This window comes from Geodermatophilus sp. SYSU D00708 (genome assembly GCF_054050115.1).
Genome location: NZ_JBJGYS010000003.1, coordinates 282,421 through 330,899, shown reverse-complemented (window position 1 = coordinate 330,899; position 48,479 = coordinate 282,421). Strand labels below are relative to the sequence as shown.

Here is a 48,479-nt window from a genome sequence, read left to right as displayed (position 1 = left end):
GGCTCGCGGGGGTTGACCCCCCCGGCGGGTTAGCCCCCCCGCGACCACACCGCCCGGTGCCCCCCCCGCTCGGCGGTCTCAGCTGGGGTCCTGGCCCTCCCCGGAGTCCAGCCCCGTGGCCGCGGGGCTGAGCAGCCCGCGGCGGCGCAGCAGCGGCGTCGGGTCGGCGTCCCGGCCCCGGACGGCGCGGAAGGCCTCCAGTGGGTCGACCGACCCCCCGACCGCCAGCAGCCGCTCGCGGAAGACGTCGCCGTTCTCCCGGCGCAGGCCGCCGTTCTCCCGGAACCACTCCACGGTGTCGGCGTCGAGCACCTCCGACCAGATGTAGGAGTAGTAGCCGGCCGCGTAGCCGCCGGCGAAGACGTGCTGGAAGTACGTCGTTCGATAGCGCGGCGGGACCAGCGCGTAGGCGACGCCGGCGGCCTCCAGGGCGGCCCGCTCGAACTCCGCCGGGTCGCCGACCTCCGTCTCCGGGGTGATGCGGTGCCAGGCCTGGTCGAGCAGGGTGGCCGCCAGGTACTCCAGCGTCGCGAACCCCTCACCCCACAGCCGGGCCGCCTCGATCGCCTCGACCACGCCGGCCGACAGCGGCTCCCCCGTCTCGACGTGCCGGGCGTAGTTGCCGAGCACCTCCGGCCACAGGGCCCACATCTCGTTGACCTGGCTCGGGAACTCGACGAAGTCGCGGGGCACGCTGGTGCCGGCGAACCGGGGGTAGGTGACCGCCGAGCTCAGCCCGTGCAGCGCGTGGCCGAACTCGTGGAAGAGCGTGTCGACCTCGTCGAGGGTCAGCAGCGTCGGCTGCCCGTCGGCGCCGCGCGTGACGTTGAGGTTGTTGACCACCACGGGCTTGGTGTCCAGCAGCCGGGACTGGGTGACGAACGAGCTCATCCACGCGCCGCCCCGCTTGCCCTCCCGCGCGTAGTAGTCGCCGAGGTAGAGGCCGACGGTCTCCCCCGCCTCGCCGGTGACCTCCCAGACACGGACGTCGGGGTGGTAGCCGGCGAGGTCCGGCCGCGGGGTGAAGCGGTACCCGTACAGCAGCTCGGCGGCCCGGAAGACGCCGTCCACCAGCACGCGCTCCAGCTCGAACCAGGGCCGCAGGGCCGCGGTGTCGACGGCGTACCGCTCCGCCCGCACCCGCTCGCTGTAGAACGCCCAGTCCCACGGCGCGAGGTCGGTCACCCCGTCGGCGGCGGCGACCTCGGCCAGCACGGCCGCCTCGGCCTGCGCGTTGGCCAGGGACGGTCCCACCATCCGGGCGAGCATCCCGTCGACCGCCGCGGTGGTCCGCGCGGTCGAGTCGGCGAGCACCAGGTCGGCGTGCGTGTCGAAGCCGAGCAGCCGGGCCCGCTCGGCCCGCAGCCGGGCGATCCGCGCCGCGATCGGGCCGTTGTCGTGCTCGCCGTCCGACGCCCGGTCCACCGAGGCCTCGAAGACGCGGCGGCGGAGGTCGCGGTTGCGCAGCTTGGCCAGCACCGGCTGGCCGGTGGGCAGCAGCAGCGGCAGCAGGTGGCCCTCGACGCCGCGGTCGCCGGCCGCGCGGGCGGCGGCGGCCACCTGCTCCTGCCCCAGCCCGTCGAGCTCGGCGGCGTCGGCCACGACCACCGCCGCGGCCTCGGTCGCGACCTGGAGGTTCTGGCCGAACGTCGTCGACAGCGCGGACAGCTCCCCGTTCAGCTCCGAGAGCCGGGCCCGGCCGGCGTCGTCCAGGCGGGCGCCGGAGAGCACGAAGTCCAGGTGGTAGCGCTCCACCAGCCGGACCGCCTCGGCATCCAGTCCGGCCTCGTGCCGGGCGGCGTGGACGGCGTCGATGCGGGCGAACAGCGCCGGGTCCAGGCGCAGGGCGTCGGCGTGCGCGGACTCCAGGGGCGCCAGCTCGCGCTCGATCTCCCGCAGCCGGTCGGAGGAGACCGACGAGGCGAGGTTGTGGAACACCGCCCCGGCGCGGCGGTAGAGCCGCCCGGACCGCTCGAGCGCGACCACGGTGTTCTCGAACGTGGGCGGCTCCGGCGAGCCGACGACGGCGGCCACCTCGGCGCGCTGCTCGGCCATCCCGGCGAGCATCGCCTCGCGGCAGTGCTCCAGGGTGGTCGCCGCGAACGGCGGCAGCTGCAGCGGCAGCGGGGACGGCGCGAGCAGCGGGTTGTCGGCGGAGGGGACGGCGGGGGCGGTGTCGACGGCGCTCATCGGCGCCCACGATGTCACTGCGGTCCTCCGGACCGCACCGCGGCCACGTGCCGTCCCCGGCCGCTGTCGAGCCCCAGACCCCCGTCCCCGCTCGGGGAGCCTCCGGCCCCCACCCGCAGGAACCGCACCGCGGCCACGTGCCGTCCCCGACCGCCGTCGAGCCCCAGACCCCCGTCCCCGCTCGGGGAGCCTCCGGCCCCCACCCGCAGGAACCGCACCGCGGCCACGTGCCGTCCCCGACCGCCGTCGAGCCCCAGACCCCCGTCCCCGCTCGGGGAGCCTCCGGCCCCCACCCGCAGGAACCGCACCGCGGCCACGTGCCGTCCCCGACCGCCGTCGAGCCCCCTCCCCGTGTCCCGGTCGGGAGACCCTCCGGGCCTCCGCGACCGGTCCACCTCACCTACTCGCGGTGCGTTGGTAGAGCCGCACCGACAGGGGCACGAACACCGCCAGGATCACCGCCGTCCAGATCACCGAGTAGAGCACCGGGTTCTGCAGCGGCCAGGCGTCCGGCACCGGGGCGCCGGGCACCGTGTTGCCGAACAGCTCACGGGCGGCCTGCACGACGGCGGACACCGGGTTCCACTCCGCGAAGGTCCGCAGCACCGCGGGGAAGGTCTCCAGCGGCACGAACGTGTTGGCCACGAACGTCAGCGGGAAGATCACGATGAAGCTGGCGTTGTTGACGACCTCCGGGGTGCGGACCAGCAGCCCGACGACCGCCATCAGCCACGAGATGGCGAAGGCGAACACCAGCAGCACCAGGAACCCGGCGATCGCCTCGCCGACCGACGAGTGGATCCGCCAGCCGACGACCAGCCCGGTCAGCGCCATCACCACGATGGAGACGGCGTTGAGCCCGAGGTCGGCCACCGTGCGGCCGACGAGCACCGCCGACCGCGACATCGGCAGCGACCGGAACCGGTCGATGAGCCCCTTCTGCAGGTCCTCGGCCAGGCTCGCGCCGGTGATGGTGCTCCCGAACACGACCGTCTGGGCGAAGATCCCGGGCAGCAGGAACTCCGCGTAGCTGATGCCGTCGGGCAGCAGGATCGCCCCGCCGAACACGTAGCGGAACAGCAGCACGAACATGATCGGCGACAGCGTCGCGAAGACGATCAGGTCCGGCACCCGCTTGACCTTGATCAGGTTGCGGCGGGTGATCGTCAGGCCGTCGGAGAGGGCCACGCCCAGCGCGCTCATCGGGCACCTCCCCCGGACCGCGCCGGCGCCCGGTCGGCCCCGGTGCCGTTGCCGTCGTCCTCCGCGGCGGCGTCCTCCGCCGCGTGGCCGGTGAGGGTCAGGAAGACGTCGTCGAGGTCGGGCCGGCGCAGGCCGACGTCGAGCACCTCGATGCCGCTGCCCTCCAGGAGGCCCAGCGCCGTGGCCAGGTCGTCGGTCCCGCCGCTGACCGGCAGGGAGAGCCGGCGGGTCGACTCGTCCAGCCGCGGCTCGTCGACCGCGAGCACCCGCAGCCGGCCGACGGCCTCCTTGAGGTCGCCGGCGTCGCCCACGGTCAGCTCCAGCCGCTGCCCGCCGACCTGCGCCTTGAGCTCGTCGGCGGTGCCGCGGGCGATCACCCGCCCCCGGTCGATGACCACCATCCGGTCGGCGAGCCGGTCGGCCTCTTCCAGGTACTGGGTGGTCAGCAGGATCGTCGTCCCGCCGCCGGCGAGGTCGGCGATGAACTCCCACATCGACAGCCGGCTGCGCGGGTCCAGCCCCGTGGTGGGCTCGTCGAGGAAGAGCACGCGCGGCCGGGCGATCAGCGAGGCGGCGATGTCCAGCCGCCGGCGCATGCCGCCCGAGTAGGTCTTGGCCGGCCGGTCGGCGGCGCCGGTCAGGTCGAACCGATCGAGCAGCTCGCCCGCCCGCACCCGGGCCTCCCGGCGGCCGAGCCGGTACAGCCGGCCGACCATCTCCAGGTTCTCGAACCCGGTGAGGTACTCGTCGACGGCCGCGTACTGCCCGGTCAGCCCGATGGAGGAGCGCACCGCGTCGGCCTCCCGCACCACGTCGAGCCCCACCACCTCCGCCCGCCCGGCGTCGGCCCGCAGCAGGGTGGTGAGGATGCGCACCACCGTCGTCTTGCCGGCGCCGTTGGGCCCGAGCAGCCCGAGCACCGCCCCCTCGGCCACGGTGAAGTCCACCCCGTCGAGTGCGGTGGTCGCGCCGAACCGCTTGACCAGCCCCTCGACGACCATCGCGTCGCTCATGACGGGCACGGTAGGTGCGAGGTGCGACACTCCCCGACCGGTTTTCCCGCGCCGGCGTCCGCCCTCAGCCGGTGGTGACCGCGTAGCCGGCGTCGGCCAGCCGGCCGAGGACCTCCTCGGCGTGCTCGGGACCGCGGGTCTCCAGGACGACGAACACCTCGACCTCCCCGAGGTCCAGGCGGGTCGCCGTGCGCTCGTGCTCGACCTCCAGCACGTTGGCGCCGGTATCGGCCAGCTCGGTGAGCACCGCCGCCAGCGACCCCGGGCGGTCGGGCACCCGCAGCCGCAGCCGCAGGTACCGGCCGGCCGCCGCCATGCCGTGCTGCACGACCTTCAGCAGCAGCACCGGGTCGATGTTGCCCCCGGAGACGACGGCCACCACCGGCGGTCGGAAGGCCGCGGGGTCGGCCAGCACGGCGGCGACGGCCGCGGCTCCGGCCGGCTCGACCACGAGCTTGGCCCGCTCCAGGCAGAACAGCAGCGCGCGGGAGAGGTCCTCCTCGCTGACCGTGCGCACCTCGTCGACCAGGTCGCGGACGTGGGCGAAGGTGAGCTCGCCCGGTGCGCCGACGGCGATGCCGTCGGCCATCGTCGCCATCCCGGCGAGCGCCACGGGCCGGCCGGCGGCCAGCGACCCGGGGAACGCGGCCGCCGCCTCGGCCTGGACGGCGACCACGCGCACGTCCGGACGGCGGGACTTCACCGCCGCGGCGATCCCCGACACCAGCCCGCCCCCGCCGGTGCAGACGACGACGGTGGAGACGTCCGGGCACTGCTCGAGCACCTCCAGGCCCACGGTGCCCTGGCCGGCGATGACGTCGGGGTGGTCGAACGGGTGGATGAACACCGCGCCGGTGCGCTGCGCGTGGTCGACCGCCGCCGCCATGGCCTCGGTGAGGTCGTGGCCGACGAGACGGGCGTCCGCGCCGTACCCGCGGGTGGCCGACACCTTGGGCAGCGGAGCCTGTGCCGGCATGAACACCGTGGCGCGGATGCCGAGCAGCTGCGCGGCCAGCGCGACGCCCTGGGCGTGGTTGCCGGCGCTGGCGGCGACGACGCCGCGGGCCCGCTCGTCCGCGCTCAGGCGGGCCAGCCGGGCGTACGCGCCGCGGATCTTGAACGAGCCGGTGCGCTGCAGGTTCTCGCACTTGAGCCACACCGCCCCGCCGGCCCGTTCCGCCAGCGCGCGGGAGTGCTCCAGCGGCGTGTGCCGGACGACGCCGTCGAGGAGGGCGGCCGCGGCGTCGACGTCCGCCCCGCTGACCAGAGGCACCCGTGCTGCGACCACGGGAGCGATCCTCGCAGGCAGGAGCCGCCGAACGGGTGCCCCCACCGGCAGCGGCGTCGTACCGTGGCTGGGGTGACGGACCCGGGCACCACAGCCTCCGCTCCCCCCGCCCCCACGACCCTGGGCGAGCTCCGCGACGGCGGGGCCACCTTCCGGCCGGTCAAGGCCGAGATCCGCGCCAACCTGCTCACCCGCCTGGGCGCCGGCGAGCCCACGCTCCCCGGCATCGTCGGGTTCGAGGACACCGTGGTCCCCGAGGTGGAACGCGCCCTCATCGCCGGCCACGACCTCGTGCTCCTCGGCGAGCGCGGCCAGGGCAAGACGCGGCTGATCCGCACGCTGGTCGGCCTGCTCGACGAGTGGACGCCGGTGCTGGCCGGAAGCGAGCTCAACGAGCACCCGCTGCACCCGATCAGCGTCTGGGCGCACCGGCAGATCGCCGAGCACGGCGACGCGACGCCGGTCGGCTGGCTGCACCGCAGCGAGCGCTTCGGGGAGAAGCTGGCGACGCCGGACACCAGCGTCGGCGACCTCATCGGCGACGTCGACCCGATCAAGGTCGCCGAGGGCCGCACCCTGGGCGACCCCGAGACGGTGCACTACGGCCTGGTGCCGCGCACCAATCGGGGCATCTTCAGCGTCAACGAGCTGCCCGACCTCGCCGAGCGGATCCAGGTGGCGCTGCTCAACGTGCTCGAGGAGCGCGACATCCAGATCCGCGGCTACCGGGTGCGGCTGCCACTGGACCTGCTGCTCGTGGCCAGCGCCAACCCCGAGGACTACACCAACCGCGGGCGGATCATCACCCCGCTCAAGGACCGCTTCGGCGCCGAGGTGCGCACCCACTACCCGCTCGAGCTCGCCGACGAGATCCGGCTGCTGCACCAGGAGGCGCACACCAGCTGGCTCGGCGGGACGGGTGCTGGACCGCAGGGCACCGCGGCGGGCGACGGGCACTTCGACGCGCCGGTCATCCCCGAGCACCTCGCCGAGATCGTCGCCCGCTTCGCCCGGCTGGTGCGCGAGTCCAGCCACGTCGACCAGCGCTCCGGGGTCAGCGCCCGGTTCGCCATCGCCGGGCTGGAGACCGTCGCCGCCTCCGCCGTCCGCCGGGCCGCCGTGGCCGGGGAGACCCGGCCGGTGGCGCGGGTGGTCGACCTGCCCAGCGTCGTCCCGGCCAGCCGCGGCAAGGTCGAGTTCGCCGACGCGGGCACCGACCCGGACGACGAGCGGGAGCTGGAGATCCTCGAGCACCTGCTGCGCCAGGCGACCGCCCAGACCTTCCGCGCCCGCTGTGCCGGCCTGGACCTCACCGGCCTGCAGGAGCACTTCACCGGCGGGGAGACCGTCGAGTCCGGGGAGCTGGTGCCCGCCGCGGCGCTGCTGGGTCAGCTCGGCACCATCCCGAAGCTGGCCGAGCTGCTGGGCCGGCTGGGCGTGCCGGAGGGCGAGCAGTCGGCCGAGCAGGCCGCCGCCGCGGTGGAGTTCGCGCTCGAGGGGCTCTACCTCACCCGGCGGCTGGCCAAGGACACCGACGGCCCGCGCACGGTCTACGGGGCCTGACCATGACCTCGCGCCGCGGTCGCGGCCACCGCTACTCGAGATGGCACGGCGGGCCCGACCCGCTGGCCCCGCCCTACGACCTGGGCAGCGCTGTCGACGAGATCGGCGACTCGGTGCTCGGCGGCAGCGGGGTCCGCGAGGCCCTGCGCGAGCTGCTGCGCCGGGGCATGGACGGCCGGCGCGGCCTGGACGAGCTGCGCCGGTCGGTGCGCGACCGGCTGCGCCAGGCCCGCCAGGCCGGGCGCATGGACGGCACCCTCCAGGAGGTCCGCGAGCTGCTCGACCGGGCCCTGGAGGCCGAGCGGCGGGAGCTGTTCCCCGACCCCGACGACGCCGCCCGCCTGGCCGAGGCCGAGCTCGACGCGCTGCCGGAGGACACCGCCGGCGCCGTCCGGGCGCTCAAGGACTACGACTGGCGCTCGCCGGAGGGCCGGCAGGCCTACGAGCAGATCCAGGACCTGCTGCGCCGGGAGGTGCTCGACAGCTCCTTCGCCTCGATGAAGCAGGCGCTGCAGAACGCCACCGAGCAGGACATGCAGGCGGTCAAGGACATGGTCGCCGACCTCTCGCAGCTCATCGACGCGCACAACCGCGGCGAGGACACCGACGAGCAGTTCGCCGAGTTCATGGACAAGCACGGGCAGTTCTTCCCGGACGACCCGCAGTCCATCGACGAGCTCATCGACTCCCTCGCCCGCCGGGCCGCCGCGCAGGAGCGGATGATGGCCGGGCTCTCCGCCGAGCAGCGCGCCGAGCTGGCCGACCTGATGGCGCAGACCATGGCCGACATGGGCCTGGCCAGCGAGATGGCGCACCTGCAGGACGCGCTCCGCCAGGCCCGACCCGACCTGCCGTGGGGCCAGCGCGGGCAGGTGCCCGACGGCGAGCAGTCGCTCGGCCTGGGCGACGCGACCAGCGCGGTGGCCGAGCTCGCCGACCTCGAGGCGCTGTCCAACCAGCTCTCCCAGGGCTACGCCGGCGCCTCGCTGGCCGACGTCGACGAGGAGCTGCTGGAGCGGGCGCTGGGCCGGCCGGCAGTCGACGACCTCGCCGCGCTGCGCCAGCTGGAGCGGGAGCTGGAGCGCCAGGGGTACCTGAACCGCTCCGACGGCAAGCTGGAGCTCTCCCCCAAGGCGGTCCGCCGGCTGGGGGCCACCGCGCTGCGGCGGGTGTTCGCGAAGCTCGACGCCACCGGCCGCGGCGACCACGACATGGCCGACGCCGGCGCCGCAGGGGAGCTGACCGGCGGCAGCCGCGAGTGGCAGTTCGGCGACGAGCAGCCGCTGGACGTCGTCCGGACGGTGAAGAACGCGGTCCTGCGCACCGCGCACGAGCCTCGTCGTCGAGCCCACCCCACCACCCCCGGCACGACCAACGACCGGCACGTCCGGATCGCCGTCGAGGACTTCGAGGTCGCCGAGACCGAGCGGCGCAGCGGCGCAGCGGTCGCCCTGCTGGTCGACCTCTCCTACTCGATGGCGCTGCGCGGCACCTGGGGGGCGGCCAAGTCCACGGCGATGGCGCTGCACTCGCTGGTGACCACCCGCTTCCCGCAGGACGCGATCCAGATCATCGGGTTCTCCTCCACCGCGCAGGTGCTGCGCCCGGAGACCCTCGCCGAGCTGTCGGTGGACACGCTGCAGGGCACCAACCTGCAGCACGGGCTGATCCTGGCCCGCCGGTTCCTCGCCCGGCACCGGGACGCCGAGCCGGTGGTCCTGGTGGTCACCGACGGCGAGCCCACCGCCCACCTCGAGGACGACGGGACGCCGTTCTTCTGCTGGCCGCCGATGCCGGAGACGATCGCGCGCACCGTCGCCGAGGTGGAGCGGGTGGCCCGGTCCGGGGCGACGATGAACGTCTTCGCCCTCGACCCGGAGCCCGGGCTGGTGCACTTCGTCCACGACATCACCCAGCGGGCCGGCGGCCGGGTGTTCACCCCCGACAGCGAGCGGCTCGGCGAGTACGTGGTCGCCGACTACCTGCGCACCCGCCGGGGCCGTCGGGCCCGCTGAACGGCGTGGACAGCACCACCGTGACCGTCGAGGAAGTCGGCCTCGACGTGGTCCTGCCGCTGCGCAGCGCCGTCCTGCGGAACGGCGGCCCGGCCGGCATGCCCGGGGACGACGACCCGGCGACGGTGCACCTCGCGGCGCGCAGCGCGGACCGCGAGGTGCTCGGCGTGGCCCGCCTCTCCCCCGCGCCCTGCCCGTGGCGCCAGGCGCGCGCCCCGTGGCAGCTGCGCGGCATGGCCACCGATCCCGCCGCCCGCGGCACCGGCGTCGGCCGGGCCCTGCTCGACGCCGCAGTCGCCCTGGTCGCGGCGCGCGGCGGGGACCTGCTGTGGTGCGACGCGCGGACCACGGCCGCGGGCTTCTACGAGCGCCAGGGGTTCACCGTGGTCGCCGGCCCCTACGACAAGCCCGGCATCGGGCCGCACCTCGGGATGCTGCGGGAGCCGGGCGGGCGCTGAGTTCCGCGGCCGGACGGGGTCTGCACCGCATGACCGAGTACGTGCGGACCGCGGACGGCGTGCCGATCGCCTACGACCGGGAGGGCGCCGGCCAGCCGGTGATCCTGGTCGACGGTGCCGGGCAGTTCCGCGCCGTCGACCCCGACACCCGCGCGCTGAGCGGCGAGCTGGCCGCGCGCGGCTTCGACGTCGTCCACCACGACCGGCCGGGCCGCGGCGACAGCGGCGGCGACCCGCCGTTCGGGCTGGCCGGGGAGGTGGCCGCGATCCGGGCCCTGCTCGGCGTGGTCGGCGGGCGCGCCTGGCTGTACGGCAGCTCCTCCGGCGGCGCGATCGCCCTCGCCGCCGCGGCGGAGCTCCCCGGCGTGCAGCGGCTGGTGCTCTGGGAGGTGCCCCTCGACGACGAGGAGGGCACCACCGGCGCGGAGTACCTCGCCGCCGTCCGGGCGCTGGTGGCCGCCGACGACCGGGAGGGGCTCTGGCGGCTGTGGACCGAGGACATGCCCCCGGAGTGGTTCGAGCAGATGCGCTCCGGGCCGCACTGGCCGCTGTTCGAGCGGATGGCACCCACCCTCGAGGCCGACGCCGAGGCGCTGGCGTGGACGCAGTCCGCGCCGCGGCGGCAGCTGTGGGCCTCGGTCACGATGCCTACGGCGGTGCTCCTCGGCGCGTCCACCTTCCCGTTCATGGCGGCCGCCGCCGAGTCGATCGTCGCGGCCCTCCCCTCCGCCGAGCGCGCCGAGATCCCCGGCATCGCGCACCGCTGGCGGGCGGCCGACCTCGCCGCCTGCATCGCCGGGTACCTGCCGGACCGGGTCACCGGCGCACCGGTTGGGCGCCACTCGAGCTGATCCCCGGGATGTCCCCGGCGCGGAAGGCGTCGACGAACAACCGGTGGTCCTCCTGGGTGCGCCGGGCGTACGCCGCGGCGAACGCGACGACGTCCTCGGTGAACTCCTCGCGGCGGTCGCCGACCATCGCGGTGATCGCCTCCTCGGTCTGGAACGACACCAGCGTGTGGTCGCTGTCGACGTCACCGACGCAGTGCACCTTCGCCGTCGCCCGCCCCAGCTGGGTCATGACCGGCGCGATCTCCTCGGGCTCGGTGAGGTCCTCCCAGTCCAGGTCGACCTCGTAGGGCGAGAGCTCCTGGACGACGAACCCGACGCCGTCGATCTCGGTGTGCCCGAGGAACTGCGAGGCGTTGGCCTGCAGCGCCCGCTGGCTGACCGCCGTCCGGTGGCCCTCGTGCTCGAAGTAGCCGCGGATGGCGGGGTCCCGGACGATCCGGCTCGGCGCCGGCACGTTGCCCTGCTTCAGGGAGAGGACGACGTCGTTCTCCAGAGCCTGGTCGTACCCCTCGATGAGCACGTTGTAGGCGGGCAGCCCGGCGCTGCCGATGCCGAAGCCGCCCGTGGCGACGACGTCCTTCACGTCGTAGGCGACGTCCCGCCGCCGGCGGGGCGGGTACACCGTGTCCCGCCACCGGTCGAGGGCGGCGAGCACCCGGTCGCGCTCGGCGTCCTCCAGCCGGCGGTTGCGGGGCCCCTCGGCGAAGCGCCGCTCGAAGTTCTCCACCACGGTCATCCGGTCCAACAGCGCCTGCCGGGTGCGCGCCGTCGTCCGCAGGATGGCCTCGTGCACGGCACCCTCGGTGTTCTCCTTGACCAGGGCGAAGGTCCGGTCGTCGTCGAGCCGGGTGAACGCCGCGACCTGGTCGAGGTAGGCGTGCAGGTACCGGCGGAGCAGGTCGGCGATGACGTCGTCCCCGAGGGCCTTGCGCCAGGCCAGCAGCGCGAAGCTGGCGGTGAACCGGCGGAGGTCCCAGCTGACGTGCCCCAGGTAGGCCTCGTCGAAGTCGTTGACGTCGAAGACGATCCGGCCGGCGCCGTCCATGTAGGTGCCGAAGTTCTCGGCGTGCAGGTCGCCCTGGATCCACACCCGGCTGGTCCGCTCGTCGCACCAGCGGTCCTCCTGCTCGGCCATGTCGGCGTAGAACAGGCAGGCGCTGCCCCGGTAGAACGCGAACGGGTCGGCCGCCATCTTGCGGAACTTGGTGCGGAAGGCGTCGGCGTCCGCGGTCATCAGCTCGGAGAACGCGTCGACCAGCACGTCGACGATCTGCCGGGAACGGTCACCGCTGACCCCTGCGAGGGAATGCGCCATGGGGGGACCGTAGGGGGCGGTTAACCTGCGGGACAGGCGATCGGCGCAGCTGGCGGACGGGGTGGCGGTGACTCGAGCGGGCACGGCATGGCGACTGGCCACCGGTGCGGCCTACGGCGGCGGCGGGCTGGGGCTCGCCGGGGCCGGGCTGGTCGCCCTGCTGCGGACCCAGGCGCGCGCCGCCCGGCGAAAGGTCGAGGCACGGACGTCGAAGGCCGACCCGCCCTCCGGCAACGGCGTCTACGGCCGCGGCCGCGGCAAGCCGATCGTCCTCGCCGTCCTCGGCGACTCCAGCGCGGTGGGGCTGGGCGTGGAGCGGGCCGCCGAGACCCCCGGCGTGCTGTTGGCCGCCGCCCTCGCCGAGCTCGCCGAACGGCCGGTCCGGCTGGTCCGGCTGGCCGTCTCCGGGGCGGAGTCCTACGAGCTCGAGGAGCAGGTCGACAAGGCCCTCGTCGAGCAGCCGGACGTCGTGACGATCATGATCGGGGCCAACGACGTCACCAGCCGCACCCGCCTCTCCACCTCGGTGCGGCACCTGCGCGACGCCGTCCGCCGGCTGGTCGAGTCCGGCGCGGAGGTCGTCGTCGGCACCTGTCCGGACCTCGGCACGATCCGGCCGATCGGCCAGCCGCTGCGGCTGCTGGCCCGTCGCTGGAGCCGGCAGCTGGCCGCCGCGCAGACCATCGCCGTGGTCGAGGCCGGCGGGCGGACGGTGTCGCTGGGCTCGGTCCTCGGCCCGCGCTTCGCCGAGGACCGCGGCCTGTTCAGCGTCGACGAGTTCCACCCGAGCGCGGCCGGGTACGCCGCCGCGGCCGCGGTGCTGCTGCCCTCGGTCGCCGACGCGCTCGGCGTCTGGCCGGCGGCCGCCGACCGCGGGCTGCGGAACCTGCGCCGCGACACCGTCCGTCCGGTCGCCCGGGCCGCCGCGCGGGCCGCGGGCCGCACCGGCACGGAGGTGCAGGCCACCGCGGTCCGGGGCTCGGACACCGGCCCGCGCGGACCCTGGGCGCGGCTGCGCCGCCGTCGCCCGCCGGACCTGCCGACCCCCGAGCAGGCCGAGCGCGCCGCCGAGACGCCGATCGCCTGACCGACCGCGGCGGGAGCATCGCAGCGCCGGCGGGCGAGGATCGGACCGGCGCGCGGAGGTCGGGCAGTGGACACGGCTGACCGGCACCGCGCGGGCGTTACCGGGGAGTAGGTTCGGGGCGACCCGACGTCCGGCGTCCCCCGTCGGATCCGCCTCATCGTGGAGGACCCATGCCCGAAGCCGTCATCGTCGCGACCGCCCGCTCCCCCATCGGGCGCGCGTTCAAGGGCTCGCTCAAGGACCTGCGGCCCGACGACCTGACCGCCACGATCGTGCGGGCGGCGCTGGAGAAGGTGCCCGCGCTCGACCCGACCGACATCGACGACCTGATCCTGGGCTGCGGGCTCCCCGGCGGGGAGCAGGGCTACAACATGGCCCGCGTGGTGAGCGTGCTGCTCGGCATGGACCACCTCCCCGGCACGACGGTCACCCGCTACTGCTCGTCCTCGCTCCAGACCACCCGCATGGCCATGCACGCGATCAAGGCCGGCGAGGGCGACGTGTTCGTCTCGGCCGGCGTCGAGATGGTGTCCCGCTTCGCCAAGGGCAGCAGCGACTCCCTGCCCGACACGAAGAACCCGGCGTTCGCCGAGGCCCAGGCTCGGGTGGCCAAGACCGCCGAGAGCGGCGCCGACTCCTGGACCGACCCGCGGGAGAACGGCGAGCTGCCCGACATCTACGTCGCCATGGGGCAGACCGCCGAGAACCTGGCGCTGCTCAAGGACGTCTCCCGGCAGGAGATGGACGAGTTCGCCGTCCGCAGCCAGAACCTCGCCGAGCAGGCCATCGCCGACGGCTTCTGGGCGCGCGAGATCACCCCGGTCACCACGCCCGACGGCACGGTGGTCAGCACCGACGACGGCCCGCGCCCCGGCACCACGCTCGAGGGCATCGCCGGGCTCAAGCCGGTGTTCCGCCCCGACGGGCGGGTCACCGCGGGCAACGCCTGCCCGCTCAACGACGGCGCCGCCGCGGTCGTGGTCATGAGCGACACCAAGGCCCGCGACCTCGGGCTGACCCCGCTGGCGCGGATCGTCTCGACCGCGGTGACCGGGCTGTCGCCGGAGATCATGGGCTACGGCCCGGTGGACGCCTCCAAGCTGGCGCTGCAGCGGGCCGGCATGAGCATCGGCGACATCGACCTGGTGGAGATCAACGAGGCGTTCGCCGCGCAGGTCATCCCCAGCTACCGCGACCTGGGCATCGACATCGACCGGCTCAACGTGCACGGCGGGGCGATCGCCGTCGGCCACCCGTTCGGCATGACCGGCGCCCGCATCACCGGCACGCTGATCAACGGCCTGCAGACCAAGGACAAGACCTTCGGCCTGGAGACGATGTGCGTCGGTGGCGGCATGGGCATGGCGATGGTCCTGGAGCGGCTCTCCTGAGCGGCTGACCCGACGATCATGGCGCCGTGACCACGCGGCACCGCCCTCAGCCGGTCACGGCGCCATGATCGCGGCGGGGACGCTCCCGGCGGCGGGGACCCCCCTGAACGGCCAGTGGCCCGGCCCCCTCGCGGGGACCGGGCCACTGTCAGGTGGTGCGGCGGTCTGCTCAGTCGTTCTGCAGGTAGGACAGCAGCCGCAGGATCTCCAGGTACAGCCAGACGACCGTCACGAGCAGGCCGAAGGCGATGTACCAGGCGAACTTGGCCGGCGCGCCGCGGCGGATCGCCTCGTCGGCCATGTCGAAGTCGAGCAGCAGCGAGAACGCCGCCACACCGATCACGATGACGCTGAACAGGATGGCGACCGGGCCACCGCTGCGCAGGCCGAGGGCGTCACCGCCCACGAACAGGCTGACGACCAGGTTGACCAGGATCAGCGCCAGGACGCCGAACATCGCGCCGACGATCCACCGGGTCAGCTTCGGGGTGACCCGGATGGCGCCGGTCTTGTAGACGACGAGCATGCCGGCGAAGACACCGAAGGTGCCGATGACCGCCTGCATGACGATGCCGGGCCAGAGGTTGTTGAACGCCTCGCTGATGGCGCCGAGCGCGATGCCGTACAGCGCGCCGTAGGCGAGGGTCGCCGCGGGGTTGGCGATCTGCTTGAACGAGATCACCAGGCCCAGCACGAACGCCACCAGGACCGCGGGCAGGGCCAGGCCGAACGCCAGCTCCTGCGGGAGCAGCGCCCAGGTGGCGGCGGCCGCGAGCACGGTGACGAGGAAGGACAGCCCCGTCTTCTGGACGACGTCGTCCATCGTCATGTAGCGCGTCGTCGACGGCGCGTACGGGGACCGGGCGTACGGCGACGGCGCGGCGTACGGGTCCTGCGTCGGGGCGCCGTACTGGGGGGCGCCGTACTGCGGTGCACCACCCCACTGGCCGTACTGCTGGCCGTTGCCGGCAGCGGCGTTCGCGAAGCCCCGTCCGAAGACCGGGTTGTGGCTGGGCATCGTCATCTCCTCGAGGTGACCGGGCGGTTCGTGGGGTCAACGGTGCTCGACTCCACTCGGTCAGGTCAACGCCCGAGCGGCCCTGCGCGTTCCTGGGAGTTCCCCGGGCACCCGGACGAGGGGGTCGGACGTGCCCCCGGTCGGGTTCGAACCGACACTGGGACCCTTTTAAGGGGCCTGCCTCTGCCGATTGGGCTACGGGGGCTGCGTCGCCGGAACGCTAACCCCGTCGGGCGGCGCCCACCGCGAGCAGGGCCCGCAGGGCCGCCTCGACCGCCGGAGGACGCCGCCGCGGCACTGCGCGGCGACCGGTGAGACCGGTCAGCTCGCCTGCGCCGAGCCCGACTGCGCGCGGTCGGCCGCCGACGGCGGGGGCAGCTGGCCGGCGCGGCCGGTGTTGGCCGCCGCGACGAACTCCCGCCGCGGGTCCTGCAGCTGGCCGAGGGAGATGACCTCGCGGCGGAACACCGCGGCGAGGGTCCAGTCGGCGACCACCCGCGCCTTGCGGTTGAAGGTCGGCACCCGGCTGACGTGGTAGCTGCGGTGCATGAACCACGCCGGCCAGCCCTTGAGCTTCACGCCGTAGACCTGGGCGACGCCCTTGTGCAGGCCGAGGCTGGCCACCGACCCGGCGTACTCGTGCCGGTAGGGCACCGGCTGCTCGCCGCGCAGCGACAGCACGATGTTGTCGGCCAGCCGCTTGGCCTGCCGGACGGCGTGCTGCGCGTTGGGCGCGGTGGTGGCGGCGGGGTCGTCCTTGGTGACGTCGGGGACGGCGGCGAGGTCACCGGCCGACCAGGCGTCCTCCAGCCCACGCACCTGGAGGGTCGGCTCGCACACGACCCGGCCGCGCTGGTCGAGCGGCAGGTCGGTGCGGGTCAGCATCGGGTTGGGCTTGGTGCCCGCCGTCCAGACCAGGGTGTCGCTGTCGAACTCGTCGCCGTCGCTGAGCTGGACGTGGCAGTCGCTCACGGACTCCAGCCGGGTGTTGAGCCGCACGTCCATGCCCCGGGCGGTGAGCTGCTTGACCGTCCAGGCGGCCATGTCCAGGTCGACCTCGGGCAGGATCCGCCCCATCGCCTCGACCAGCACCCAGCGCATGTCGGCCGGGGACAGCCGCGGGTAGTAGTGCTCGACCGCGTACCGGGCCATGTCCTCGAGCTCGGCGAACGCCTCGACGCCGGCGTACCCGCCGCCGACGAAGGTGAAGGTCAGCGCCCGGCGGCGCACCTGCGGGTCGTCGGTGGAGCTGGCCGCGTCGAGCCGCGCGAGCACGTGGTTGCGCAGGTAGATGGCCTCGCCGACGTTCTTGAACCCGATGCCGTGCTCGGCCAGCCCCGGGATGGGCAGCGTCCGCGCGACCGAGCCGGCCGCCATGACCAGCACGTCGTAGGAGAGATCGAAGGGCTCCCCCTCGATGGGCGCGATGCTGGCCCGCCGGTCGGCGTGGCTCAGGCCCGTGACCGCGCCGGTGATGACCCGGCACCGCGGCAGCGTGCGGCGCAGTGGCACCACCACGTGGCGGGGCTCCACCGAGCCGGCCGCCGCCTCCGGGAGGAACGGTTGGTAGGTCATGTGCGGCTGCGGGTCGACGACGACGATCTCCGCCCGCCCCCGAGAGAGCCGCTTCTGCAGCCGGAGGGCGGTGTAGAGGCCGACGTAGCCGCCGCCCACGACCAGGACCACGGGTCGCTGCGCCATGGGGGGAGCCTAGGGGGCGGACGGCGGTCCCGGCACCGTCGCGGCGACTTCGGTGGCCCGGGACAGCACCGCGTCGAGCATCGGCTCGGTCAGCTTGCCGGTGAAGGTGTTCTGCTGACTGACGTGGTAGCTGCCCAGCAGGGTGAGCGGCCCGCGCGGCCCCTCGAGGGTCACCTCGACGCCGTGCCCGAACGCCGGCCGCGGGCGGGGCAGCCGGTAGCCGGCCGCGGCGAGCACCGGCCACAGCGCCGTCCAGCCGAAGCCCCCGAGGACGACGACGACCCGCAGCCGCGGCAGCAGGGCCAGCTCCCGGGCCAGCCACGGGGAGCAGGTGTCCCGCTCCTCCGGCGTCGGCGCGTTGGCCGGCGGCGCGCACCGGACGGCGGCGGCCACGCGGACGTCGCGGAGCTCCAGCCCGTCCCCGACGTGGGTGGACGTCGGCTGGTTGGCCAGCCCGGCACGCCACAGCGCGGCGAAGATCCAGTCGCCGCTGCGGTCGCCGGTGAACACCCGCCCGGTGCGGTTCCCGCCGTGGGCGGCGGGAGCCAGCCCGACGACGGCGATGCGGGCGTCGGCCGGGCCGAGACCCGGAACCGGGCGGCCCCAGTACTCCCACTCCCGGAACGAGGCCCGCTTCACCTCGGCCACCTCCTCCCGCCAGGCCACCAGCCGGGGGCACGCCCGGCAGCCGGAGACGCGGCTGTCGAGGACGGCGAGGTCGCGGGCGCCCCGCGCTGCGCGGACCACGCCGGCGGGGCTGCGGGTCACGGGGAACCCGGCGGCGTCGGTGACCACGCGCGTCAGTTGACCATCCGGGGAGGCGCCCCCGTGGACCGGGGCGGCATGATCACCTTCGTGGCCCGGAAGAAGACGCAGAAGTCGCCGATCACCTGGAAGCTCCTGGGCACCGGCATGGCGGCCGGGACGGGGATCGCCGTCCGCAGGCTCACCGACGCCGGCTGGTACGCCGTCCGCGGCTCGACCCCGCCCCGGAACCCCGCCGCGCCCGGTGTCGGCTGGGGCGAGGCCCTGGCGTGGGCGGCCGTGTCCGGCGTGGCCGTCGCGGCCGGCCGGCTCGCCGCGGCCCGCGGGGCCGCGGCCGCCTACGAGAAGCTGACCGGCAAGCTGCCGCCCGGCGTGAACAGCGAGAGCCCGCGCCCCTGACCCGGCGCGCAGCGGCCCCGAGAAGCCGGCGCAGTTTCCCCCTTTCGGGGTTCGTCAGCACTCCGCCCCCCACCTAGCCTCAGTTCGGTCAGCGACCGGGACCGGCGACGTGCCGGCGCGTGGGTGAGGAGTGTGGACGTTGGACACAACGGTGTCTCTCGCCGGGCACGGTCCCGGCACCGCTGTCCCGGCCGAGGAGGTCGGGCGCGCCGAGGACACCGCGCCGGCCCGGGCTCCGGAGTCCCCGGGCGCGGACCGGGGTCCTGCGCCCGCCGGCCGGCCCCTGCCGCCGACGGCCCACCTGCGGTACGCCCGCGACCAGGCCGCCTTGGACGCCCTGGCAGGTGCCTGGGACGACCTGTGGGCCCGCTGCCCCTCCGCGACCCCCTTCCAGACGCACGCGTGGACCAGCGCCTGGGCGCGGGCCTACGTGCCGGCCGGCCGGCTCGTCGTCGTCACCGTGTGGGACGGCGACGTCCTGGTCGCCGCGGCGGCGCTGCACCGGGTCCGCCGCGGGCTGGTCCACGTGCTCGCCCCGCTGGGCGGGGACCTCTCCGACCACACCGACGTCCTGGTGGACCCGGCGGTGCCCGACGCCGGGCCGCGGCTGGTGCAGGCGCTGCTGCAGGTGCCCGGCTGGCGCCTGGTCGACCTGCCCGAGGTGCTCCCGGACGGCGCTGCCCAGCGCTGGGCGGAGGACTGGCCGGGCCGGGTGCGGCGGGCGACCGGATCGGTGATCCTCGAACTGCCGGCGCTGCCGGTGGCGGAGGTCCTCGCCCGCGTGCCGGCGCGGACCGCCGGGACTCTGAAGCGCAAGCTGCGCAAGATCGAGAAGCTCGGTGTACAGCGCACCGAGGTGACCCCGGCGGCCGTCCCGGGGGCCGTCGCCGACCTGATCCGGCTGCACGAGGCCCAGTGGGCCGGCCGCCGCGGCAACCCCGAGCACCTCACCGACCGGTTCCGGCGCCACCTCGCCGAGGCCGTCGCGGCGATGATCGAGCGGGACCAGGCGGTGCTGGTCGAGTACCGCCTGGACGGCCAGGTGATGGCCAGCGAGGTCGACCTCGTCGGGCACCGGCAGCTGGCGTACTACCTCGCCGGCATCTCCCCGGAGCTCCGGCAGCACATGGACACCGCCGTCCTCCTGGTCAGCGGCGCCCTCGAGCGGGCCGCGCGGCTGGAGAAGCAGGAGTACTCCTTCCTCCGCGGGGAGGAGGACTACAAGCTCCGCTGGCGTCCGGACGAGGTGACGACCACGCGGATCATGCTGGCCCGCCCCGGGCTGCTGGGCTCGGCCGGCTACCTCACCGGGACCGCCGTGTGCGGGGGCGCCCTCGCGCTGGCCCGGCGGGCGCTCCGCGGCCGGGCACGTGAGCTCGCCCGCACCGTCATGCACGGCCTGCGCACCCTCCGCGCCCGCACGTAGCCCCCGGACGGCGCGGCCCGCGCCCGCGGGTCAACGCCCGGCGAGCCCCAGCGCGATGCCGTCGAGGATGTCGTGCTCGCTGACGACGACGTCGTCGAGGGCGAAGGCGTCCATGACCACCCGCAGGACCAGGGAGCCGGCGCCGATGACGTCGACCCGGCCGGGGTGCATGACCGGCTCGGCCGCGCGCCGCTGCCGCGTGGCGGTCAGCAGCCCCGCGGTCACCGAGCGGACGGCGGAGACGGGGATGCGCGACCCGTGGATGGCGACCGGGTCGTAGGCGGGCAGCCCGAGCGCCAGCGCGGCGACCGTGGTCACCGAGCCGGCCAGCCCCACCAGCGTCGCCGCCTCGCCGACCGGCACCACCGCGGCCACCTCGGCGAGCGCGGCGCGGATGTCGGCCTCGGCGCGCTGGATCTCGTCGGCCGTGGGCGGGTCGCCGTGCAGGTGCCGCTCGGTCAGCCGGACGCAGCCGACGTCGACGGAGCGGGCCGCGCGGACGCCGCCGGCGTCCCCGAGGACGAACTCCGTGGACCCGCCGCCGATGTCGACGACCAGGTAGGGCGCCTTCGGGGCGGGCTGGCCGTGCGCGGTGACCGCGGCGTCCAGTGACGCGGTGGCGCCGAGGAAGGACAGCCGCGCCTCCTCGTCGCCGGGGACGACGTCGGGGAGCTGGCCCAGCGTGGCCACCACCATGTCCTCGAAGTCGGCGCGGTTGGCGGCGTCCCGGCTGGCGCTGGTGGCCACCATGCGCACCGCCGTCGCACCGAGCTCGCGCGCCTGCGCGGCGTACTGGGCGAGGACGACGCGGGTGCGCTCGATCGCCTCGGGCGCCAGCCGCCCCGTGGCGTCGACCCCCTGGCCGAGCCGGACGACCTCCATGCGGCGCAGCAGGTCGGTGTGCGGCCCGTCGGGCGGGACGTCGGCGACCAGCAGGCGGATGGAGTTGGTGCCGCAGTCGATCGCGGCCACACGGGTCACTTCTGCTCCTCCTGGGGGGCGCAGGGGCCCTGGGCCCACCACTCCCCCATCTCGGCCACCGCCCGGTCGCCGATCGGGTTGACCCCGGGGCCCGCGGCGAGCGCGTGACCGGCGAGCGCGTGCAGGCACTTCACGCGGTCGGGCATGCCGCCGGCGGTGTTGCGGGTGGGCAGCTCGCCGAGAGCGTCGCGCTCGGCCAGGTAGGCCTCGTGGGCGGCGCGGTACCCCGCGGCGAGCTCGGGGTCGGTGCCCAGGTCGGCCTGCCACTCACGCATCCGGCCGGTGGACTCCAGCCGGCTGGCCGCGGCGTTGGCCCGGGGGCAGGTCAGGTAGTACAGCGTCGGGAACGGGGTGCCGTCCTCCAGCCGCGGCGAGGTCTGGACGACGTCGGGCTGCCCGCAGGGACAGCGGTGCGCCACGGCACGCAGGGCCCGCGGCGGCCGGCCGAGCTGGCGGGCGACGATCTCGCGCTCCTCCGGGCCGACCGGCTCCCGGACGCTCCGCCCGGGCGCACTGGGCTGGTTCACTCGGCGGGCTCCTCGTCCCCGTCGGCCACGGCGACCGACTGCAGCAGGGCGTCGTACCAGGGCAGCTCGTCGTCGGCCGGCTCGGGGACGGTGCCGGCGTCGCCCTCCACGGCGTCGCCGTCGACGACGACGACCAGCCGGTCACCGGGGAGGACGTAGGTGAGCCGCTCCCGCGCCTGCCGCGCGGTGTAGTCCGGGTCGGCCTGGCGCTCGAGCTGGGCCTGCAGTTCCTCCGCCCGCCGGTCGAGGGCGGTGCCCTCGGCGGCCAGCCGGGTCAGCTCGGCGCGGCCGGCGAGGAACTGGCGGACCGGCCCGGCCAGGGTGAGCGCGAGCAGCAGGACCAGCCCCCCGAGCACCACCGCACGGCCGGTGAACAGCGGCCGCCGCGGCGTGGCCGAGCCGGTGGCCGACCGCGGCGAGCGGCGTCCGGGCCGGCGGGCCTCCGGCCGGCTGCCCGCACCGGAGCGGGAGCCGGCCGGGACCGGGCGGGACGCGGCGTTCGACAGCGGGCGCCCGGTGGAGCGACGCCGGACGGGCGGGACCGCTCCCGAACCGCCCCGGCGGCTCCGCGGAGCGCTCATCGGCGCAGGGACCTCATCGGCCGCCGAGCCGCGGGAACGCCGCGGCACCCGCGTATCGGGCGGCCTCGTCCAGCTCCTCCTCGATGCGCAGCAGCTGGTTGTACTTCGCCACCCGCTCGCTGCGCGCCGGGGCGCCGGTCTTGATCTGCCCGCAGTCGGTCGCGACGGCGAGGTCGGCGATCGTGGTGTCCTCGGTCTCGCCCGAGCGGTGGCTCATCATGCAGCGGTAGCCGTTGCGGTGGGCCAGGTTGACCGCGTCGAGCGTCTCGGTGAGCGTGCCGATCTGGTTGACCTTCACCAGCAGCGCGTTGCCCGCCCTGCGTGAGATGCCGTCGGCCAGCCGCGCCGGGTTGGTGACGAACAGGTCGTCGCCCACCAGCTGCACGCGGTCGCCCAGCGCCGCGGTCAGCGCCACCCAGCCGTCCCAGTCCTCCTCGGACAGCGGGTCCTCGATGGACACGATGGGGTAGGCGTCGACCAGTTCGCCGTAGTAGTCGGTGAGGTACTCGGCCGACCGGGTCTGGCCCTCGAAGTCGTAGCCGCCGTCGCCGTGGAACTCGGTGGCGGCGACGTCCAGTGCGAGGGCGATGTCGGTGCCGAGGCTGTAGCCGGCCTTCTCGACGGCCTCGGCGATGAGGTCGAGCGCGTCCCGGTTGCTGGGCAGGTCGGGGGCGAAGCCGCCCTCGTCGCCGAGCCCGGTGGACAGCCCGCGGCCCTTCAGCACGGCCTTGAGCGCGTGGTAGGTCTGGGTGCCCATGGCCAGCGCCTCGGTGAAGGTCGCCGCGCCGATGGGGGCGATCATGAACTCCTGCACGTCGACGTTGCTGTCGGCGTGGGCACCGCCGTTGAGGATGTTCATCATCGGCACCGGCAGCAGGTGCGCCGACGGGCCGCCGACGTAGCGGAACAGCGGCAGCCCGGCGGACTCGGCGGCGGCCTTGGCCACCGCGAGGCTCACGCCGAGGATCGCGTTCGCGCCGAGGCGCTCCTTGTTCGGCGTCCCGTCCAGGTCGAGCAGCCGCTGGTCGATGAGCCGCTGCTCGGCGGCGTCGTAGCCGACCAGCTCGGGGCCGATGACGTCGAGGACGTTGTCGACGGCCTTGCCGACCCCCTTGCCGCCGTAGCGCTCACCGCCGTCGCGCAGCTCCACCGCCTCGAACGCGCCGGTGGAGGCGCCACTGGGGACCGCGGCCCGGGTGATCGTCCCGTCGTCGAGGGCGACCTCGACCTCCACGGTGGGGTTTCCGCGCGAGTCGAGGATCTCCCGCGCGCCTACGGCGTCGATGCTGGGCACGAGGGGCAGCCTAGCCAGCCCGCCACCGCCCGGGGGCGCGCCCCGCTCAGGAGCCGGTGCGCTCCCCGGCTGCGGCGTCGAGTTCGCCGGCGTAGCGCCGGACCGCCTCGCGCAGCGCGTCCTCGACGTCCCAGCCGCGCTGGGCGGCGCCGCTCACCACGGCCAGCAGCCGCTCGCCGAGCTCCTCCGGGCTGCGGGCGGAGAGCTCCGCCGGGTCGGGCACGGGCAGGCCGGCCCGGCCGGCCCGTCGCACCAGCGCCGCCCCCCAGGACGCGGCGGGCTGGGACCGCGAGACCCCCTCGGTGGGCGACCGGCGCTGCTTCTCGGCCTGCTTGATCTCCTCCCAGCCGGCCTCGACCTGCGCGACGTCGCGGGGCCCGGCGTCGCCGAACACGTGGGGGTGCCGGCGGACCAGCTTGTCGACCAGGTCGCCGGCGACCGCGTCGACGTCGAAGCGCCGGGCCGGGTCGGCCTCGGCGGCCACCCGGGCGTGGAACACCACCTGGAGCAGCACGTCGCCGAGCTCCTCCCGCATCGCGACCGGGTCGTCGTCGACGATCGCGTCGTAGGCCTCGTGCGCCTCCTCGAGCAGGTAGCCGCGCAGCGAGGCGTGGGTCTGCTCGGCGTCCCAGGGACAGCCGCCCGGCGAGCGCAGCCGGTCCATCACGGCGACCACGTCGAGCAGTCGCGCCCCCGGCGGGAGCGGGGTGCCGTCGACGATCTCGGGGGCGCCGACGTCCTCCCCGGTCACCAGGGCGACGACGTCGTCGGCCGCGGCGGCCGCGGCGGCGGCGTCCGGGACGTCGTCCACCGCGACGCCCGCCGACCGCAGCGCCGCGGCGGTCGCGGCTGCGGACGGGAGGGCGACGACGCGGCGACCGCCGGTGACCGCCCGCCAGCCGGCGGGTCCGAGCAGGCCGGGGAGGACGGGGCTGACGGTGACGGCGAGCGCGACGGGCACCCGGTCAGTCTCCGGCAGGGGCCGCAGGGGTGCCGTCCGCGTCGTCCAGCAGGTCGACGACCCCGCTGTCGTCCGGCACGATCTGCCCCTCGTCCAGGACGCCGAAGCGCGGGTTGACGTCGATGTCGAGGCCGTCCCGGACGTCGGCGACCAGCTGCTGCGCGGCCGAGTCGGCCTCGGCCTGCGCGGCCTGCTCCAGCTGCGGCCGCACCTCCTCGAACGACGGGGCCACCGGCTCACCGACGAAGACGACGAGGACGCCGGGGAGCTCGCTGACGGTCGTGCTGAAGGCCGTGTTCGGCGCGGCGGCGGTGACCTGGTCGGCGATGACCGTCGGCACCTGGTCGGGGCTGCGCGGCTGCACCTGCGGGAGCGTCGTGTCACCGGGGTACTGGGCCGCCACGGCCGGGTACGCGGCGGGGTCGGCCTGCAGCGTCGCCACGGCGGCGTCAGCGGCGGCCTGGTCGGGCACGGTGACGTAGCCGAGCTGGACCTGGGAGAGGCCGGGCAGCTGTTCGGCGTAGTCGGCCCGCAGCTCCTCCTCCGACAGGCCGGAGTCGACGCCCTCCTCGGCCGCGATCGCCTGGCGCACCATCTGCTGCCGGACGGTCTCGAAGACGTCGGCCCGGCCGACCCCCTGGGCGGCGGCCTGGGCGTAGACCTGCTCAGGGTCCTGGTCGCCGATGAGCTCGTCGATGCGGGCCTGCACGTCGGCGTCGTCGACGGTGACGCCGTACTGCGCCGCCGCCCGCGCGTAGACCTCGGCCTGCACCAGCCGCGTGAGCACCAGCCGGGTGAACTCGTCCTCCCGGCCCTGGGTCGCCGCGGCCAGGTCGGCGTTGGACAGGCGCTCGTCGACCGCCGACTGCAGTTGGGCCACGGTGACCTGCTCGTCCCCGACGTAGGCCGCGACGTTGGGTGACGTCCGGCAGGCGGCCAGTGCCGCCATCGCGGCGAGGCCGACGGCCAGGGTCGTGGTCAGGCGACGTGTCCGCACGTCTTGCGAGGGTGCCACAACAGGTGTGACCCACCGCGCAGGTGGAGTGGATCCGTCCGCGTCACGCGCACGGGTCCACTCCACCTCAGGAAGCCGCGGCGATGACCCAGCCGCCTTCCGCGCCACGGTCCGCTCCTCGCTCGCTGGCGCTCGCTGCGATGCTCCCGCGGCTGTCAGGCGGCGACCGGCTGCTCCAGGACCGCCGTCAGCAGCGAGTGCAGGTTCTCCAGCAGCGCCACGTCGCGCAGCGGCGTCCGCCGGTCGGGGCCGACCGGCACCTTGAGCGAGATGGTGTCGACGGCCGCCTTGTAGGTCGCGCCGTCGGCCAGCCGGGCCAGGCGCATCTGCTGGGACTCGCGCAGCGGGACCGGCGAGATGCGGATGGCGCGGCCCTGCAGCGACACCTCGGTGATGCCGAAGCGCCGCACCGCCGCCCGGAAGCGGGCGACGGCGAGCAGGTTGAGCACCGGCGCCGGCGGGGTGCCGTAGCGGTCGGTGAGCTCGTCGAGCACCGCCTGCGCCTGCTCGTCGCTCTGCACGGAGGCCACCTTGCGGTAGGCCTCCATCCGCAGCCGCTCGCCGGGCACGTAGTCGTGCGGCAGGTGCGCGTCGACCGGGAGGTCCACCCGGACGTCGGCGGGCTCGGCCGGGGCCTCCTCGCCGGACAACTGCGCCCGGTAGTCGGTGACCGCCTCGCCGACCAGCCGGACGTAGAGGTCGAAGCCCACCCCGGCGATGTGCCCGGACTGCTCGCCGCCGAGCAGGTTGCCCGAGCCGCGGATCTCGAGGTCCTTCATCGCCACGGCCATGCCGGCGCCGAGGTCGGTGTTGTGCGCGATCGTGGTCAGCCGGTCGACCGAGGTCTCGGTCAGCGGCCGCGACGGGTCGTAGGTGAAGTACGCGTAGGCCCGCTCGCGGCCACGGCCGACGCGACCGCGGATCTGGTGCAGCTGCGAGAGGCCGAAGGTGTCGGCGCGGTCGACGATCAGGGTGTTGGCGTTGGGGATGTCCAGGCCCGACTCGATGATCGTCGTCGCGATCAGGACGTCGTACTCCTTCTCCCAGAAGCCGACCATGATCCGCTCGAGCTCGTGCTCCTTCATCTGCCCGTGGCCGACGGCGACGCGGGCCTCGGGCACCAGGTTGCGGATCTTCGCGGCGGCCTTGTCGATCGACTGCACCCGGTTGTGGATCACGAACACCTGGCCGTCGCGCAGCAGCTCGCGGCGGATCGCGGCGGCCATCTGCTTGTCGTCCCACGCGCCGACGTAGGTCAGCACCGGGTGCCGCTCCTCCGGCGGGGTCAGGATCGTCGACATCTCGCGGATGCCGGTCAGGCTCATCTCCAGGGTGCGCGGGATCGGGGTGGCCGACATCGACAGGACGTCGACCGCCGTCCGCATGGTCTTCAGGTACTCCTTGTGCTCGACGCCGAAGCGCTGCTCCTCGTCGACGATGACCAGGCCGAGGTCCTTCCAGCGGGTCGTCGGCTGCAGCAGCCGGTGGGTGCCGACGAGCACGTCCACCTCGCCGCGGGCCAGCTCCTCGAGGATCTGCCGGGTCTCGGCGTCGGACTGGAAGCGGGAGAGCACCTGCACCTTCACCGGGAACTGGGCGAACCGCTCGGAGAAGGTCTTGAAGTGCTGGTTGGCGAGCAGCGTCGTCGGCACCAGGACGGCGACCTGCTTGCCGTCCTGTACCGCCTTGAACGCCGCCCGGACGGCGATCTCGGTCTTCCCGTAGCCGACGTCGCCGCAGATGATCCGGTCCATCGGGACCGGGTTCTGCATGTCGGCCTTGACCTCGTCGATCGCGGCCAGCTGGTCGGGGGTCTCCTGGAACGGGAAGGCGTCCTCGAGCTCGCGCTGCCAGACCGTGTCCGGGCCGAAGGCGTGGCCCTTGGTCGCCATCCGCGCCGAGTACAGCCGGATCAGCTCCGCGGCGATCTGCTTGACCGCCCGGCGCGCCTGGCCCTTGGTCTTCTGCCAGTCGGCGCCGCCGAGCTTGGACAGCGCGGGCGCCTCCCCGCCGACGTAGCGGGTGAGCTGGTCGAGGGCGTCGGTGGGCACGAACAACCGGTCCGGCGGCTGGTTCCGCTTGGACGGCGCGTACTCGACGATCAGGTAGTCGCGCTGCCCGCCGTTGACCGTGCGGCTGACCATCTCGATGTAGCGGCCGATGCCGTGGTGCTCGTGGACGACGAGGTCGCCGGGCTGCAGCTGCACCAGGTCGACGGCGTTGCGGCGGCGCGCCGGCATCTTGACCGCGTCGCGCATCGTCGTCCCACGCGAGCCGGTGAGGTCGTGCTCGGTGAGCAGCGCCAGGCCCACGCCGGGGAAGGCGAAGCCGGCCTCCAGGTTGCCCTGGGTGACGTGGGTCAGCCGCGGCTCGGGGGCGGTGGCGATGTCGGGGACCAGCCGGGTGCCGAGATCGGCCTCGGTGAACTGGTCGGCGGCGCGCTGTGCGGGGCCGGGCCCGGCGAAGGTGACGACGACCCGCCACCCGTCGCGCTGCCAGCCGCGCATCGTGTCAATGGCCTTCGGCACGTCGCCGGCGAAGCGCTCCACCGTCGTGGCGTCGAGGGTGACGTGGGTGTCGTCGTCCTCGCTGCTGAGGGTGAAGGCCCCGGTGGTCCACCACGGCAGACCCCGCCCGCGGGCGGCGGACTCCACGTCGGCGAGGTCGCGGAAGGACGACGCCCCGAGGTCCAGCGGCGCCTCCCCGGCCTCGGCGGCAGTGGCCCACGACGCGGCGAGGAACTCCTCGGCGGTGCGGACCAGGTCGGCGGCCCGGCTGCGCACCCGCTCGGGGTCGCAGACCAGGACGTGGGTGCCCCTCGGGAGCAGGTCGGTGAGCAGCTGGAGGTCGCCCTCGATCAGCGCCGGGGTCAGCGACTCCATGCCCTCGACGGCGATCCCCTCGGCGAGCTTGCCGAGGACCTCCAGCAGGGCGGGGTGCTCGACGGCCAGCGCCGCCGCCCGCGCGCGCACCTGGTCGGTGAGCAGCAGCTCGCGGCACGGCGGGGCCCACAGCCGGTCGGGGCGCTCGTCGAGGGATCGCTGGTCGGCCGCGGAGAAGTAGCGCAGCTCGTCGACCTCGTCGCCCCAGAACTCCACGCGCACCGGGTGCGGCTCGGTCGGCGGGAAGACGTCGAGCAGGCCGCCGCGGACGGCGAACTCGCCGCGCTTCTCCACCAGCTCCACGCGGGTGTAGGCGGCGTCGGCCAGCGCGCGGGCGACGTCGTCGAGCTCGGCGGTGTCGCCCGGCCGCAGCTCCACCGGGGTGAGGTCGCCGAGCCCGGGGGCCAGCGGCTGGAGCACGCTGCGCACCGGTGCGACCAGCACGTCGATGGTGCCGCCCACGCCGGGGTGCGTGAGGTCGCGGAGCACGGCCAGCCGGCGGCCGACGGTGTCCGCGCGCGGGGACAGCCGCTCGTGCGGCAGCGTCTCCCACGCCGGGAAGACCTCGGTGCGCCGGTCCGGGAGGAAGCAGCGCAGCTGGTCGGCGACGGCGTCGGCGTCCCGCTCCCCCGCGGTCACGACCAGGACGGGGACGCCGCCCTCACCGCCGGACGCCGCCAGCGCGGCGGCGACCAGCGGTTGCACCGACGGCGGTGCGGTCACCGCCAGCTCCGCGGTCCCGGCAGCGGCCACGACGCGGGCCATGCCGGGGTCGGTGAGGACGACGTCGAGCACGCCGCGCAGGGTCACGAGACCGTCTCCTGAAGCTCCGGGCCACGCACGTCGCGCCGGGTGCGCGGGGGGCCGGGTCCCCAGGTTAGTCCGCGGGGAGGACGGCTGCCTCCGCCGCAGGTCAGGACATCAGGGCGTGGGCGGCCGGGGCCGGCGTCACGATGGCGGCGAGCGCCTTGCGCAGGAACGAGCTCGAGGTGTGCATCGTGTAGGGGAAGTAGCGCACCTCGACGCCCACCGCGGCGAAGTCGCGCTCCAACTTCTCGCCCTTGGGGGTCCCGCGCCAGTCGTCGCCCTTGAAGATGACGTCGAAGCGGACCTCGCGCCAGGTGTCGATCTTGTCGGGCACGACCTCGGCGTGGACGTCGTCGACGAAGCGCAGCGAGCGCACGATCTCCAGCCGCTCGGCGAGCGGGATGACCGGCAGCCGGCCCTTCGTCTGCAGCAGCATCTCGTCGGAGACGACCCCGGCGATCAGGTGGTCGCAGTGCTCGGCGGCGTGCTTGAGGATGTTGAGGTGCCCGACGTGGAACAGGTCGTAGGCACCCGGCGCGTAGCCGATGACGGTCATGGGATCCCCCGATCCTCCCGAGGCGCAGCGTCCCGCGACGGGCCGCTCGCCAGATCACGCTGAGTGACACAGGAGCGACATCCGTGGCGCTCGACTGCGCGAACACCGGGAAAAGTAGCCCAGCGCGATCACGCATGGTGAGGTCCGCGGAGTTCTTCACCCCTTCGGGCGGCCCTCATCGGCGCCGGTGACCGGGGGCGTCCACCCGGCGCCGGGCCGGTGCCCCCCGGAGGGGTGACACCGTCTCCTCGGCCGGCTCCGGGGCCCCGACCTGCGGGTTATGTTCGCCGCTCCGACTGGGGGACGTGTCCCGCGGGCGCACGCCGGACCGGCGGTCCCCGCCCGACGGGACGCACGCGGGCAGGGAGCACACGGGCATGGAGCTGATCGACTACCTCACGGCGCTGCGGCGGCACTGGACCATCTGGGTCGGCGCGACGCTGGTCGGCGCGGTGGCCGCGCTGGTCGTCTTCGCGCAGACGCCGAAGACCTACGAGGCCACCGCCACCGTGTTCGTCTCGGTCTCCCCCTCCATCCCCAACAGCGCCTCGTTCGTGCAGCAGCGGGTGACCAGTTACCCCGAGCTCGTCGCCAGCGAGGCCGTGCTGGCCCCGGTCCGCCGGGAGCTGGCCCTCGACGACTCGCTGGCCGACCTGCGCGCGCGGGTGTCGGCGGTCAACCCCCCGGACACCACGCAGCTGCACGTCACCGTGAGCGGGCCCGACCCCGACGAGGTGGCCGCGATCGCCAACGCCGTCGCCGACCGCTTCGCCGACGTCGTCGAGACGCTGGAGACCCCGTCGTCGGGCGACGAGCCGGTGCACCTCACCGTCGCCGACCCCGCCGTCGCCCCGACCTCGCCCGTCGCACCGGTCCTGCTCCACCTGCTGGCGCTGGGGGCGCTCGCCGGCCTGCTCCTCGGCCTGGCCGCGGCGATCGTCCGCAGCCGCATCGACACCACGCTGCACACCGGGGACGACGTGCGCCGCGTGTGGGGCGAGGACGACGCGACCGAGCTGGTCGTCCAGCCCTCCGGCCGGGCCCAGCGCAGCGTGCTGACCGGACAGTCGGCCACCGTGCTCGCCCGCCGGCTGGAGGCGCGGGCCGAGGAGCGGCCGGTGCGCGTCGTCCTGCTCTCGCCCTCGCCGTCGGAGACGCAGACCGCCCGCGCCCTCGCCGAGGAGGTGGCCGAGGTGCTGCGCGACCGCGGGGTGAGCGCCGCCGTGACCGGTCCGGAGTCCGTGGGCGCCCCGGTCGCCGACCGCGGGCCGCGCGTCCGCCTGGAGGTCGGCGACCCCCTGGCCGCCGTGCGGGTCTGGAAGCACGTGGCCGAGCACCACGACGGCGTCGTCCTCGTGGTGGCCGCTGGGCGGGTCGACGGCGAGGAGCTGCGCGAGCTGCGCGGCATCCTGCGCTCGGCCGGCATCGCACCGCTCGCCCTCGCCCTCGTCCGCCCGCGCCGCCGGCCGCTGCGTGCCGCGGTGAAGTCGCGCGCCGCGGAGCCGGCGCCGGTCGCCGAGCGGCCCCCGGCCGCCGGGCAGAAGCGGCCCACGGTGAGCGGCTCCGCCCGCGGCTGAGCGGGCCCCAGCACCCCTCGACGACGGCCGGTCCGGGACACACGTCCCGGACCGGCCGTCGTCGTCCCACGCTCCGGTGGGGACGTGTCCTCGCGGGCGGTGTCCGGGGTCGTGGGCGGACCGGCCCACGGGGCCGCCCGGGGGACGGCGGGCTGACGGTGGGCACCGCCGGTGCCGCTACCGGGGCCGGACCAGGCGTCCGCTCGACGGCGGCCGCGGCACCCGCCTCGTGCTCACGGGCCGGCTCCGCCGCCCGAGCCGCGTGCGCCGGGCACCGACGCACCCGGTGGACTCCGGCCCGCGGTGGGGGGAGGGCGACACCGGCTGCCCGGTTCGCCGCGGACGTCGTCGGGGACGCACCCGCAGGAGTACCGCGTGCACCGCGCACCCGGCGAACCCTGCGAGCCCGAGCTCTCCCGGGTCGATGGCGTCCGACCCGGACCCGGTGCTGGGTCAGGTCGACGGCGTCCGGCCCGGCGGGCAGGGCACGGTCGAGCCGCAGGGCACGGTCGACCCGCAGAGCGGGGCCGGGCCACAGAGCGGGGCCGGGCCGCAGAGCGGGGCCGGGCCACAGAGCGGGGCCGGGCCACAGAGCGGGGCCGGGCCGCAGGACGCCGTGCGCGAGCGGACGCGCCGTCGGTCAGCGGGTGAGCGCCCCCGAGCGCGGGGCGGCTGCGGGTCCGGTCGGCGTGGAGCCGCCGTCGTCCGGGTCCTCGGCGGCCAGCCGGCGGCGGGAGCCGCCCTCGGCCAGCAGCGACGCGGCGAGGAAGGCGACGAAGTCCGGCGTCGCGTCGAACAGCCCGCTCTCCAGCACGCTGCGGCCGAGCAGGAAGACCAGCAGCCCGAGGAACAGCGCCCGGTGGACGCGCGGGGCCAGGAGCGCGCCGCGCACGGCCCACAACGCCCAGATCCCCCCGACGAGGAGGCCGAGCAGTCCGGCCTGCACGAGGAGGGACATCCAGCTGCTGTCCAGCGGCTGCTTGTCCCAGTACTGGCCCTTCACCCGGATGATCTTGACCGAGAGGCCGCCACCGAAGGCGAGCTGCCACCGGTCGTCGGCCCAGGTCGTCGCGGCGTCCCAGGCGACGAAGCGGGACTGCACGGTGCTGGTGCCCTCGCCGTCCCGCTCGAGGAAGGAGGTCAGCGCATCGGTGCCGAACACGGCCACCACGGCGCCGACCGCCCCCAGCAGGCCGCCGACGACCATCCCCATCGGGGCGCGGCGCACGTGCAGCGCCATGACCAGCAGCGCGGGCAGGAGCATGAGCAGCGCGGTCCGGGAACCGGTGCACCACAGGACGCCGAGCGCCACGACGGCGACGGCCGCCGTGCCCACGCCGGCCCCGCCCACCGCGATCCGCCACCCGGCGTAGAGCACGACCAGGGAGGCCAGGAGGGCCAGCTCGTTGGGAGCCATCTGCGGGAAGCCGCCGGCGAGCCGGCCGCTGGACAGCGTGGGCAGGCCGGTCACCGCCGCCACCCCGCCGATGACCGCGCAGGCGCGCGCCAGGGCGGCGAAGAACTGCGTAGTCGTGTAGCAGCGCAGCAGCAGCACGACGGTGAGGGCGATGATCGTCACGCGGACGGCGATGACCCCGCCGGCCGTCAGCGGCCCGTGGGTGAGCGCCCCGAGCACCGTGGTGGCCAGCAGAATCCCCAGCGCCCACAGCGTGCCGGTGCCCACCCGCAGGTGCGGGCGGCGCGTGCCGAAGAACGCCACGGTCAGGGCGAGCACGCTCAGCACGCCCTTCGCGACCACGACCGGGTCGAGCGAGCCGGTGAAGTAGGTGCCGCGCCGCCAGCCCACGGTGGTGAGGACGAGCAGCAGCATGCAGCACAGCAGGCGCACCGGCACCGAGGTCGCGGGCGCCTCCCGCTCCCCCGCCCTCACGCCGGCACCGCCTGCGCGGCCGGACGCCGGGCTGCGCGCCGCACCAGGGGGACGACGACCGACTGCCGGACGGCGAGCGCGGTGAGCACCGGGCCGGCGGCGAGCGCGAACGGCACCCAGGCCACCGCGTCCGGCGCGACCAGCACGAGCGCGGCGACGGCACCGAGCGACACGAACTCCACCGCGCGCAGCGCGAGGACCCGGCGCTGCTCCCCGTGCACCGACGCCAGCGACGCGTACGGGAGGAGCAGGGCGGCGCCGGCGGCGTACGCCGTCCAGCCGGTGACGGCGGCCAGGGGCACGACGTACTCGCCGCCGCTCAGAGCCGGCCCGAGCCACGGCAGCAGGACGACGGCCGCCAGCCCGAGCGCGCCGACCCCCGCGACGAGGCCCACTGACGCCCGGTCGGCGACCCGCAGGCCGGCGGACGGGCCCTGGTCGCGCAGGCCGACGTAGTGCGGCAGCAGGAACGACGCGATGCCGGCGATGAGCGTGAGCATCGGCGCGGTGTAGACCCGCGCCGCCTCCAGCGGGCCGTACGCGGCGGCCCCGACCATGCCGACGACCAGCAGCCGCAGCAGCGTGAGCGACCCCGGCCGGACCGTCTGCGCGGCCGCGCGCCAGACCCCGAAGTCGGCGACGGCGCGCAGGCCGGGCCGGCGCCAGGGACCGGCCGGCCGCTCGCCGGCGGGGACCAGCCACCACGCGACGACGGCCGCGGCGGCCTGCCCGGCGAGCAGCGCGACGACGAACGAGCTCAGCGTCACCTCGCCGGCCAGGCCGGCCAGCCCGAGGGCGGCCATCGCCCCGACCAGGCTGGTCCCGTCCACGGCCGGCAGCGCGCCGTAGCGACCGGTGGCCATCAGCAGCCGGCGCAGGGTGTCCTCGACCACGAAGGCCGCGCACGCGGGGGCCAGCAGCAGGCCCGCCCACACCGGCACCAGGCCGCTGACGAGGGCGGCGAGCGCCCCGGCCAGCCCGGCGGCGGTGGAGACCACGACGGTCCAGACGTGCAGGCCGGCCCGCACCGCCCGGTCGTGCCGGTCCAGCACGGTCAGCGAGTCGCCGACCATGCCGCTGCACACCGCCGTCACGAGCACCAGCGCCCCGTAGACGAGGGCGAACACGGCCAGCCCGCCGGCGCCGAGCAGCCGGGCCGCGGTGACCTGCAACGCCAGACCGGCCAGCGCCATCGTCGCCTGCCCGACGACGGCGGTCGTGGCGCGCCGGCGCAGCAGGCGGAGCACGGAGGAGGTCACGGCCGGGCCCGCCTCAGCGGCTCTCGACCGGCGTCGCGCTGCCGGCACGGCGCACCCGGACCTCGTGGCGGAGGAGGCGGGCGACGATGTGGGCGCGGCCGTCGCGCGGGCTGACGTAGCACCGCGGCAGGGTGTGCCGGTCCCCCGGGTCGTAGTCGCCGGTGACGCAGGCGTTGTCGTAGCCGGCGGCGCGGACGGCGTCGGCCGCCGCGGCGTCGTAGGCGCCGTACGGGTAGCAGAACCCGGGCACCTCCGCCTGGAGGACGTCCTCGAGCAGCCGCCGGCTGTCGGTCACCTCGGCGGCCAGCACGTCCGGGTCGGCGCCGGCCAGCCGGGCGTGGCTGACCGTGTGGCTGCCCACCTCGTGCCCCGCGGCGGCCACCGCGCGGACCTGGTCGGCGGTCATGATCGGGAACTGCGGCCCGGTGTCCCACGAGTTGGTGGCGCCCATGTGCCCGGCGACGACGTACACCGTCGCCGTCATGCCGTGACGCCGCAGGACCGGCACCGCGGTGGTGAGGAAGTCCGCGTACCCGTCGTCGAAGGTCAGCCCGACCAGGCCCGCGGCCTGGCCCCGGTCGACGGCGCGGACCAGCTCGGTCTGCGAGACGCCGCGCAGGCCGAGCCGGCGCAGCAGCCGCAGGTGCCGGTCCAGGCGGTCGGGGTGCACGCGGATGCGGTGCGGGTCGGGCTCGGTCGAGGCGCTGATCGAGTGGTACATCAGCACCGCGGGCACGCGCGGGTTGCCGGCGGCGCTCATGCCGCGGCTCCCGACTCGACGGCCGGCTCGGCAGCGGACCCGAGGGCGGTGCCGGGTGCGGGGAGCGGTGTGCCCAGGGCGGCGACGGCGTCGACCAGTTCGGCCGCGTACCGCTCGAGGGCCGACCGCCGCCGAGCGACGTCGGCGTCGGCGAGCGCGGCCTGGCGGAACCGCGGCCAGTCGGCGGCCACCCGGGCGACCGCGTCGGCCCAGGCGCCCGCGTCCCCGGCCGGAACGGCCTGCGCGCTCGCGTACCCGGCGGCGGCCTCCCGCAGGCCGCTGTGGTCGCTGACCACGAGGGGCCGGGCGGCCAGGACCGCCTCCACCGCGGTGTTGCCGAACGACTCCTCGCCCTGGGCCGGCACCAGCACCACGTCGGAATCGGCCAGGTGCGGCCAGACGTCGGCGCGGAAGCCCAGGAACTCCACCCGGTCGGCGAGCCCGGCGTCGGTCACGGCGGCGCGCAGCTCCTCGGCGAACCACTCGTAGCCCGGGAAGACCGAACCCACGACGGTGAGGTGGGCGTCCACGCCGCGGTGGCGCAGCTCCTGCAGCGCGGCGACCGCGACCTGCGGGCCCTTGCGCGGGTTCAGCCGACCCACGAACAGCAGCCGCAGCGGACCGTCCAGCCGCGGCCGGGCCGGCACCGCCTCGGCGGGGCCGCGCACCGCGTTGTGCACCACGGTGGCGCGCCGGCGCAGCCGCGGGGCCACGTCGGTGAGGACGTCGAGCGTGAAGCGGCTGTTCGCGACCACCCGGTCGGACAGCGCCGGGCACAGCGCCATCCCGCGGCGCAACAGCCGGGGCGCCGACTGCTCGGCCTCGTGCACGTGGCAGATCGACCGCCGGCCGGCCAGCCGGGCCAGCAGCGGCCACGAGGGCAGGGTCAGGGTGCTGACGTAGACGCCGGCCGCACCGTGCCGGCGCAGCAGTCGCAGGGCGGGCAGCACGCCGCGGACGGCGTCGGCGAGCAGTCGCAGGGCGCCCCGCGGCCGCAGCGCGGAGTTCCGCAGGACGGGCATGGGGCAGGTCTGCACGCGCACGCCGTGCACCTCGAGCTGCGGCACGAGGGGGCCGGGTGCGGGGACGACGACGGTCACCGTGTAGCGGCCGGCCAGCGCGATCGCCGACTCCAGCAGCATCCGGTCCGCGCCGTAGAGCTCGGCACCCGGGTGCACCACCAGGAGCGGCGGGCGGGTGCCGGGGGTCCGGTCGGTCATCGCGGCAGCCGGTCCATCTCGCGGAACCACTTCCGCAGGGCGAGGACGAGGAAGAGCCCCTCGGCCAGCCCGAGGGCCGCGTAGACCGGCACGAACACCGAGGTGGCCCCGAAGAGCACGAAGGTGCACGCGAGGACGCCGTAGTCGGTGGGCAGCGCCAGCAGCGAGCGGGCGATGCCGACCTGCCGGGTGGGGCCCTGCGCGCGGGTGGCGACGCCGTGCTGGGCGCGCAGTGCCTCGTTGAGCACCATCGCGAAGAAGATCACGACGTCGACGAAGCAGAAGCCCAGCGGGATGAGCAGCACGGCGGGGTCGACGTCGGTGAAGCGGTACAGGCCGATGGCCACGGCCAGGTGCAGGCTCGCGACCTTGGCGGCGTCGACCATGTGGTCCAGCCACTCCCCCGCGGGGGAGCCGCCGCCGCGCAGCCTGGCCAGCTGGCCGTCGGCGGCGTCCAGGCCGTAACCGAGCACCAGGCAGCCGGCGACGGCCAGGCCCATCGGCACCGACGGGGACACCAGGGCCAGCAGCGCGACACCGGTGGCGGTGAACGCGGCGCTGAGGGTGGTGACCTGGTTGGGGGTGCGCCCGGCGGTGAACGCCAGCGCGGCGAACAGGCGGCCCAGCGGCCGGTTCACGAACCGCGAGTAGAGCGGGGCCCCGGCCGCGCCCTTCTGCGCCGCGGACAGGCGGTCCAGCGTCGCCCGCAGACCCGGCCGCGGCACCGGGCCGGTCGAGCGCGGTGCGGCGACGACCGTCGTCCCTCGGCCTCCCTCCCCCACGTCGGCGAGGGCGTTCCGCATGCCGTCCACTGTGGCCTCCCGTGTTGCACCGAGCTGCTCGGACGACACGCCCCGTGCGGATGTGCACGCACCGTGTCATCGCTCCCCGTCAGCATCGCCACGCGCGGGGCCCGCCGGGAGTCCTGGCCCGACGCCCTCACCCGCACGGGTCACCCGGACCCGGCGGCCCGTGGCCCCGGTCACCGCGCAGCGCGAACGCGCGACGACCCGCCGGCGCGGGTGCGCCGGCGGGTCGTCGGGAGGGTCGGGCCGGGGCGGTCAGGCCGCCGGACCGGTGAACAGCAGCAGCGGGGCGCCGGCCTGGTAGCCGACCTCGACGGTGATGAGGTCCCGGACGTCGGTCGGCACGCTGAACACGTACACGCCCTCGCCGGTCGCGCCGGGCTCCACCGTGCCGGTGAACGGCACCCGGGACGGGTCGTCCAGCGGGGAGGCCGGTTCTCGGTCGGCCCCGTAGGAGAGGTTGACCGAGACGCCGTCGAGCGAGACGGCCTCGGAGGTGCCGTTCTCGATGCGCACCGTGAGCCGCAGCGCCGGGCCGGCGACGTTGCCCGGGCCGACCGCGGTGCCGTCGATCGCCTCGACCGAGGCGATGGAGGCGACGATGCCGTTGCCCACGGCCGCGGGGGCGTCGATCGCCACCTCCGGCAGCGAGGGCGGCGGCTCGTCGACGTTGTCGGTGGGCCCGGTCGGCGTCGGCGTCGGCGGCAGCGGCGCGACCGTCTCGTCCTCCGGCGCGCCCGAGGTGGGCGCCGCGCTGGTCGGGGCCGCCGCGGCTGTCCCGTCGCCGTCCGCGCCGCGGGTGACCAGCACCAGCACCAGCGCGACGAGGAGCACGAACGCCACCGCACCGGCGGCCACCAGGCGCCGACGGCGCGGCGCGGGCGGCCTGCCGCCCGCACCCGCCGGAGCCGTGCGCTGCTCGTCGTCCACTGCGTCGCCCCCGCGGCTCACTGCTGACCCGCCGGGAGGTGCTCGTCCGCCGGGGCGGGCGCGGGCACGGGCAGGGGCACGACCTGGGCCAGGTGCGGTCGCCGGACCGGCACCGGCCGGTCGGCGGCGGTGGCCCGCCGGCGGCCGCTGGGCCGCCGCTTCGGGAAGCGGCGCTCGGCCAGCACGCGGGCCAGCTCCTCGTAGCCGGCGGCGACCTCGTCCCAGTCGTAGCCGCGGGCCAGCACGCGGGCGCGCTTCCCGGCGCGCACCGTCCCCAGCGGGTCGGCCTCCACCGCGACCACCTGGCGCGCGACGTCGGCGGGGGTGCGGAAGAAGCGGCCGGTGTCGGCCACGACCTCGCGGTTGAAGTCGACGTCGAAGGCGGTGACCGCCGCGCCGGCGCCGATCGCCCGCAGCAGCGAGGGGTTCGTGCCCCCCACCGAGTGACCGTGCAGGTAGGTGCAGCAGTTGGCGTAGAGCTGGTCGAGCAGCTCCTGGTCCCAGACGCCGCCGAGGAAGCGCACCCGGCCGTCGGCGCGGGCGTGCACGCGGCGGGTGTACTCGTCGGCGTAGGGCGCGGAGCCGACGACGACCAGCGGCTTGCGCGCGGTGCTGGCCGCGTACCCCTCGACGATCACGTCGACGTGGTTCTCCGGCTCGAAGCGGGCGACCACCAGGTGGTAGCCGCGCGGCTCGAGGCCTAGCTCGGCGAGCCGGTCGCTCCCGGGCTCGATCAGCGGCGCCCCGTAGGTGAGCAGCGTGGTGGGCGCGGCGAACGCGTCGCGGTAGTAGTCGGCGATGCCCTGCGCGTCGGCGATGAGCGCGTCGGACCAGCGGACGGCGAGCGCCTCGGCCACCCGGTAGTACCGGCGGCCGATCGGGCCCCACTTGGCCCGCTTCCACTCCAGCCCGTCGACGTGCGTCGCCACCGGGATCCGGGCGGCGCGCAGCACCGGCAGCAGCGGCGAGTTGGCCGCGTTGAAGACGATCGCGGCGTCGGTCCGGTGGGTGAGCAGGTGCCGCACCGACAGCGCGGTGTGGCTCAGCGTCTCCAGCGAGCGCTTCCGCGCGGCGGGCAGGTGCACGAGCTCCATGCCGAGGTGCTCCGCCGGCGGCGGTTCCTCCGTGCCGGGCACGGTGCGGCAGTAGACGACGACGCGGTGTCCCCGGTCGGCCAGCCGGCGGCCGACCTCCTCGACGGCGGTCTCGAAGCCGCCGTAGCGCGCGGGGACACCGCGCGTGCCCACGAGGGCGATGCTCAAGCGGTCCACGGGATCTCCGTTCCTCGGCGTCCGAGCGGATCGGACGACACAGGGGTGCACAACGCACCGGTGCCGTCGCTCCCTGTGAGCATCGACGGCTGCGGGTTCCGGCGGGAGTCCACGCCGGACGCCCTCACCCGCACGAGTCACGTGCGGGTGAGGGCAGTGACCGTCAGTAGGCGCCGGAACGGCCGAGGACGGCGCGCACCGTCTTGGCGAGGATGAGCAGGTCCATCGCCAGCGACCAGTTCTCGACGTAGCGCAGATCGAGGCGGACGGCCTCCTCCCACGGCAGGTCGCTGCGCCCGGACACCTGCCACAGGCCGGTGAGGCCGGGCTTGACCAGCAGCCGCCGGTGCACCGAGGTGTCGTAGCGGGCCACCTCGCCGGGCAGCGGCGGGCGCGGCCCGACCAGCGACATGGTCCCGCCCAGGACGTTGAACAGCTGGGGCAGCTCGTCCAGCGACAGCCGGCGCAGCACCCGGCCGACCGGGGTGACCCGCGGGTCGACCCGCATCTTGAACAGCACGCCGTCGGAGATGTTCTGCGCCATCAGGGCGTCGACCTGGCGGTCGGCGTCGACGACCATGCTGCGGAACTTCAGCATGGTGAACGCCTGCCCGTTCACGCCCACCCGCTCCTGGCGGTAGAGGACGGGGCCGCGGCTGGTCAGCTTGACGGCGGCGGCGATGGTCAGGAGCACGGGGGCGAGAAGGAGGAGCGCGAACGCGGCCGCGGCGCGGTCCAGGCCGCCCTTCACCACCCGGCGCCAGCCCTCGAACCGCGGCTGCTCGACCGACAGCAGCGGCAGCCCCTCCAGCGGGCGGATGTGCAGCCGGGGGCCGGCGACCTCGATCAGGCCGGGGGCGACGAGCAGCTCGATGCCGGTGCCCTCGAGCTGCCACGACAGCTGGCGCAGGTACTGGGCGGCGGTCTCACTGGCCGAGGTGACCGCGATCGTGTCCGCGCCCAGCCGGCCGGCCAGGGCGACGACCTCGTCCAGCCCGCCGACGGGGACGCCGGCGGCGTCGGCCACACGGGCCCGGTCGTCAGGGGTGACGCACGCGGCGACGACGTCCATGCCGGCGAACTGCTCCCGGCGCACCCGGCCGACCAGCTCCAGGACGGCGGTGCCGCGGCCGACGACGACCACCCGCTTGGTGCAGCGGCCGCGGGCGCGGAGCGCCCGCAGCGTGCACCGGGCGGCCCAGCGGCCCAGCAGGGTGACCAGGGTCAGCGCCGGGACGGCGACGACGACCAGCGCCCGGCTGAGGTCGAGACCGGCGGCGTAGGAGACGAAACCCGCCACGGCGAGCAGCAGGAACCCGGCCTTGCCGACCGCCCGGTACTCGTCGCTGCCGGTGCCGAACACCCGCTCCGAGTGGGCGCCGGTCGCCTGCAGCAGCACCGGCCAGACGACGAGGAGCGCCAGGGCGGCCCAGAACAGGGACGTGCCGGGCGAGACGGCGGTCGGCCGGGTGACGAGGACGGCGGTCGCGGCGACCGCGGCGACGACCACCTCGAACACCGTGAGCGCGAGGGAGTACCGGCCGGCCCACGACGGCGGGCCGGACCGCGGCCGGACGCGCACGGCGTCTGCCTCGATGTGGGGCGGCCGGACGGCGGTCCCGAGTCGGATCCTGGAGTGATCGAGCAGCACGGTTCCCCCTGAACGCGCGTGACGGTGTGTAGCCGACGTCACGCACACGAGGGAACGATCAGGTTGTCACCAGCTCTTTTCCCCCGTCGCGACGCTCGGCGACCTCGTCACCATCACACCGCGTCACGAGAGGGTCAATGCGGAGAGTGAGCGTTCACCCGAACGGGAGCACGGAGCGTCACCCCGTCACCGGACGGGGCGAACGGGTCAGCTCCGCGGGTGGACGACGTTCTGCGCCGCCTCCAGGCCCCGGGCGAGGAGCTCCTCGGTCGCGTCGGCCGCCTCGACGAGGAGCAGGTCGAGCTCCTTGCGCTCGGTGGCGGAGAAGTCCTTGAGGACGAAGTCGGCGGCGTCCTGCCGGCCGGGCGGGCGGCCGATGCCGACGCGCACCCGGAGGTAGTCCTTGGTGCCGGTGGACCGGGTGATCGACCGCAGCCCGTTGTGGCCGCCCTCGCCGCCGCCGCGCTTGAGCCGCACGCTGGCGAAGGGGATGTCGAGCTCGTCGTGCAGCACGACGAGGTCGGTGGCCGGGATGGAGTGGTAGTCCAGCAGGCCGCGGACCGGGCCGCCGGACTCGTTCATGTAGCTCGTGGGGCGGGCCAGCACGACGCGGCGGCCGGCCAGCCGGCCCTCGCCGATCAGCGTCCGGGCCCGCTTGCCCTTGCCCGGGGACAGCTTCACACCGGCCCGGGCGGCCAGCTCGTCGAGCACCATCGCGCCGACGTTGTGCCGGTTGCCCGCGTAGGACGGGCCCGGGTTGCCCAGCCCGACGACGAGGAAGGGCCCCTCGGACACCGCAGCAGGGGCGCCGGCCTCGCCGGCGCCCCTGCTGGTCGTGCTGTCGGTCAGCGCCGGACTCAGTTCTCTGCGGACTTCTCGGCGGAGTCCATGGACTCGCCGCTGCCCTGGTCGAGCGGCTCGGGGACGACGTCGCCCTCGCCGGTGCCCGCCTCGGCCGGGGCGGACTCCTCGCGCTCGATGCCGGCCTCGGCCTCGGCCTCGGCGAGCTCGGCCTCGAGGGCCTCGGCGGTGGGCGCACCGAGGAAGCCGATGACGAGCGCCTCGGCGTCGGTGACCAGGGTCACGCCGGCGGGCAGCACCAGGTCGCCCGCGGTGATGTTCTGCCCGGCGGTGTGGCCGGTGACGTCGACCTCGATCGTCTCGGGCAGGTTCGTGGCGTCCGCCTCCAGGGAGACGGTGTTCAGCTGGTGGTTGGGGATCGCGTCGACCCCGGGCTGCCCGACGACGACGATCGGGACGTCGACGGTGGTCCGCTCGCCGCGGTTGACCAGCAGCAGGTCGACGTGCTCGTGGACGCGGGTCAGCGGGTCACGCTGCACGGACTTGGTGAGGGCCAGCTGCTCCTTGCCGTCGAGGACGACGGTCAGCAGGGCGTTGTGCCCGCCGTTGCGCAGCGCCGCGGCGAACTCGCGGGCCGGCAGCGACAGGTGCACGACGTCCTGGCCGTGCCCGTACAGGACGGCGGGGATGCGGCCGGCCCGGCGGGTGCGGCGGGCGCTGCCCTTGCCGAACTCGGTGCGGGCCTCGGCGACGAGGCGGAAGTCAGCCACGGTGGTGTGCTCCTCGGGAGGTGGATCGGTTCTGGAGCCGGCACACGGCGCGGCACACCTCGCAGGGCACACGCACGTCGATCACGGAGTCGGACGAACCGCTCCCTCGCCGGGCAACGCAGACAGGATACCCGGCTCGCGACGTGCCCCGGACGGCAGCCGGGATCGGTCCCGCCGAGCGGGGCCCGGAGGGCTCCCCAGGTGGGGCCGAACCCGCGGAGCGGTCCCCCGGCGCGGGACGGGGAGGGCTCCACGCGTCGAGCGGCCTCGGCGCAGGGGCCCGCGCCGAGCGTGCGAGGCGTGGGGGCGCCGAGGTCCTTCCGGGCACCTGGCCGCGGTGTCGTCCGGAGGACGACGGTCAGGACGCGCCGTCGAAGAGGCTCGTCACCGAGCCGTCCTCGAAGACCTCCTTGATCGCCCGGGCCAGCAGCGGGGCGATGGAGAGCACGGTCAGCTTGTCGAACTGGCGGGCCGGCTCGATGGGCAGCGTGTTGGTCACGATGACCTCGCTGACCCGGCTGTTCTTCAGCCGGTCGACCGCGGGGCCGGAGAGCACGCCGTGGGTCGCGGTGACGATGACGTCGGCCGCACCGGCGTCGAACAGGGTCTCGGCGGCCTTCACGATGGTGCCGCCGGTGTCGATCATGTCGTCGACCAGGATGCAGACCCGGCCCTCGACCTCGCCGACGACACGATTGGCCTTGACCTCGTTCGGGCGCATCGGGTCGCGGGTCTTGTGGATGAAGGCCAGCGGGACGCCGCCGAGCTTGTCGGTCCACCGCTCGGCGACCCGCACCCGGCCGGAGTCGGGCGAGACGACGGTGATGTCCCGCTCACCCCACCGCTCGCAGACGTGCGACACCAGCAGGTCGAGGGCGAACAGGTGGTCGACCGGGCCGTCGAAGAAGCCCTGGATCTGCGCGGTGTGCAGGTCGACGGTCATCAGCCGATCGGCGCCGGCGGTCTTGAACATGTCGGCGACCAGGCGGGCGGAGATGGGCTCGCGGCCGCGGTGCTTCTTGTCCTGGCGGGCGTAGGGGAAGAACGGGGCCACGACGGTGATCCGCTTGGCCGACGCCCGCTTGAGGGCGTCCACCATGATCAGCTGCTCCATGAGCCAGGTGTTGATCGGCGCCGTGTGGCTCTGCACCACGAAGGCGTCGCAGCCGCGTACCGACTCCTCGAAGCGGACGAACAGCTCACCGTTGGCGAACTCGTAGGCCGCCGTCGGCGTCGGGGTCACCCCGAGGTGCCCGGCGATCTCGTCGGTCAGCTCCGGATAGCCACGGCCGGAGAACAGCATCAGGCTCTTGCTCGGTGTCTGCCGGATGGCGCTCATCGGCTCTGCTACCCCTGGTGATCGAAGTTCGTCGCCGTCCGCCGCTCTACTCGGACCCCGTCGTCCCAGTGTCGGGCGCTGTCTCGGCCCCTGCATCCCCGGCCGCCTCCGCGGCCTTGGCGGCGGCCGTCCCGGGACGGCGTCGCTGCACCCAGCCTCCCACATTGCGCTGACGTGCCCGTGCGACGGCCATCGCACCCGGTGGGACGTCGGTGGTGATCACCGACCCGGCGGCGGTGTAGGCGCCGTCCCCCACGGTGACCGGGGCGACGAGCATCGTGTCGGAGCCGATGCGCACGTGGTCGCCGACGGTGGTGTGGTGCTTGGCGACGCCGTCGTAGTTGACGAACACGGTCGCCGCGCCGATGTTGGCGCCCCGCCCGATGGTGGCGTCGCCGACGTAGGACAGGTGCGGCACCTTGGAGTCCTCGCCGACCTCGACGTTCTTGGTCTCCACGAAGGCGCCGACCTTGGCGCCCGCGCCCAGCCGGGTGCCGGGCCGCAGGTAGCTGAACGGCCCCACGGTGGCCTCGGGGCCGATGACCGCGCCGAGGACGTGCGACCGCACGACGCTGGCGCCCTCCCCCACCGCGGTGTCGCGCAGCGTGCTGTCCGGGCCGACGACCGCGCCGGCCGCGACCGAGGTGCTCCCCTGCAGTTGGACGCCGGGCTCGAGCACCGCGTCGGCCTCGACGGTGACGGTGACGTCGACCCAGGTGGTCGCCGGGTCGACGACGGTGACGCCGGAGCGCATCAGGTCGTCGAGCAGCCGGTCGTTGAGGGTGCGCCGCCGGGCGGCCAGCTCGCGTCGGTCGTTGCAGCCCAGGACGTCGACCGGGTCCTCGGCGCGGGCGCCGCCGACGCGGGCGCCCTCGGCGACGAGCAGGCCCAGGACGTCGGTGAGGTACTGCTCACCCTGGTCGTTGTCCTCGCCGAGCCCGGCCAGGGACCGGCGGAGGGCCGCGGCGTCGCCCACGTAGACGCCGGCGTTGATCTCCCGGATCGCGCGCTGCTCGTCGGTCGCGTCGCGCTGCTCCACGATCGCGGTCACCGCGCCGTCGGCGTCCCGGACGATCCGGCCGAGGCCGGTGGGGTCGTCGACCTCGGCGGTGAGGACGGTGAGGACGTTGCCCGCGGTGCGGTGCGCGTCGACCAGCGCGCCGATCGTCTCCGGCCGCAGCAGGGGCGCGTCCCCGTTGACGATCAGCACCGGCCCGTCGACGTCGGGGACGGCGTCCAGCGCGACGGCCGCGGCGTGCCCGGACCCGCGCTGCTCGGCCTGGAACACCGGCCGCGCGTCCGGCGCGACCGCGGCGAGGTGCTCCTCCACCTGCTCCCGGCCGGCACCGACGACCACGACGGTGTGCGCGGCCGACAGCGGCGCGGCGGCGGCCAGCACGTGCCCGAGCATGCTGCGCCCGCAGAGGCCGTGCAGCACCTTGGGCGTGGAGGACTTCATGCGGGTGCCCTGACCGGCGGCGAGGACCACGACGGCGGCGACGGTCGGTGCGGGTGGAACGGTCACGGGTCTCCTCGTGCCTGGAGTGTCACGGTGCGCAGAGCTCAGGGCTGCATCGCTGGGGGACTCGGACTCGAACCGAGACTTCCCGGCTCCAAAGGCCGGCGGGCTGCCGATTACCCCATCCCCCACTGCTGGCGCCGCCGGTCCCCCGGCGGCACGGACGCCGGTCGGCGTCCCCCTGGAGACTAGGGTGCCTCCTCCCCAGCGGTACCGGCCGCCCGCCCGCCGACGGCCACCCGACCGGGCGACGTCGCGGCCCCCTCAGCCGACCAGACGGGCTCCCGGAACCGGCCCGTACACCGCCCGGACGGTGCGGTAGACGCCCTCACCGGCCAGGACGGCGGCCAGCCGCACCGCCGTCTCCTGGTCCTCGGTCAGCGCGGCGATCGTCGGGCCGGACCCGCTGACGATCGCCGCCGCGGCGCCCGCGTCGGTGGCCGCGCGCAGCCCGCGGCGCAGCGCCGGCCGCAGCGACAGCGCGGCCGGCTGGAGGTCGTTGGCGAGCGCGGCGGCCAGCGCGGGCACCGGGCCGCTGCGCAGGGCCGAGATGACCGGCTCCACCGGGTCGAGGTCCTCCCCGTCGGGGACCCGGCCCTCGGCCCGCAGCCGGTCCAGCTCGGCGTAGACGGCGGGGGTGGACAGGCCCTCGCCGGCGATCCCCAGCACCCAGTCCCAGCGCTGCCGCGCGAGCACCGGGGACAGCTGCTCGCCGTGCCCGGAGCCGAGCGCCACCCCGCCGTGCAGGCTGAACGGGACGTCGCTGCCGAGGCGGGCGGCCAACGTGGCGAGCTCGCCGCGGGTGGCGTGGGTGCCCCACAGCGCGTCGAGGGCGACCAGGGCGGCCGCGGCGTCCGCGCTCCCCCCGGCCAGGCCCGCGGCGGCCGGGATCGACTTGTCGATGGCGATGGTGGCGTCGGCCGGCACCCCGGCGCGCTCGGCCAGGAGCTCGGCGGCGCGCCAGACGAGGTTGCGGCGGTCGGTCGGCACCGCGTCGGCCCCGGCCGTCCCCTCCCCGGTCACGGTGACGGTGAGGCCCGTGCCGGGGCGCACGGTCACCGTGTCGAACAGCGAGACGGCGAGGTAGACGGTGCGCAGCTCGTGGAAGCCGTCGGACCGCAGCGGCCCGACGCCGAGGTGCACGTTGACCTTGGCCGGCGCCCGCGCCACCACCGCGCCGTCCCCGGCCAGCCGACCCGGTCCGCCCGGCGAGGACCAGCTCATGCCGGGTCGCCGGGCTCGGTCGCGGCCAGCCGGGCGAAGTCGCCGACCGACAGCTGCTCGCCGCGGGTCGCCGGGTCGATGCCGACGGCACGCAACCGGGCCTCGGCGGCCGCGGGACTGCCGGCCCACCGCGCCAGCGCCGCGCGCAGCCCCTTGCGGCGAGTGGCGAAGGCGGCGTCGACGACGGCGAAGGTGGCCGCCCGGTCGCCCGGCGGCGGTGGCCGGCGCACCAGGGAGACCAGCCCGGAGTCGACGTTGGGCTCGGGCCAGAACACCCGGCGCCCGACGTTGCCCGCGCGTCGCACCTCGCCGTACCAGGCGGCCTTGACCGACGGCACGCCGTAGGCCGGGGCCCCGGGGGCGGCGGCCAGCCGCTCGGCGACCTCGGCCTGGACGAGCACGAGGGAGCGGCGCAGCGTGGGCAGCAGCTCGAGCAGGTGCAGCAGGACGGGCACTGCCACGTTGTACGGCAGGTTGGCGACCAGCGCTGTGGGAGGTGGGCCGGGCAGCTCGCGGACCCGCAGCGCGTCGGCCTCGACGACGGTCAGCCGGTCGGCCAGGGCGGGCAGCCGCTCGGCCACCGTCCGCGGCAGCCGGGCGGCCAGCCGGGGGTCGATCTCGACAGCGGTCACGTGCGCGGCCACCGGGAGCAGCCCGAGCGTGAGCGAGCCGAGTCCCGGCCCGACCTCGAGCACGACGTCCTCGGGGGTCAGCTCGGCGGTGCGCACGATCCGCCGGATGGTGTTGGCGTCGTGCAGGAAGTTCTGGCCGAGCGTCTTGGTGGGACGCAGCTCGAGCTGCTGGGCCAGGTCGCGGATCGCGGCCGGGCCCAGCAGCTCGGAGGCAGGCTCGGGGGGAGTGCTCAGGTCGGTCCGATCAGCTGAAGAGGCGGGGACCGCAGTGCGGCCACTGGCCGGCCCCGGAGCGCTCGTAGAGGATCTGCGCCCGGCGGGTCTGCTCCTCGGCCGACGCGGCGGCGGGGTCGCCCGACCCGCCCACGGCGGCCCAGGTCGCCCGCGAGAACTGGTAGAGGCCACGGTACGTGCCGGTCGAGCTCACCGCGTCCGGCCGGCCGCCGGACTCGCACTTCGCCAGCGCGGCCCAGTTCAGCCCGTCGGCGGTGGCCGGGATGCTGCCCGACGGGGCCGGGCGCTCCTTGGTGCCGACGGTGACCTCCTCGGTGACCGGCTCGCGGGTGACGGTGGTGGACACCTGCTCGCGGGCGGTCTCGACGCCGTCGGTGACGGTGACCCGGAAGGTGGTCGCCTGCTCGCCGTCCTCGCCCGGCTTGGTGACGGTGCGGTCGCCCTCGAAGGCCTCGGGGTCCTGCTTCTCGACCGTCTCGTGCGGGATGGCCGTGGTCTCGGTGACCTCGTCCACCTGGACGCGGAAGACCTGCACGCGCATCCGGTCCATCAGCGCCTGCTCGGCGTAGACGCTGGTGCGGTCGGTCTCGGCGAGGTCGACGCCCTGCTCGGCGAGCAGGTCGCCGGCGGTCGCCGCCGTCGTGGTCACGACCCGCTGCTGGCCGTCGACGACCAGGGTGACGTCCTTGGGCGTGGTGATCGACAGCTCCATGCCGTCGAGCGGGAGGCGCTCGCTGCGGCTGGCCGAGACCTGGAGGTCCTCGGCGCGGTAGCCGAGCTGGTCGAGCGCCTCGTCGACCGACAGCGCGGTCACGTAGACCTCGCTCTCGACGCCGTCCACGGTCAGCTGCAGGGGCCGGGCCCGGTTGACGACGACGGTGTCGCCGTCGGCCACGGTCGCCCCCGCGTCGGGGAGGACGACGTCGTGCGCCTGGGTCTGCAGCCCCTCCTCCTCGAGCACCTCACCGACGGTGTCGGCGTAGGTGCTCACCTCGTGCGCCTGCCCGTCGACGGTCAGCGTCAGGGACTTCTGGGCGGCGTAGTAGGCCACGGAGCCGCCCACGAGTCCGAGCAGGACGAGGGCGAAGAGGGCGAGCTTCAGCGATCGGGGCACGACACTTCCAGGGGTCACGGAACCCGGGCAGAGGGCCGTCCCGCACCCCGGACGGCCGCCGATCAGGAGGGGAGCTCCCGGTCGGTTCGACGCCGCCCGGGTCGGTCCCCACCCCGGCTGGTCACGACACGATAACGACTGGTGCCCGTCTGGCGACGGGGCGAGAGCAGTCAAGCAGAGCGTCGACCTGACGA

General features: G+C 75.3%; 40 protein-coding genes and 2 tRNA genes. 9 read left to right on the top strand and 33 right to left on the bottom strand.

Features of this window, described 5'->3' with window-relative positions:
* Positions 1-78: 78 nt before the first annotated feature.
* From ACI79D_RS05030 to ilvA, 4 genes are all read right to left on the bottom strand, one after another.
* Positions 79-2,190, bottom strand: coding sequence for a M3 family metallopeptidase (locus ACI79D_RS05030; protein ID WP_456917215.1), 2,112 nt, complete (start codon positions 2,188-2,190; stop codon positions 79-81).
* A gap of 396 nt (positions 2,191-2,586) precedes the next feature.
* Positions 2,587-3,393, bottom strand: a complete 807-nt coding sequence (locus ACI79D_RS05025) for an ABC transporter permease (RefSeq protein WP_456917214.1) — start codon at positions 3,391-3,393, stop codon at positions 2,587-2,589.
* Positions 3,390-4,406, bottom strand: a complete 1,017-nt coding sequence (locus ACI79D_RS05020; protein ID WP_456917213.1) for an ATP-binding cassette domain-containing protein — start codon at positions 4,404-4,406, stop codon at positions 3,390-3,392. The genes ACI79D_RS05025 and ACI79D_RS05020 overlap by 4 nt, the downstream gene beginning before the upstream one ends.
* Before the next feature lie 64 nt (positions 4,407-4,470).
* Positions 4,471-5,694 (bottom strand): threonine ammonia-lyase, encoded by a 1,224-nt coding sequence (ilvA, locus tag ACI79D_RS05015; RefSeq protein WP_456917212.1) that lies wholly within the window; start codon positions 5,692-5,694, stop codon positions 4,471-4,473.
* 72 nt (positions 5,695-5,766) lie between these two features.
* On the opposite strand from ilvA, the gene ACI79D_RS05010 reads away from it, so the two are divergent.
* Genes ACI79D_RS05010 through ACI79D_RS04995 form a run of 4 tightly spaced genes read left to right on the top strand, consistent with a single transcriptional unit; the run spans position 5,767 to position 10,581 of the window.
* Complete coding sequence (locus tag ACI79D_RS05010; protein ID WP_456917211.1) at positions 5,767-7,257, top strand: sigma 54-interacting transcriptional regulator; 1,491 nt, start codon at positions 5,767-5,769, stop codon at positions 7,255-7,257.
* Between the two features lie 2 nt (positions 7,258-7,259).
* Positions 7,260-9,272: a VWA domain-containing protein gene (locus tag ACI79D_RS05005; RefSeq protein ID WP_456917210.1), complete on the top strand. Its 2,013-nt coding sequence runs from the start codon at positions 7,260-7,262 to the stop codon at positions 9,270-9,272.
* Between the two features lie 5 nt (positions 9,273-9,277).
* Entirely contained in the window at positions 9,278-9,730 is a 453-nt protein-coding gene (locus ACI79D_RS05000) for a GNAT family N-acetyltransferase (protein ID WP_456917209.1), read from the top strand.
* A 29-nt stretch (positions 9,731-9,759) separates the two neighbouring features.
* Entirely contained in the window at positions 9,760-10,581 is an 822-nt protein-coding gene (locus ACI79D_RS04995) for an alpha/beta fold hydrolase (protein ID WP_456917208.1), read from the top strand.
* Here ACI79D_RS04995 and ACI79D_RS04990 read toward each other — a convergent pair.
* On the bottom strand, positions 10,547-11,896 hold the full coding sequence (locus ACI79D_RS04990) for a DUF2252 domain-containing protein (protein ID WP_456917207.1): 1,350 nt from the start codon (positions 11,894-11,896) through the stop codon (positions 10,547-10,549). The genes ACI79D_RS04995 and ACI79D_RS04990 overlap by 35 nt on opposite strands.
* A gap of 67 nt (positions 11,897-11,963) precedes the next feature.
* Between ACI79D_RS04990 and ACI79D_RS04985 the strand changes: the two genes are divergently transcribed.
* Together ACI79D_RS04985 and ACI79D_RS04980 are read left to right on the top strand one after the other, a co-directional pair.
* Complete coding sequence (locus tag ACI79D_RS04985) at positions 11,964-12,983, top strand: SGNH/GDSL hydrolase family protein (RefSeq protein WP_456917206.1); 1,020 nt, start codon at positions 11,964-11,966, stop codon at positions 12,981-12,983.
* 170 nt (positions 12,984-13,153) lie between these two features.
* A complete protein-coding gene (locus tag ACI79D_RS04980; protein ID WP_456917205.1) occupies positions 13,154-14,374 on the top strand; it encodes an acetyl-CoA C-acetyltransferase in 1,221 nt (406 codons plus the stop codon).
* Positions 14,375-14,543: 169 nt separating this feature from the next.
* On the opposite strand, the gene ACI79D_RS04975 is transcribed toward ACI79D_RS04980, so the two are convergent.
* From ACI79D_RS04975 to ACI79D_RS04960, 4 genes are all read right to left on the bottom strand, one after another.
* Positions 14,544-15,392: a Bax inhibitor-1/YccA family protein gene (locus ACI79D_RS04975; protein WP_456917204.1), complete on the bottom strand. Its 849-nt coding sequence runs from the start codon at positions 15,390-15,392 to the stop codon at positions 14,544-14,546.
* 131 nt (positions 15,393-15,523) lie between these two features.
* Positions 15,524-15,597: transfer RNA gene (locus ACI79D_RS04970), tRNA-Leu, on the bottom strand.
* A gap of 116 nt (positions 15,598-15,713) precedes the next feature.
* On the bottom strand, positions 15,714-17,093 hold the full coding sequence (locus ACI79D_RS04965) for an NAD(P)/FAD-dependent oxidoreductase (protein WP_456917203.1): 1,380 nt from the start codon (positions 17,091-17,093) through the stop codon (positions 15,714-15,716).
* Positions 17,094-17,102: 9 nt separating this feature from the next.
* Positions 17,103-17,888 (bottom strand): uracil-DNA glycosylase, encoded by a 786-nt coding sequence (locus ACI79D_RS04960; RefSeq protein WP_456917202.1) that lies wholly within the window; start codon positions 17,886-17,888, stop codon positions 17,103-17,105.
* Between the two features lie 33 nt (positions 17,889-17,921).
* On the opposite strand from ACI79D_RS04960, the gene ACI79D_RS04955 reads away from it, so the two are divergent.
* A complete protein-coding gene (locus ACI79D_RS04955; RefSeq protein WP_456917201.1) occupies positions 17,922-18,257 on the top strand; it encodes a DUF4235 domain-containing protein in 336 nt (111 codons plus the stop codon).
* Between the two features lie 151 nt (positions 18,258-18,408).
* Entirely contained in the window at positions 18,409-19,683 is a 1,275-nt protein-coding gene (locus ACI79D_RS04950) for a GNAT family N-acetyltransferase (protein WP_456917200.1), read from the top strand.
* Positions 19,684-19,713: 30 nt separating this feature from the next.
* Here the strand turns inward: ACI79D_RS04950 and ACI79D_RS04945 are convergent, their stop codons facing one another.
* From ACI79D_RS04945 to ACI79D_RS04910, 8 genes are all read right to left on the bottom strand, one after another.
* Positions 19,714-20,664, bottom strand: a complete 951-nt coding sequence (locus tag ACI79D_RS04945) for a Ppx/GppA phosphatase family protein (RefSeq protein ID WP_456917199.1) — start codon at positions 20,662-20,664, stop codon at positions 19,714-19,716.
* The gene (locus ACI79D_RS04940; RefSeq protein WP_456917198.1) at positions 20,661-21,191 is read right to left on the bottom strand and encodes a DUF501 domain-containing protein; all 531 of its coding nucleotides are present in this window, start codon (positions 21,189-21,191) and stop codon (positions 20,661-20,663) included. The genes ACI79D_RS04945 and ACI79D_RS04940 overlap by 4 nt, the downstream gene beginning before the upstream one ends.
* The gene (locus ACI79D_RS04935; RefSeq protein WP_456917197.1) at positions 21,188-21,772 is read right to left on the bottom strand and encodes an FtsB family cell division protein; all 585 of its coding nucleotides are present in this window, start codon (positions 21,770-21,772) and stop codon (positions 21,188-21,190) included. The genes ACI79D_RS04940 and ACI79D_RS04935 overlap by 4 nt, the downstream gene beginning before the upstream one ends.
* Positions 21,773-21,785: 13 nt before the next feature.
* Positions 21,786-23,066 carry a phosphopyruvate hydratase gene (eno, locus tag ACI79D_RS04930; protein WP_456917196.1) on the bottom strand — a complete coding sequence of 427 codons (1,281 nt, stop codon included), beginning with the start codon at positions 23,064-23,066 and terminating at the stop codon, positions 21,786-21,788.
* A gap of 46 nt (positions 23,067-23,112) precedes the next feature.
* Positions 23,113-24,027, bottom strand: a complete 915-nt coding sequence (locus ACI79D_RS04925) for a MazG family protein (RefSeq protein ID WP_456917195.1) — start codon at positions 24,025-24,027, stop codon at positions 23,113-23,115.
* A gap of 4 nt (positions 24,028-24,031) precedes the next feature.
* Complete coding sequence (locus tag ACI79D_RS04920; RefSeq protein ID WP_456917194.1) at positions 24,032-25,024, bottom strand: SurA N-terminal domain-containing protein; 993 nt, start codon at positions 25,022-25,024, stop codon at positions 24,032-24,034.
* A 173-nt stretch (positions 25,025-25,197) separates the two neighbouring features.
* The gene (mfd, locus tag ACI79D_RS04915; RefSeq protein WP_456917193.1) at positions 25,198-28,734 is read right to left on the bottom strand and encodes a transcription-repair coupling factor; all 3,537 of its coding nucleotides are present in this window, start codon (positions 28,732-28,734) and stop codon (positions 25,198-25,200) included.
* A gap of 103 nt (positions 28,735-28,837) precedes the next feature.
* Positions 28,838-29,287 carry an adenylyltransferase/cytidyltransferase family protein gene (locus ACI79D_RS04910; protein ID WP_456917192.1) on the bottom strand — a complete coding sequence of 150 codons (450 nt, stop codon included), beginning with the start codon at positions 29,285-29,287 and terminating at the stop codon, positions 28,838-28,840.
* 377 nt (positions 29,288-29,664) lie between these two features.
* Here ACI79D_RS04910 and ACI79D_RS04905 point away from each other — a divergent pair, with 377 nt between their 5' ends.
* Positions 29,665-30,864 carry a YveK family protein gene (locus ACI79D_RS04905; RefSeq protein WP_456917191.1) on the top strand — a complete coding sequence of 400 codons (1,200 nt, stop codon included), beginning with the start codon at positions 29,665-29,667 and terminating at the stop codon, positions 30,862-30,864.
* 640 nt (positions 30,865-31,504) lie between these two features.
* Here ACI79D_RS04905 and ACI79D_RS04900 read toward each other — a convergent pair.
* The 16 genes from ACI79D_RS04900 to ACI79D_RS04825 form a co-directional block, all read right to left on the bottom strand.
* Positions 31,505-32,755, bottom strand: a complete 1,251-nt coding sequence (locus ACI79D_RS04900; RefSeq protein ID WP_456917190.1) for an O-antigen ligase family protein — start codon at positions 32,753-32,755, stop codon at positions 31,505-31,507.
* Positions 32,752-34,014, bottom strand: a complete 1,263-nt coding sequence (locus tag ACI79D_RS04895; protein WP_456917189.1) for a hypothetical protein — start codon at positions 34,012-34,014, stop codon at positions 32,752-32,754. Before ACI79D_RS04895 ends, ACI79D_RS04900 begins: the two co-directional genes overlap by 4 nt.
* A 13-nt stretch (positions 34,015-34,027) precedes the next feature.
* Positions 34,028-34,774, bottom strand: a complete 747-nt coding sequence (locus ACI79D_RS04890; protein WP_456917188.1) for a polysaccharide deacetylase family protein — start codon at positions 34,772-34,774, stop codon at positions 34,028-34,030.
* Positions 34,771-35,994: a glycosyltransferase gene (locus tag ACI79D_RS04885; RefSeq protein ID WP_456917187.1), complete on the bottom strand. Its 1,224-nt coding sequence runs from the start codon at positions 35,992-35,994 to the stop codon at positions 34,771-34,773. Before ACI79D_RS04885 ends, ACI79D_RS04890 begins: the two co-directional genes overlap by 4 nt.
* Positions 35,991-36,797, bottom strand: a complete 807-nt coding sequence (locus tag ACI79D_RS04880) for a CDP-alcohol phosphatidyltransferase family protein (protein WP_456917186.1) — start codon at positions 36,795-36,797, stop codon at positions 35,991-35,993. Before ACI79D_RS04880 ends, ACI79D_RS04885 begins: the two co-directional genes overlap by 4 nt.
* 258 nt (positions 36,798-37,055) lie before the next feature.
* The gene (locus tag ACI79D_RS04875) at positions 37,056-37,643 is read right to left on the bottom strand and encodes a hypothetical protein (RefSeq protein WP_456917185.1); all 588 of its coding nucleotides are present in this window, start codon (positions 37,641-37,643) and stop codon (positions 37,056-37,058) included.
* A 104-nt stretch (positions 37,644-37,747) separates the two neighbouring features.
* Positions 37,748-39,001 (bottom strand): DUF1972 domain-containing protein, encoded by a 1,254-nt coding sequence (locus tag ACI79D_RS04870; RefSeq protein WP_456917184.1) that lies wholly within the window; start codon positions 38,999-39,001, stop codon positions 37,748-37,750.
* A 163-nt stretch (positions 39,002-39,164) separates the two neighbouring features.
* A complete protein-coding gene (locus tag ACI79D_RS04865) occupies positions 39,165-40,583 on the bottom strand; it encodes a sugar transferase (protein WP_456917183.1) in 1,419 nt (472 codons plus the stop codon).
* A 276-nt stretch (positions 40,584-40,859) separates the two neighbouring features.
* The gene (pth, locus tag ACI79D_RS04860; RefSeq protein ID WP_456917182.1) at positions 40,860-41,447 is read right to left on the bottom strand and encodes an aminoacyl-tRNA hydrolase; all 588 of its coding nucleotides are present in this window, start codon (positions 41,445-41,447) and stop codon (positions 40,860-40,862) included.
* A 62-nt stretch (positions 41,448-41,509) separates the two neighbouring features.
* Positions 41,510-42,223, bottom strand: a complete 714-nt coding sequence (locus ACI79D_RS04855; RefSeq protein ID WP_456917181.1) for a 50S ribosomal protein L25/general stress protein Ctc — start codon at positions 42,221-42,223, stop codon at positions 41,510-41,512.
* Between the two features lie 358 nt (positions 42,224-42,581).
* Positions 42,582-43,562 (bottom strand): ribose-phosphate diphosphokinase, encoded by a 981-nt coding sequence (locus ACI79D_RS04850; RefSeq protein WP_456917180.1) that lies wholly within the window; start codon positions 43,560-43,562, stop codon positions 42,582-42,584.
* A 46-nt stretch (positions 43,563-43,608) separates the two neighbouring features.
* Positions 43,609-45,087: a bifunctional UDP-N-acetylglucosamine diphosphorylase/glucosamine-1-phosphate N-acetyltransferase GlmU gene (glmU, locus tag ACI79D_RS04845; RefSeq protein ID WP_456917179.1), complete on the bottom strand. Its 1,479-nt coding sequence runs from the start codon at positions 45,085-45,087 to the stop codon at positions 43,609-43,611.
* Positions 45,088-45,139: 52 nt separating this feature from the next.
* Positions 45,140-45,212 (bottom strand) — tRNA-Gln (locus tag ACI79D_RS04840).
* Between the two features lie 133 nt (positions 45,213-45,345).
* Positions 45,346-46,305 (bottom strand): 4-(cytidine 5'-diphospho)-2-C-methyl-D-erythritol kinase, encoded by a 960-nt coding sequence (locus tag ACI79D_RS04835; RefSeq protein WP_456917178.1) that lies wholly within the window; start codon positions 46,303-46,305, stop codon positions 45,346-45,348.
* Entirely contained in the window at positions 46,302-47,033 is a 732-nt protein-coding gene (gene rsmA / locus ACI79D_RS04830; RefSeq protein ID WP_456917177.1) for a 16S rRNA (adenine(1518)-N(6)/adenine(1519)-N(6))-dimethyltransferase RsmA, read from the bottom strand. Before rsmA ends, ACI79D_RS04835 begins: the two co-directional genes overlap by 4 nt.
* Before the next feature lie 148 nt (positions 47,034-47,181).
* The gene (locus tag ACI79D_RS04825; RefSeq protein ID WP_456917176.1) at positions 47,182-48,285 is read right to left on the bottom strand and encodes a ubiquitin-like domain-containing protein; all 1,104 of its coding nucleotides are present in this window, start codon (positions 48,283-48,285) and stop codon (positions 47,182-47,184) included.
* Positions 48,286-48,479 lie beyond the last annotated feature (194 nt).

Bases quoted from the DNA above. Each gene is read 5' to 3' on its own strand.
- ACI79D_RS05030 (WP_456917215.1), bottom strand. From the start codon at position 2,190: ATGAGCGCCGTCGACACCGCCCCCGCCGTCCCCTCCGCCGACAACCCG.
- ACI79D_RS05025 (WP_456917214.1), bottom strand. From the start codon at position 3,393: ATGAGCGCGCTGGGCGTGGCCCTCTCCGACGGCCTGACGATCACCCGC.
- ACI79D_RS05020 (WP_456917213.1), bottom strand. From the start codon at position 4,406: ATGAGCGACGCGATGGTCGTCGAGGGGCTGGTCAAGCGGTTCGGCGCG.
- ACI79D_RS05005 (WP_456917210.1), top strand. From the start codon at position 7,260: ATGACCTCGCGCCGCGGTCGCGGCCACCGCTACTCGAGATGGCACGGC.
- ACI79D_RS04995 (WP_456917208.1), top strand. From the start codon at position 9,760: ATGACCGAGTACGTGCGGACCGCGGACGGCGTGCCGATCGCCTACGAC.
- ACI79D_RS04990 (WP_456917207.1), bottom strand. From the start codon at position 11,896: ATGGCGCATTCCCTCGCAGGGGTCAGCGGTGACCGTTCCCGGCAGATC.
- ACI79D_RS04980 (WP_456917205.1), top strand. From the start codon at position 13,154: ATGCCCGAAGCCGTCATCGTCGCGACCGCCCGCTCCCCCATCGGGCGC.
- ACI79D_RS04975 (WP_456917204.1), bottom strand. From the start codon at position 15,392: ATGCCCAGCCACAACCCGGTCTTCGGACGGGGCTTCGCGAACGCCGCT.
- ACI79D_RS04965 (WP_456917203.1), bottom strand. From the start codon at position 17,093: ATGGCGCAGCGACCCGTGGTCCTGGTCGTGGGCGGCGGCTACGTCGGC.
- ACI79D_RS04935 (WP_456917197.1), bottom strand. From the start codon at position 21,772: ATGAGCGCTCCGCGGAGCCGCCGGGGCGGTTCGGGAGCGGTCCCGCCC.
- ACI79D_RS04910 (WP_456917192.1), bottom strand. From the start codon at position 29,287: ATGACCGTCATCGGCTACGCGCCGGGTGCCTACGACCTGTTCCACGTC.
- ACI79D_RS04905 (WP_456917191.1), top strand. From the start codon at position 29,665: ATGGAGCTGATCGACTACCTCACGGCGCTGCGGCGGCACTGGACCATC.
- ACI79D_RS04890 (WP_456917188.1), bottom strand. From the start codon at position 34,774: ATGAGCGCCGCCGGCAACCCGCGCGTGCCCGCGGTGCTGATGTACCAC.
- ACI79D_RS04885 (WP_456917187.1), bottom strand. From the start codon at position 35,994: ATGACCGACCGGACCCCCGGCACCCGCCCGCCGCTCCTGGTGGTGCAC.
- ACI79D_RS04880 (WP_456917186.1), bottom strand. From the start codon at position 36,797: ATGCGGAACGCCCTCGCCGACGTGGGGGAGGGAGGCCGAGGGACGACG.
- ACI79D_RS04850 (WP_456917180.1), bottom strand. From the start codon at position 43,562: ATGAGCGCCATCCGGCAGACACCGAGCAAGAGCCTGATGCTGTTCTCC.
- ACI79D_RS04835 (WP_456917178.1), bottom strand. From the start codon at position 46,305: ATGAGCTGGTCCTCGCCGGGCGGACCGGGTCGGCTGGCCGGGGACGGC.